General features: G+C 71.0%; 55 protein-coding genes and 1 pseudogene (1 of these 56 cut by a window edge). 31 read left to right on the forward strand and 25 right to left on the reverse strand.

All coding sequences use genetic code 11. The features are described from left to right. Together ACQP2H_RS31635 and ACQP2H_RS31640 are read left to right on the forward strand one after the other, a co-directional pair. Positions 1–894 carry a PIN domain-containing protein gene (locus tag ACQP2H_RS31635; RefSeq protein WP_433233921.1) on the forward strand — a complete coding sequence of 298 codons (894 nt, stop codon included), beginning with the start codon at positions 1–3 and terminating at the stop codon, positions 892–894. Beyond that, complete coding sequence (locus tag ACQP2H_RS31640; RefSeq protein ID WP_433233924.1) at positions 894–1,385, forward strand: hypothetical protein; 492 nt, start codon at positions 894–896, stop codon at positions 1,383–1,385. Before ACQP2H_RS31635 ends, ACQP2H_RS31640 begins: the two co-directional genes overlap by 1 nt. A 244-nt stretch (positions 1,386–1,629) precedes the next feature. Here the strand turns inward: ACQP2H_RS31640 and ACQP2H_RS31645 are convergent, their stop codons facing one another. From ACQP2H_RS31645 to ACQP2H_RS31655, 3 genes are all read right to left on the reverse strand, one after another. Further along, entirely contained in the window at positions 1,630–1,884 is a 255-nt protein-coding gene (locus ACQP2H_RS31645) for a hypothetical protein (RefSeq protein WP_208567052.1), read from the reverse strand. Between the two features lie 635 nt (positions 1,885–2,519). Continuing rightward, positions 2,520–8,285, reverse strand: a complete 5,766-nt coding sequence (locus tag ACQP2H_RS31650) for a DEAD/DEAH box helicase family protein (protein ID WP_433233989.1) — start codon at positions 8,283–8,285, stop codon at positions 2,520–2,522. 140 nt (positions 8,286–8,425) lie between these two features. Continuing rightward, on the reverse strand, positions 8,426–8,854 hold the full coding sequence (locus ACQP2H_RS31655; protein WP_433233992.1) for a TnpV protein: 429 nt from the start codon (positions 8,852–8,854) through the stop codon (positions 8,426–8,428). Between the two features lie 506 nt (positions 8,855–9,360). Between ACQP2H_RS31655 and ACQP2H_RS31660 the strand changes: the two genes are divergently transcribed. Then, on the forward strand, positions 9,361–9,597 hold the full coding sequence (locus ACQP2H_RS31660) for a hypothetical protein (RefSeq protein ID WP_433233998.1): 237 nt from the start codon (positions 9,361–9,363) through the stop codon (positions 9,595–9,597). Here the strand turns inward: ACQP2H_RS31660 and ACQP2H_RS31665 are convergent. The 3 genes and pseudogenes from ACQP2H_RS31665 to ACQP2H_RS31675 all read right to left on the reverse strand — a co-directional run. Next, positions 9,561–10,085: pseudogene (locus ACQP2H_RS31665) on the reverse strand (hypothetical protein); the annotation flags it as partial. The gene ACQP2H_RS31660 and the pseudogene ACQP2H_RS31665 overlap by 37 nt on opposite strands. Next, the gene (locus tag ACQP2H_RS31670) at positions 10,082–10,297 is read right to left on the reverse strand and encodes a hypothetical protein (protein WP_433233928.1); all 216 of its coding nucleotides are present in this window, start codon (positions 10,295–10,297) and stop codon (positions 10,082–10,084) included. The pseudogene ACQP2H_RS31665 and the gene ACQP2H_RS31670, both read right to left, overlap by 4 nt. Positions 10,298–10,772: 475 nt before the next feature. Continuing rightward, complete coding sequence (locus ACQP2H_RS31675) at positions 10,773–11,042, reverse strand: recombinase family protein (protein WP_421481144.1); 270 nt, start codon at positions 11,040–11,042, stop codon at positions 10,773–10,775. Positions 11,043–11,178: 136 nt separating this feature from the next. Here ACQP2H_RS31675 and ACQP2H_RS31680 point away from each other — a divergent pair, with 136 nt between their 5' ends. The 4 genes from ACQP2H_RS31680 (at position 11,179) to ACQP2H_RS31695 (ending at position 13,077) form a co-directional block, all read left to right on the forward strand. Beyond that, positions 11,179–11,778 (forward strand): hypothetical protein, encoded by a 600-nt coding sequence (locus ACQP2H_RS31680; protein WP_433233931.1) that lies wholly within the window; start codon positions 11,179–11,181, stop codon positions 11,776–11,778. A gap of 78 nt (positions 11,779–11,856) precedes the next feature. After that, on the forward strand, positions 11,857–12,351 hold the full coding sequence (locus ACQP2H_RS31685; protein WP_433233934.1) for a hypothetical protein: 495 nt from the start codon (positions 11,857–11,859) through the stop codon (positions 12,349–12,351). Positions 12,352–12,409: 58 nt separating this feature from the next. Further along, complete coding sequence (locus ACQP2H_RS31690; protein ID WP_357768252.1) at positions 12,410–12,661, forward strand: hypothetical protein; 252 nt, start codon at positions 12,410–12,412, stop codon at positions 12,659–12,661. Next, positions 12,658–13,077, forward strand: coding sequence for a hypothetical protein (locus ACQP2H_RS31695; RefSeq protein WP_433233939.1), 420 nt, complete (start codon positions 12,658–12,660; stop codon positions 13,075–13,077). Before ACQP2H_RS31690 ends, ACQP2H_RS31695 begins: the two co-directional genes overlap by 4 nt. A gap of 256 nt (positions 13,078–13,333) precedes the next feature. Here the strand turns inward: ACQP2H_RS31695 and ACQP2H_RS31700 are convergent, their stop codons facing one another. The 3 genes from ACQP2H_RS31700 to ACQP2H_RS31710 all read right to left on the reverse strand — a co-directional run bounded on the left by ACQP2H_RS31700 (position 13,334) and on the right by ACQP2H_RS31710 (position 17,516). Next, positions 13,334–15,850 (reverse strand): tetratricopeptide repeat protein, encoded by a 2,517-nt coding sequence (locus tag ACQP2H_RS31700; protein ID WP_433233995.1) that lies wholly within the window; start codon positions 15,848–15,850, stop codon positions 13,334–13,336. Positions 15,851–15,984: 134 nt separating this feature from the next. Beyond that, positions 15,985–16,716, reverse strand: a complete 732-nt coding sequence (locus ACQP2H_RS31705) for a PP2C family protein-serine/threonine phosphatase (RefSeq protein ID WP_433233942.1) — start codon at positions 16,714–16,716, stop codon at positions 15,985–15,987. Beyond that, positions 16,716–17,516 carry a GntR family transcriptional regulator gene (locus tag ACQP2H_RS31710; protein WP_433233945.1) on the reverse strand — a complete coding sequence of 267 codons (801 nt, stop codon included), beginning with the start codon at positions 17,514–17,516 and terminating at the stop codon, positions 16,716–16,718. The genes ACQP2H_RS31705 and ACQP2H_RS31710 overlap by 1 nt, the downstream gene beginning before the upstream one ends. Positions 17,517–17,786: 270 nt before the next feature. On the opposite strand from ACQP2H_RS31710, the gene ACQP2H_RS31715 reads away from it, so the two are divergent. The 18 genes from ACQP2H_RS31715 (at position 17,787) to ACQP2H_RS31800 (ending at position 33,777) form a co-directional block, all read left to right on the forward strand. Further along, the gene (locus ACQP2H_RS31715) at positions 17,787–18,347 is read left to right on the forward strand and encodes a sigma-70 family RNA polymerase sigma factor (RefSeq protein WP_433233948.1); all 561 of its coding nucleotides are present in this window, start codon (positions 17,787–17,789) and stop codon (positions 18,345–18,347) included. Beyond that, positions 18,344–18,838 carry an Lsr2 family DNA-binding protein gene (locus ACQP2H_RS31720; protein ID WP_433233951.1) on the forward strand — a complete coding sequence of 165 codons (495 nt, stop codon included), beginning with the start codon at positions 18,344–18,346 and terminating at the stop codon, positions 18,836–18,838. The genes ACQP2H_RS31715 and ACQP2H_RS31720 overlap by 4 nt, the downstream gene beginning before the upstream one ends. Further along, positions 18,835–19,515: a GGDEF domain-containing protein gene (locus ACQP2H_RS31725; RefSeq protein ID WP_433233954.1), complete on the forward strand. Its 681-nt coding sequence runs from the start codon at positions 18,835–18,837 to the stop codon at positions 19,513–19,515. Before ACQP2H_RS31720 ends, ACQP2H_RS31725 begins: the two co-directional genes overlap by 4 nt. Continuing rightward, on the forward strand, positions 19,512–20,012 hold the full coding sequence (locus tag ACQP2H_RS31730; RefSeq protein ID WP_433233957.1) for a hypothetical protein: 501 nt from the start codon (positions 19,512–19,514) through the stop codon (positions 20,010–20,012). Before ACQP2H_RS31725 ends, ACQP2H_RS31730 begins: the two co-directional genes overlap by 4 nt. Continuing rightward, positions 20,012–20,260: a hypothetical protein gene (locus ACQP2H_RS31735; protein ID WP_433233960.1), complete on the forward strand. Its 249-nt coding sequence runs from the start codon at positions 20,012–20,014 to the stop codon at positions 20,258–20,260. Before ACQP2H_RS31730 ends, ACQP2H_RS31735 begins: the two co-directional genes overlap by 1 nt. Next, on the forward strand, positions 20,257–22,182 hold the full coding sequence (locus ACQP2H_RS31740; RefSeq protein WP_433233963.1) for a DUF2637 domain-containing protein: 1,926 nt from the start codon (positions 20,257–20,259) through the stop codon (positions 22,180–22,182). Before ACQP2H_RS31735 ends, ACQP2H_RS31740 begins: the two co-directional genes overlap by 4 nt. Positions 22,183–22,231: 49 nt before the next feature. Continuing rightward, on the forward strand, positions 22,232–23,845 hold the full coding sequence (locus ACQP2H_RS31745; protein ID WP_433233966.1) for a hypothetical protein: 1,614 nt from the start codon (positions 22,232–22,234) through the stop codon (positions 23,843–23,845). Positions 23,846–23,926: 81 nt separating this feature from the next. Next, positions 23,927–26,152: a hypothetical protein gene (locus tag ACQP2H_RS31750; protein WP_433233968.1), complete on the forward strand. Its 2,226-nt coding sequence runs from the start codon at positions 23,927–23,929 to the stop codon at positions 26,150–26,152. Positions 26,153–26,277: 125 nt separating this feature from the next. Beyond that, positions 26,278–26,934, forward strand: coding sequence for a hypothetical protein (locus ACQP2H_RS31755; protein ID WP_433233971.1), 657 nt, complete (start codon positions 26,278–26,280; stop codon positions 26,932–26,934). Next, on the forward strand, positions 26,934–27,272 hold the full coding sequence (locus ACQP2H_RS31760) for a hypothetical protein (protein ID WP_433233973.1): 339 nt from the start codon (positions 26,934–26,936) through the stop codon (positions 27,270–27,272). The genes ACQP2H_RS31755 and ACQP2H_RS31760 overlap by 1 nt, the downstream gene beginning before the upstream one ends. 78 nt (positions 27,273–27,350) lie before the next feature. Continuing rightward, a complete protein-coding gene (locus ACQP2H_RS31765; protein WP_433233976.1) occupies positions 27,351–27,788 on the forward strand; it encodes a hypothetical protein in 438 nt (145 codons plus the stop codon). A 65-nt stretch (positions 27,789–27,853) separates the two neighbouring features. Continuing rightward, positions 27,854–28,615, forward strand: a complete 762-nt coding sequence (locus ACQP2H_RS31770) for a Pycsar system effector family protein (RefSeq protein ID WP_433233979.1) — start codon at positions 27,854–27,856, stop codon at positions 28,613–28,615. A gap of 4 nt (positions 28,616–28,619) precedes the next feature. After that, positions 28,620–28,871: a hypothetical protein gene (locus ACQP2H_RS31775; RefSeq protein WP_420118138.1), complete on the forward strand. Its 252-nt coding sequence runs from the start codon at positions 28,620–28,622 to the stop codon at positions 28,869–28,871. Positions 28,872–29,466: 595 nt separating this feature from the next. Beyond that, entirely contained in the window at positions 29,467–31,485 is a 2,019-nt protein-coding gene (locus ACQP2H_RS31780) for a hypothetical protein (RefSeq protein WP_433233983.1), read from the forward strand. Between the two features lie 173 nt (positions 31,486–31,658). Next, positions 31,659–32,714 carry a hypothetical protein gene (locus tag ACQP2H_RS31785; protein ID WP_433233986.1) on the forward strand — a complete coding sequence of 352 codons (1,056 nt, stop codon included), beginning with the start codon at positions 31,659–31,661 and terminating at the stop codon, positions 32,712–32,714. Continuing rightward, the gene (locus tag ACQP2H_RS31790) at positions 32,711–32,833 is read left to right on the forward strand and encodes a hypothetical protein (protein ID WP_421481165.1); all 123 of its coding nucleotides are present in this window, start codon (positions 32,711–32,713) and stop codon (positions 32,831–32,833) included. The genes ACQP2H_RS31785 and ACQP2H_RS31790 overlap by 4 nt, the downstream gene beginning before the upstream one ends. Then, positions 32,830–33,051, forward strand: a complete 222-nt coding sequence (locus ACQP2H_RS31795) for a hypothetical protein (RefSeq protein ID WP_421481166.1) — start codon at positions 32,830–32,832, stop codon at positions 33,049–33,051. The genes ACQP2H_RS31790 and ACQP2H_RS31795 overlap by 4 nt, the downstream gene beginning before the upstream one ends. Positions 33,052–33,168: 117 nt before the next feature. Next, a complete protein-coding gene (locus ACQP2H_RS31800) occupies positions 33,169–33,777 on the forward strand; it encodes a hypothetical protein (protein WP_433233837.1) in 609 nt (202 codons plus the stop codon). Between the two features lie 214 nt (positions 33,778–33,991). On the opposite strand, the gene ACQP2H_RS31805 is transcribed toward ACQP2H_RS31800, so the two are convergent. Then, the gene (locus ACQP2H_RS31805; protein WP_433233840.1) at positions 33,992–34,909 is read right to left on the reverse strand and encodes a ParB/RepB/Spo0J family partition protein; all 918 of its coding nucleotides are present in this window, start codon (positions 34,907–34,909) and stop codon (positions 33,992–33,994) included. 1 nt (position 34,910) lies between these two features. Then, on the reverse strand, positions 34,911–35,654 hold the full coding sequence (locus ACQP2H_RS31810) for a ParA family protein (protein WP_433233843.1): 744 nt from the start codon (positions 35,652–35,654) through the stop codon (positions 34,911–34,913). Between the two features lie 263 nt (positions 35,655–35,917). On the opposite strand from ACQP2H_RS31810, the gene ACQP2H_RS31815 reads away from it, so the two are divergent. The 3 genes from ACQP2H_RS31815 to ACQP2H_RS31825 all read left to right on the forward strand — a co-directional run bounded on the left by ACQP2H_RS31815 (position 35,918) and on the right by ACQP2H_RS31825 (position 39,409). Then, positions 35,918–36,247 (forward strand): GntR family transcriptional regulator, encoded by a 330-nt coding sequence (locus tag ACQP2H_RS31815; protein WP_402903781.1) that lies wholly within the window; start codon positions 35,918–35,920, stop codon positions 36,245–36,247. Positions 36,248–36,332: 85 nt separating this feature from the next. Beyond that, the gene (locus ACQP2H_RS31820; RefSeq protein WP_433233846.1) at positions 36,333–38,297 is read left to right on the forward strand and encodes a ParB/RepB/Spo0J family partition protein; all 1,965 of its coding nucleotides are present in this window, start codon (positions 36,333–36,335) and stop codon (positions 38,295–38,297) included. Between the two features lie 2 nt (positions 38,298–38,299). Then, positions 38,300–39,409 (forward strand): hypothetical protein, encoded by a 1,110-nt coding sequence (locus ACQP2H_RS31825; RefSeq protein ID WP_433233849.1) that lies wholly within the window; start codon positions 38,300–38,302, stop codon positions 39,407–39,409. A gap of 69 nt (positions 39,410–39,478) precedes the next feature. Here ACQP2H_RS31825 and ACQP2H_RS31830 read toward each other — a convergent pair whose 3' ends face one another. Next, the gene (locus tag ACQP2H_RS31830) at positions 39,479–39,697 is read right to left on the reverse strand and encodes a hypothetical protein (protein WP_433233852.1); all 219 of its coding nucleotides are present in this window, start codon (positions 39,695–39,697) and stop codon (positions 39,479–39,481) included. Between the two features lie 105 nt (positions 39,698–39,802). On the opposite strand from ACQP2H_RS31830, the gene ACQP2H_RS31835 reads away from it, so the two are divergent. Then, on the forward strand, positions 39,803–40,462 hold the full coding sequence (locus tag ACQP2H_RS31835; protein ID WP_433233855.1) for a helix-turn-helix domain-containing protein: 660 nt from the start codon (positions 39,803–39,805) through the stop codon (positions 40,460–40,462). Positions 40,463–40,616: 154 nt separating this feature from the next. Then, the gene (locus ACQP2H_RS31840; RefSeq protein WP_433233858.1) at positions 40,617–40,937 is read left to right on the forward strand and encodes a hypothetical protein; all 321 of its coding nucleotides are present in this window, start codon (positions 40,617–40,619) and stop codon (positions 40,935–40,937) included. Between the two features lie 38 nt (positions 40,938–40,975). On the opposite strand, the gene ACQP2H_RS31845 is transcribed toward ACQP2H_RS31840, so the two are convergent. Beyond that, positions 40,976–42,073, reverse strand: a complete 1,098-nt coding sequence (locus ACQP2H_RS31845; protein ID WP_433233861.1) for an IS630 family transposase — start codon at positions 42,071–42,073, stop codon at positions 40,976–40,978. 299 nt (positions 42,074–42,372) lie between these two features. Here ACQP2H_RS31845 and ACQP2H_RS31850 point away from each other — a divergent pair, with 299 nt between their 5' ends. Beyond that, positions 42,373–43,449: a tyrosine-type recombinase/integrase gene (locus tag ACQP2H_RS31850; RefSeq protein ID WP_433233865.1), complete on the forward strand. Its 1,077-nt coding sequence runs from the start codon at positions 42,373–42,375 to the stop codon at positions 43,447–43,449. Positions 43,450–43,560: 111 nt separating this feature from the next. On the opposite strand, the gene ACQP2H_RS31855 is transcribed toward ACQP2H_RS31850, so the two are convergent. The 12 genes from ACQP2H_RS31855 to ACQP2H_RS31910 all read right to left on the reverse strand — a co-directional run. Then, positions 43,561–44,181, reverse strand: a complete 621-nt coding sequence (locus ACQP2H_RS31855) for a hypothetical protein (RefSeq protein ID WP_433233868.1) — start codon at positions 44,179–44,181, stop codon at positions 43,561–43,563. Between the two features lie 848 nt (positions 44,182–45,029). Continuing rightward, positions 45,030–45,878, reverse strand: coding sequence for a hypothetical protein (locus tag ACQP2H_RS31860; protein ID WP_433233871.1), 849 nt, complete (start codon positions 45,876–45,878; stop codon positions 45,030–45,032). A 464-nt stretch (positions 45,879–46,342) separates the two neighbouring features. Then, positions 46,343–47,503 carry an amidase gene (locus ACQP2H_RS31865; RefSeq protein ID WP_433233874.1) on the reverse strand — a complete coding sequence of 387 codons (1,161 nt, stop codon included), beginning with the start codon at positions 47,501–47,503 and terminating at the stop codon, positions 46,343–46,345. A 28-nt stretch (positions 47,504–47,531) separates the two neighbouring features. After that, entirely contained in the window at positions 47,532–48,566 is a 1,035-nt protein-coding gene (locus ACQP2H_RS31870; protein ID WP_433233877.1) for a tetrahydrofolate dehydrogenase/cyclohydrolase catalytic domain-containing protein, read from the reverse strand. Positions 48,567–48,576: 10 nt separating this feature from the next. Beyond that, positions 48,577–48,909 (reverse strand): hypothetical protein, encoded by a 333-nt coding sequence (locus tag ACQP2H_RS31875; protein ID WP_433233880.1) that lies wholly within the window; start codon positions 48,907–48,909, stop codon positions 48,577–48,579. 295 nt (positions 48,910–49,204) lie between these two features. Then, positions 49,205–49,675 (reverse strand): DUF4913 domain-containing protein, encoded by a 471-nt coding sequence (locus tag ACQP2H_RS31880; RefSeq protein ID WP_433233883.1) that lies wholly within the window; start codon positions 49,673–49,675, stop codon positions 49,205–49,207. Beyond that, positions 49,672–51,450, reverse strand: coding sequence for a type IV secretory system conjugative DNA transfer family protein (locus tag ACQP2H_RS31885; protein WP_433233886.1), 1,779 nt, complete (start codon positions 51,448–51,450; stop codon positions 49,672–49,674). Before ACQP2H_RS31885 ends, ACQP2H_RS31880 begins: the two co-directional genes overlap by 4 nt. Continuing rightward, positions 51,447–52,931 (reverse strand): ATP/GTP-binding protein, encoded by a 1,485-nt coding sequence (locus tag ACQP2H_RS31890; RefSeq protein WP_433233889.1) that lies wholly within the window; start codon positions 52,929–52,931, stop codon positions 51,447–51,449. Before ACQP2H_RS31890 ends, ACQP2H_RS31885 begins: the two co-directional genes overlap by 4 nt. 11 nt (positions 52,932–52,942) lie before the next feature. Beyond that, positions 52,943–54,409, reverse strand: coding sequence for an SCO6880 family protein (locus ACQP2H_RS31895; protein WP_433233892.1), 1,467 nt, complete (start codon positions 54,407–54,409; stop codon positions 52,943–52,945). Continuing rightward, positions 54,406–55,629 (reverse strand): hypothetical protein, encoded by a 1,224-nt coding sequence (locus tag ACQP2H_RS31900; protein WP_433233895.1) that lies wholly within the window; start codon positions 55,627–55,629, stop codon positions 54,406–54,408. Before ACQP2H_RS31900 ends, ACQP2H_RS31895 begins: the two co-directional genes overlap by 4 nt. 47 nt (positions 55,630–55,676) lie before the next feature. Next, positions 55,677–56,336, reverse strand: coding sequence for a hypothetical protein (locus ACQP2H_RS31905; protein ID WP_433233897.1), 660 nt, complete (start codon positions 56,334–56,336; stop codon positions 55,677–55,679). Positions 56,337–56,422: 86 nt separating this feature from the next. After that, positions 56,423–56,533: the final stretch of a hypothetical protein gene (locus tag ACQP2H_RS31910; RefSeq protein WP_398694344.1), read on the reverse strand. It continues 213 nt past the right edge of the window; 111 of the gene's 324 nt are visible here — the last part of the coding sequence; the start codon falls outside the window, past its right edge; its stop codon occupies positions 56,423–56,425.

Genomic DNA, 56,533 nt, shown 5'->3' on the forward strand with positions numbered 1-56,533 from the left:
GTGCTGATCACCCCCGTCCCCGGCGTCAATGCCGAAACACTCAGGTGGACCCTGACGAACGTCCGCAATTCGCTTACCAAGGTGCAGCCCTCCGGTCCAGAGCGGGCAGCCGAGCGGGCCTGCCGCTACCTGGAATGGGTCCACGAGGCCCGTCGGCTCCTTCGTGGGCAGATCCGGCCCGCTGAACTGGAGTATCTACTCCCGAGCCAGGATTACGAGGTTGTGCTAGCAGCGATCGCCGCACACGCCGCCTCCAATCACCTCGCCAGCGAACGGGTATTCAACGGCCTGATCGCTACGCAGCTGGACGAGAGGGGCGGAGCGTTCGACGCCGCGCTCAGCGACCTGGATAAGCAAATCAAACGATTTCAGCAGCAGCGGGACGCTGAACTCGTCGTGCTCGACACCAACATCTACATGCACCACCCGCAGAAGCTGGGGGACATCGACCTCGCGGGCGAGCTGCGCCTCGGCAACGCCGACATCCACATCCTCGTACCCCTGGTCGTGATCGACGAACTAGACAAGGGCAAGCGGGCCGGCGGAGACAGGGGGTACCGCGCCGCGTACGCCGTTTCGTACATCGACAAGATCGCGCAAGCTGGCGGCAGGATCCATGCCGGGCACTCGTCCAGTGAGGGGCACCCTCGGGGGAAGGTCACCGTCGAGGTTGTGCTCGATCCACCTGGGCACGCGCGACTGCCAAACAACGATGACGAGATCGTCGCCCGCGCCGTCGACATCCAAACCCTCGCTGGTCGGCCGATCCGGCTGGTCACCTACGACGTGAAGATGAGGATGCGGGGCCGTGACGCCGGCTTGCGGGTCGACAAGCTCGAAGAGCCGGAGAAGGACGAGAAGCCGTCGCGGCGACGTCGCAGGGACGCGGATTGATGGCTGACGACGATGCGACGCCCGTCGTCGCGCTGAGCGCGAAGCCCAGCAGCACCAGAGGGAGCAAGAGAAGCACGGTGGTCCTCTACACCGTGGTGCATCGCTTGGACATTGCCACCGTGATCGCTCTGCACGCCTTCACGCTCTGCACCGCTGGACACCTGACGTGGACCATAAACAAGCCGGATGGACGGCGCGACGCCGACTCTGGTGAGCAGATCGCCGTTGGCGAGATCAGAACGGTTTGGACAGCGGAGGACTGGAGGGGTAGGGGAATCGCAGAAGGCATGTACCGCCAAGCGATGGAAGTGGCGGCGAGGGCCGGCTGGCCGATGATCATCGATCACAATCCGCAACGCACACCTGACGGAGATGCGTGGGCCGCGAAGGTGGGAGGCTACAGGCCGCCGCTGGAGCCGGTGAGGTCGACCGCCCAGACGGAGGTGGCGTTCTCGATCCTTGAGGCGCCGGGCGGCGAAGGGCACATCTGACCTGATCCCGTCATGACGTGCTCTATCGCGACCAGGACGCGAGACGAAGTCATGAGAGAGGTGGGGGCGGCGTCCGCAACGCCTCCGCGCGTAGTCCCCAGGCCAGCGGGCATCTTCGCCTGGCTCCCCCGGGTTGCCCCCGGCTCCCCGGCTCCGCGGCCAGAAGAGGCCGAACGGCGGGTTGTTGATGATGACGTTGGCGAAGTTGCCGGGGCCGGAGGTCATCTCCGGCCCCGGCACCGTGCTAGCTGCGTCTCCTGGCGGGCCTCCTCCGCAGCGCCACGACGATGCCGCTGATCGCTGCGCCCCCGACCGCGCCAATGGTCGGTATCGCCACGGGTGCCACACTCCCCACGTCGTCGCCGCTGAGCTTGACGATGTAGGCGAGCGCCCCGATGGACAGCACCACGACCAGCACAAGCGCCCCGATCAGGGCGTTTTCCGTGCCGCCGCTCTCGCCGGGCTGGTGCCGCCCGGCTCCTCTCGTTACCGTGGTCACGTGTTGTCGTTCCTCCTGTAGTTGGTCCTTGCCTCGGACATGTGGTGGACGCGACCGTAAAAGGCGGCCCCCGGGATTGCAGCCCGGGGGACCCGCCGCCTTGACCTGGACAACCAGTCTCGGTCGCTCCGTGCAGAGACAGTACCGAGCGGACAGGACAGCCTTCCACCAATCGCCGTCCGGAACTTGTCCGGAAACTATTTGCCGAAGACTGTGCGCTCAGGCGGGACAGCGGCGGCGGGATGCCTCAAACAGCTGACGGTGCCCCACCTCAACTGGCAGACGACAGGACGTCTTCTCCGCCAGGAGAACCGCCCCCAGGGCCACTGGATAAGTCATTTCCAGCGAGAAGATGGAGGTCCGGGGCCTGCTCTGGCCGGGGGTTCGAACCGAGCTACAAGACCTGCCAGCACTCTGCGGAAGTTGCTGCCCCCTGAGTGGAGACGTCGATGCTCTGCTGTCTCCGGCGGAGAGGAGCCGTCTTCTCTAGGTTGACGATCATGCCTCGGATGGACATGTCCACCCGAGGCCACTTCACGTGGTGAAGTTGCCCCGGCCTGCGCACCGGTGAGCAGTCCAACCCAGGCTCGCCGCACATGCTCGGAGGCCCGTTGGTCTGGAAACGTCGGACAGGCCTACCGGGCGGACTCAGGCTCAACTGTCGGTGAGGTTCGGCGGGCTACCGGCACTGGGGGCTGCGCTGCGGCCGACGTCGATGCGGCGGTGGCTGACGGGAACGCGATGGCCGTCACCGTCGCGGCTGCCGCCCCAGCAGGGGATGGCGTGGGGTTGGCCGGCGGTTCGGGTTCCGTCCGGGTCTTGGCGTAGACGTAGTGCTGGATGACGGTGCGCAGGTCGTCGACCAGGTGGTCACCGGCGGCGGCCAGCTTGGCCAGCCGGGCGGGGGCGTCGGCCAGTTGTGCGGTGATGGCTGGGCTGAAGGTCTGGGCGAAGCGGTTCGTGTCGCCGGCTTGGGCGGCGGCGCTGAGGTCGGGGTTCGTGCAGAGGCGGGTGGTGGCCTGGTTGAGCCAGATCCGTTCGTCGCGGGTGAGTGCCGCTGCGAGCGCTGGTACCCGGGTGCGGATCTCGTTGTCGGTGAGCAGGATCCGGGGTGCTTCGCTCGGGCCGGATCGGTCGGGGCGGGGGCTGGCCGTGGCCGTCCCGGCTGTGGGTGCCGGGGTGGCTCGGACCGTGTCGTGGACGGCTTGGCGTGCGGCGTTGAACAGGCTCGCGCGCCAGTCGGGGTCGTCGCATCGTAGGAAGATCGCTACGGACAGGTTGGGCTCGTTTGGGTCGCCGAGCATGGTGGTGAGTGCCCTGTCGAAGGTGGCGGCGAACGCGGCGACGTCGTCGTGGGCGCGGGCGTCGGCTTGCACCGTGCCGGCGTTGGCGACGCGGTCGATGCGGGCGTTGAGCCAGGCGTGTTCGTCGTCGGTGAGGCTGTCGCGTACCTGGTCGGGCATCCAGGCGTCGTCGAGGGTGACGGGTACGGCCGGTGCGGTGGTGGTGCTGACCGGGACGGAGTCGAGGTCGGCGATCGCGTCGACGGCGGCGGACACGGCCCGCATTCGGCGGCGGGTGCTGACGAGTTCGTCGTGGCGGGCGAAGGGCTGGCCGAGTTGGGCGCGGGCCCGCTCGATCTCTTCCCGTTGGCCGGCGATGTTGGCGACGAGCTGGCCGCGTCGGGTCTCCAGGGAGGCGAGGTGGTGTTCGAGGCGGCGGATCAGGCCGGTAGCGTCACCGGTGGTCGCGTCGGTCAGTGACAGTTGCGTGGTCATGCCGGAGTCGTTGTTGACGGTCAGGGAGACCAGGACTCCGTCGCGGCCGTTCCAGATCGTCGCCGTGATGTCGAAGCCTCCCAGCGTGGCCAGCGGCACCCGGTCGCGTTGCTCGGTGGAGCCGAGGCCGGCGGACGCGGCGGTGAGGGCGTGTTGCAGAGCGCGGCCGGCGTCGGGTCGCTTGTCGAGGTGGTGGCCGGCCACGGTCATCCGGAACTTGTCCCCGCGTACGTCCTGGCGTTGGGCGATCGTCTGGTCTAGGGCGTCGACGCGCCGCTCGTCGACGGCGATCCACTGGTGCAGCTCCCGGATCTGCCTCTCCAGGGCGGCGTGGGTGTTGTGGTGGGATCGGTTGGCCCGTTCCAGCCGGGCCAGCTCCATCCCCAACTCTTCCTTCTCGATGAGCAGCGGGTTGCCGGTGGCGATGGCCTTGATCTGGTGGGCCTGGAGGGTCTCGTCGGAGACGTCCTCGATCTCTCGGGCGACGGTGCCGCGCATCATCTGGTCGATGAAGCCGCCCTTGCGGGCGACGGTCTGCCAACTGAAGGCGTCGAAGGAGCCGGTGACGACGTACCGGTAGATGCTGACCTCGGCGTTCTGGTTGCCCTGGCGCATGATGCGGCCGTCTCGCTGGGTGATGTCGGCCGGCCGCCATGGGCAGTCGAGGTGGTGCAGGGCGACGGCCCGGTTCTGGATGTTGGTGCCGGTGCCCATCCGGCCGGTCGAGCCGATGAGCACGGACACGTCGCCGTTGCGGCAGGCGGCGAACAGGTTCGCCTTCTCCTTGTCGCTGCCGGCCTCATGGATGAACCGGACGGCGTCGCGGGGCATCCCCAGGTCGACCAGCCGGTCGCGCAGCGCCTCATACGCGGTCCACCGGTCCGGGTCCTTCTTCGGGGTGCCCAGGTCGCAGAACACGATCTGCAGGGCGCCCGGTGTCGGGTGCTCGACCGGGTTGGCGGCGTCCGGGTCGACCAGGTAGCGGGTGTCGCGGTGTGCCTGCCAGATCTCGGCGATGTTGCGGGCCGCCACGTCGATCTTCCCCGGGGTGTCCTGGGCCATGCCGAGTAGCCGCAGGTCCAGCGACGCGGCCCGTGCCTCGCCGGAGATCTTCAGGATGTTGTCGATCTCCCGGTCGCGGGGGTGGTTGCGGCACCACTCGACCCGGTCGTCGAGGGTGGCGATGAAGTCGACCAGCTCGGGTGCGGGGTCGATGGGGATGACGTGCGGGGCGCGGTGGCCGTCGGCGTTGACGGTCAGCAGCGGGGTGGGTAGTTGCAGGTCGTCGGGGGTGCGGATGTCGCCGAAGGTGCGCAGCATCAGCGACAGCTCGGCGGCGTTGGTGTACTTCGCCAGCCGGGACTTGGTCTGGAAGCCGCTGCCGGTGGGTGAGATCTCCACCGACGTGACGACCTTGCCGAACACCGACGCCCAGGTGTCGAAGTCCATGGTGCCGGTGGCTTCGAGCAGGTCCGGGCGCAGGTGCCGGGTGACGACGTATAGCTCCCGCACGCTGTTGGCGATCGGGGTGGCGGTGGCCCCGCACACCACTCGCTGCCCGTAGCGGCGGCGCAGGAAGTCGAGCTTGGCGCGGAAGTCGATCGCCCGGTTCGAGCCGTCGTTGCTGGCGTCGGCGATGCTCGACACGATCGTGTCGTTCTTCAGGTCGTGCCACTCGTCGCGGAACACGAAGTCGACGCCGGTCTGGTCGAACGTCACGCCGGGGTCGGTCGGCTTGTCGAACTTCGCCTTGATCTTCTCTTCCGTGCGGAGCAGGGAGGCTTGGAGTCGCTTGACGGCGGCGTTGCGGCCCGGGTCCTCGCCGTTGGCGACGGCCTGGGCGTGCGCCCGTTCGATCTTCTGTCGGAGGTCTTTCAGCTCCCCATCGAGGAAGCGGCGCTGCTCGTCGTCGGACAGCCGCAGCGTCTCGAAGAACGACGCGGCCATGATGACGGTGTCCCAGTTGCCGGTGGCGCAGCGGGCCACGAACCGTTGCCGGCGGGCGGCGCTGGTGTCGTCCTGTCCGGCGGCCAGGACCCGGGCCTGCGGGTAGATCTGGAGGAACTCCCGGGAGAACTGTTCGAGCAGGTGCGTCGGGACGACGATGGCGGGTTTGTTGACCAGCCCGAGGCGTTTGAGTTCCATCGCGCCTATCGCCATGACGGCGGTCTTGCCCGCGCCGACGCAGTGGAACAGGCCCACCCCGGGTTCGTTGACGATCCGGGTGACCGCCTCGATCTGGTGCGGGCGGGGCTTGAACTCCACCGAGATGCCGGGCAGGCTGCGCCGCACGCCGACGTAGCTGCGGGGGACGTGGGCGTTGAACATCCGGTTGTAGGTGGCCGCGATCCGGGCGGCCCGCTCGGGTTCCTCCCACACCCAGGACTCGAACCGTTCCTCCAGCTCGACGGCCTTGGCCTGCGCGGCGGCGGTCGCGTCCACGTCGAACGCCCGCTTGCCCTCCTCGACCTCGTAGAACACCCGGATCGGGGTCTTGGTCAGCAGCCGTTGCGCAAGTTCCGGAGCGGACATGCCGGCGGTGCCCCAGGTCGACCGGGCGAGGACCCCGGTCCGGCTGCCCTTGACCTGCCAGTCCGATCCGCCGGGGTGCGTCACCCTCAGCCGCGGATCCCGCAGGATCTCCTGGAGGAACGCCTGCACGTCCTGGTAGTCGATGAACGGGGCGCCGAAGGACACCATGATCTCGCCGGGGCCGACGTCGCGGGGCAGGACCCGTTGCAGCGCGCGGACGTTGACCTCGAACCTCGGGTCGTCCTCGGCGGCGATCAGCGCCTGGTCGAGCTTGGCGCGGACGTTGTCGGACAGGTACGCGGCGGCTTCGACCGGCCGGCCGGTGGCGGGATCGTCGTAGACCAGCTCACCGAGGGCTTCCCGGGCCTGGATCTCGTCGACGCCGAGTAGCCGGGCGATCTCCGGCAGGAGCACCGCGCCGTGGTCGTCGAGGCAGATCGCCAGCGCGTCTTCGGGGCTGTCGGCGCCCAGGCGGGCCGCCCGGGGCAGGATGACCCGCTTGCTGAAGATGTCCGCCTTGGTAGCGGTGCGGGTGTCGTCGTTGAAGTTCTCCAGGGCGAACACCGTGGCGGCGTACGGGTCGATTCCGCGGAATCCGGCGAGCTGGGGGTAGTTGCGGTACAGCTTCGGCTGGCCGGTTTCCTCGTCGAGGATCGTCTCCAGCTCACCGGTGGTCTTGTTGCGCTGCCGGCGGGTGTAGGTGTCGTAGCGGTTGAGGTACCCGTACTGCGCGACGTAGGCGTCGTAGAGGGTGTTGAGGCGGATCCGCAGGAACGCCGCCGAGCCGGCCGGGGGCCCGTCGGGGTGCTCGTCGCCGTCGTCCAGCGACGACGACTCCGCGCGCAGCAGCGCCGTCACGGTGTCGCGCAGCAGCAGCAACGCCCGCAGTTCGTCGGCCTGGGTGGCGGGCACCTTGTGCTCGACGACCTGACCGGCCATGACGGTGGTGAACGTGCCGTCGTCGAGCGCTTCGAGGTGGCCCTCTTCGCGGCCGACGGCGGCCAGGACCGCGACCGGCGCGGCCGGACCGGCCTCGACGCGGGGAGTCAGGGTCAACCCGGCGAGGCGAGCCTCATCGACCACCTCACCCAGGACCCGGGCCAGGTCGGCGGCGGTGTCGCCGGACCCGGTGACGACCAGGTCCTGTGCGCCGTGGGCACCCCGGCCGACGGACAGGTCCCCGAGGACCCGGTCGGGCCGGTTGGCGAAGAACTCGTTGACGTGGACGGTGTCACCGCCGGGGACGTCGATCTCCCGGGTCTGCTCCCAGGCCATCCCCGCCTGATCCTGGCCGGGCTCCCGGCGGCGCAGGATCAGCAGGTCGGTGACGACCTTGGTGCCGGCGGCGTCCTCGTGTGCGCCGGTCGGCAGCCGCACGGCGGCCACCAGGTCCGCCACCGCGGCCATCTCCCGCCGGGCGGCCGGGTTCGCGGCGTCCATGGTGTAGCGGGACGTCAGCGCCACCACCAGCCCACCGGGCCGGGTCAGGTGCAGGCTCTTGATCAGGAAGTGGTTGTGGATCGAGTGCTTACCCGGGTTGTATCGCCGGTCGGCCAGCGCGAAGGCCCCGAACGGCACGTTGCCGATCGTCAGGTCGAACGTCGCGGCCGGCGCGCGGGTGTCCGCGAACGACTCGGTGCGGATGGTGGCGTGGGGGTAGAGCGCGGCGGCGATCCCGGCGGTGACCGGTTCCACCTCGACCCCGACCATCCGGGCGTTGCCGGGCGCCAGGCCGATGAAGGTGCCCGGCCCGCAGCCCGGTTCCAGCACGTCGCCGCCGTCGAACCCGAGGGCGGTGACCGCGTCCCAGATGGCTCGGACGTACGCCGCGTCGGTGTAGTGCGCGTTCAGGGTGTTGCGTTCGGCCGCCGCGTACTCCCGCTCGTCGAGCAACTGCCGCAGTTCCTCGCGGGCCGCCGCGAACCGTTCGTGGTTGCGGTGCTCGGTGCGACCCTCGAACACCCCCGGCACCGCACCCCACCCCGACCAGCGGGCCAGCACCGCCTGTTCCTCGGCGGTGGCCGGCCGGTCCTCGGCCTGGAGCGTCCGCAGGGTCCGCAGCGCGGCGAGGTTCGCGGTGAGCCGGGCCACCTCACCCCGGGGGGCAAGGTCCCCTTGCCCCCTCGGGGTGAACGACACCGGCCGGTCCGGATCAGGCGTCGTGGCTGGTGGCTGCGTCTGCGGTGGCGGGCCCGGTTCGGCCGGCTCAACCGGCGCGGCCGGTTCGGGGTCTAGCTGCGGGCGGGCGGGTCGCTGTCGTCGTTCATCGCGGCTTCCTGCTCCGCGATCTCCTGCCACCGCGGGTCGGTCGGGTCCTCCACCATCGGGATCCAGTCCTGATCCGTCTGCGGTGACGGGTTCGGCGTCGTCGGCGGTCTGGTCTCGTTCGTCTCCGGGTCGATCAGGATCAGCTCCGGCAGCACCTGTTCCTCGGCCGCCATCCGGGCTTCGTTCAGCCGGCCCAGCTTGTCGAGGTACCCCTCGCCGGTCGGGTCCGGGCCGGCGAGTTTCCTCGTCAGGTCCTCGATCTGGTGCAGCGCCTGATCCCCCAAAGTCGAGAAGAAGCTGTTCAGGTCCGTCCCGTCGGCTATCAACGCCGCGTACCGGTTCGGTAGGTACGTCTGCCAGTGCCTCTGGGCTTGCGCCCCGTACCGGTTCATCGTCTGCGGGCTCCTCTGGTGCTGCGGTCGGCTGGTCGGCGGTGACAGCGCCGACCGGCGGGCCGGTCGTGGTCGCCGCGCCGTCGAGGACCGCCGGCACCGGTGCCGGGACGGCGGTCTGCTCGGTCACGGCCGGCGGGGGCGCTGCCGGCGTCGGATCGACGGGAACGCCGAGCCGGCCGGCGGCGTATGCGGCCAACGGGCCGGCGACGTCGGCCGGCTGACCGTGCAGCATCGCGCGGATCGACTGCGCGGCGGCCTCCCGGCCCGCCGCGGTGGTGAACGTGCGGACGGCCCAGTCGACGCGGGCGGTGACCACGACCTCCACCAGCGGCCAGGTGTCCTCGCCGCCAGCGGCGGCGGCCAGCACCGGCCCCGGCCGATCCGGGTGCCGAGTCACCGCCGGGTCGAGCACATGGAAAGCCCGCGCGGCGGAGCGACGCCCATCGGCGCTGCCGTCCTCGTCGACGACCACCGCGACGCCGGCCGCCGGGTCCGCCTGCGCGGTGAGCGCCGCGACCTGCGGCCCGGTCAACGCCGGCCCGCACGCGGCCACCACCAGCGGCGCACCCTCGCCGCGTTCGGCCAGGGCGATGGCCTCCAACGCGGTCCGCGCCACCACCGACCGGCCGGTGCGCTCAGGCTGCTCCGCGAGCCCGAACACCACCTCGGCCGGGCGGAACACCGCCGTGGCGGGGCTGTGCAGCACCGGCGCCACGTCCGGGACACCGGGCGGGGCGTAGCCGGCGAAGCCGACCACCGGCCGGTCCGGATCGCGGTGCTCGCGGATGCCGACCATCACTCGGTTACGGAACCGGTCGACCAGCTGCCCGCTGCGACCGGTCGCAGCGAGGCCGGACGCCCGGATCTCCACATCGGTGAAGCCCTGCCGCCGCAGCTCGTTAACCAGCGCGGCCGGCCGGTCCGGCGCGTACCCCACCGCCCACCGCCCGTTGACCGGAACGCCCTGGGCGGCCAGCCACCGGGCCGGCGATGCCCCGTCGGGCCGGTCGAGTTGGGCCCGGTAGAACTCGGCCGCCGCGCCCTGGACGGCCAGGAGGCGTTGCCGCCGCGCGTCAGGGACCGTCGACAGGCGAGCCGGCCCGGCGACCTGAGCGGCCAGCGAGCCGGCCCGGCTGCGTAGCGCGGCGGTCCGGTCGACCGAGGCCGCCACACGCTCGGCAACCTCCCGCGCGGGTCGGGCCGCCGGCTGGTCCGGCGCGGCCGTCACGGTCGTCCGTCGTCAGGGTCGGTGGGCAGCAACCCCCGCGCCCGCAATGACTCGAACAGGCGTTGGTGGTGCTCCAGGGTGGCCGTCAGGTCGTCGATCTGCGATTGCAGGCCGGCGGCGAGACCGTCAGGCAGGTCCGCCGTGTCCGGCGCGGCCATCGGTACAGCGGCATCGTCAGCCATCGCTCCCCCAGGTGATCGCTTGATCACCACCGTAGTCAGGATGTCGAGCGAGATCGACCCCTGGGCAGGCTCGCGGGACGCTTCCGGCGGTGCCCCATGCCAGCAGACGCCGCGCCAGCGCCGGCACCGCCGAGGGGGTGATGCCGCGGAATCACCAACAGCGGCAGCGAGAGCAGCCCAGAGACGCGGACCCGGAACCGGGCCGCCGATGGTCGCGCTTGCCAACATCGACGCCTCCGGCGGGGCCTCTCTCGGAGATCCGGCAGGGACCGCAATCGCCAGGTGGGTGAGTGGTCACCCAGGGGTGGGATCTCCCCGCGCCGGCCGCCCAGAGGGCTACCAGACCGGCTCGGGGACGGCCAGGCCAAGCCGCTTCGCGGTCGGCTACGCCGAGCCTGGCCGTCCCCGAGCCGGCCCGGTCGATCGGAGATCGGCCGACACGAGGAGATCCCACCCCCGCCCCGGGCGTCCGCGCGGGCAAGCCCGCAAACCCCGCCCACCGGGCCTACGCCGACCCCTGCGCGTCGTGACGGTCGAGCACGTACTTGACGCTGCTCTTGGCCCACGTCCCCTTCCCGGACGGCGTTGGCACCTGCTCGCTGTTCAGCGTCGCGGCGATCGCGGCCAGCGACAGCCCCTCGTCCCGCAACTGCACCGCCCGGGTGGCCGAGGGCGGCAACGGCGCAGGCGGTCGACCCAACCGCACGCCCCGCTCCCGGGCCGCCGCCATCCCTGCCGACACCTCGGGCCGGCGCATCTCCGATTCGCTGCTCATGCCCACAGCGTACGGCAAAAAGGTACAGACAAAGGTCCCTGGAAAGAGCTTTTTCTATACCTTTTCCTGTACGATAGAGGGGTGCGGACCGGCCAGCCAAAACCCCTCAGTCAGGCACGTCGAAGGGACCGAGAACATGACCTTCCCCATCCGGCCCGCCCAGCTCGCACCGGTACGCGTCGGACGCGGCACGGCCGTGCACCTGGGCAGCCTCAGCAGCATCATGGGCCCCGACCGCAGCGTCCGCTACGTCGCGGCCTGGTGCGGGGCCAGCGGCACCGGCGACAACGTCCGTGTCGGCGAACCCCTCACCGAGCCCATCACCTGCCGCACCTGCCTGCGCGTCCAGCCGCGCCTGATCGAGCTGATCAACGCGAGCCTGACCGGCGAGCCCACCACCCTGCCCCACACCGGCATGGTCGTCCCCCACGCCAAGCTGCACGTCAGCGACATGCGCCGCGTCCCCGGCACCGGAGGCACCCGCGCCCGGCTCATGCTCGGCGAGCACTTCATCGGCTACATCACCAGCACCGTGCGCTTCCAGCCCATCCACGGCACCTCGATCGGCACCGCCGACCTCGACGGATACGCGGCCGACTGCCGCACGGCCAACGGCCGGACGGTCAACGTCAGCGACGTGCTCGGCGCCCTGGTCCGCGAGTACCAGATCGCCCAGCGGCACGCCGCCGCAGCCGCGCAGCCCGACCACAACGGCCGCGTCACCCAGCCGCACTGAGGCCACACCCGTGCCCCAGGCCGCCACCCGGCCTGGGGCGCGGCCGCCCAAGAGCCAGCCACCACGCGGGAGAACACCATGACCAATCACCGGGCCGACGCCCGCACCATCCTCGCCACCGCCACCCCGGCCACCCACCGCCCGCTGCTGGCCTGGGCCGTCGGGATCAGCGCACACGGTCACGCCGCCGACATCCTGACCTACTGGCGCACCCGAGACGCCCGGCAACTCGCCCCCGAGTACGCCGGCCAGACGTTGCCCGCGGGCCGGATGCTCCGCCTCGACCGAACCCGGATCGAGATCACCGACGGGAACCTCCACCAGCCGCTACGACTGAGCTGGTCCGATCTGGGCGCGGTCCTGGACGGCGGCCGGGTCACCAACGACCTGATCCACTGCTGCCAACAGGCCGTCATCGCCTGGCGTGATCACCCCTACGGATTCCGGGGTGCCGGCTGGGCCGCCGTCGTCGACGCCTGCTCCCGCGCCGGGGATGCCGTGTGGGCTGCCTGCCGTCCAATCGACCCCGGTGAGCAACTTGACCTGTTCGCCGGAATCGGCATCGAGGGCTGAGGCCAGGGGATCGGCACGGTAGCACCGCCGGTGCTACCGGCGGGGGTACGCTGCCACTATGACCGCGAAACGCTCCATCAGCGTCCCCGACGACGTCGCCGAATGGCTCGACGGCCAGCCCAACGTCAGCGCCGCCATCACCGCAGCCGTCCGCGCCCAGATGGCCGGCACCCAGGTCGACGAGGTGCTGCGCCGCGCCGGCATCGAGGTCACCGAGGCTGGCAAGGCCCGCTGGCGTGACCGTCTCTCCACCCCGATCCCGGACGACGCGCTCGCCGAGGGGCAGCGAATGCTCGACGAGGCCGCGTGAGCGACGACCAGGTCGCCGTGGTCCTGGACGCCACCGCCCTCGCCGCGTACGTCGACGGGCAGCTCGCCGTCGGCGAACTGATCGCCGAGGTCGCCGACGAAGAACGAACGGTGGGCGTGCCGGCCGCCTGCCTCGCTGCCGCCTACGCCGCCACCAGCAGCGAGGTCGGCACCGCCCTACTCACCCTGTTGACCACCACACCCGCCATCACCGTGCTGCCCCTCGGGGCCGAGCCCGGCGTGGACGACGCCCGCCAAGCCGGCGTCCTCGCCCGCGCCGCAGGCGGCGACATCGCCCTCGGGCACGCCGCCCGCGCGGCCATCGCCCACCAGGCCCACCTGGCCACCACCGACCCCAAGCCAGCCGCCGCCGTGCTGCCCGCCGGCTGGAGCATTCTCGACCTTAGCGAGGCGTAGATCGTCCTGTGGCCGAGGCCAAGCCCCACTGCTTTGCGCGCTTCCAACTCGGCATCGATCAGCCGCCCGTCGGTCAGCGCCGCATTGAGTGACCACCGTCCCTGGCTGGGTGGTCAGCGGCGGCAGCACCTGGCTGCGGGCGTTGAGCCAGTCCCGGGTGACCGTCCGCCGCTGGCGGGGCATAAATGGGCAGCGCGGATGGCACGGTCGCAGCTTTCCCACCTCGTGCAGGCCCGTCGCGATGCCATCCCAGGTGTTACCCCTCGGACTGCTCACCGTCGTCACGTTGTTCAAGCAGAACGCCCAGGTTGTACATCGCGTCGGTGTCGCCGGTGTCGGCTGCGCGCCGGAGCCACTGTTCCGCCTCCGCTCGGTGATCACCGCGCTGGGAAAGCAGAACGCCCAGGTTGTACATCGCGTCGGTATTGCCGGTGACGGCTGCGCGCCGATACCACTGTTCCGCCTCCTCTTGGCTGCCGCGCTGGGCAAGTAGAGCGCCCAGGTTGTTCATCGCGTCGGTGTGGCCGGTGTCGGCTGCGCGCCGGAGCCACTGTTCCGCCTCCGCTGGGTGATCACCGCGCTGGGCAAGTAGAGCGCCCAGGTTGTACATCGCGTCGGTGTCGCCGGTGTCGGCTGCGCGCCGGAGCCACTGTTCCGCCTCCTCCTGGCTGCCGCGCTGGGCAAGTAGAGCGCCCAGGTTGTACATCGCGCCGATGTGGCCGGTGTCGGCTGCGCGCCGGAGCCACTGTTCCGCCTCCTCCTGGCTGCCGCGCTGGGAAAGCAGAGCGCCCAGGTTGCTCATCGCGCCGATGTGGCCGGTGTCGGCTGCGCGCCGATACCACTGTTCCGCCTCCTCCTGGCTGCCGCGCTGGGCAAGTAGAGCGCCCAGGTTGCTCATCGCGCTGGTGTGGCCGGTGTCGGCTGCGCGCCGGAGCCACTGTTCCGCCTCCTCCTGGCTGCCGCGCTGGGAAAGCAAAACGCCCAGGTTGTACATCGCGCTGGTGTGGCCGGTGTCGGCTGCGCGCCGATACCACTGTTCCGCCTCCTCTTGGCTGCCGCGCTGGGCAAGTAGAGCGCCCAGGTTGTACATCGCGTCGGTGTCGCCGGTGTCGGCTGCGCGCCGGAGCCACTGTTCCGCCTCCTCCTGGCTGCCGCGCTGGGAAAGCAAAACGCCCAGGTTGCTCATCGCGCTGGTGTGGCCGGTGTCGGCTGCGCGCCGATACCACTGTTCCGCCTCCTCCTGGCTGCCGCGCTGGGAAAGCAGAGCGCCCAGGTTGCTCATCGCGCTGGTATGGCCGGTGTCGGCTGCGCGCCGGAGCCACTGTTCCGCCTCCGCTCGGTGATCACCGCGCTGGGAAAGCAGAACGCCCAGGTTGTACATCGCGTCGGTGTGGTCGGTGTCGGCTGCGCCACGCCACGCCTGTTCAGCGATGTCTAAGCGTTGGGTGAGATAGGCATGAGCGCCGATGGTGGCGGCTTGGGGGGTGGTGGCGATGGTGAGCAGGGTGTTCCAGAGCTGGTCGGGGACTGGGGTGGTGGCGAGGGGGCCCTGGCCGGTGGTGGTGCGGTCGAGGAGGTAGTCGGAGGCGGTGTAGGTGTCGTTCTCGTGGGGCAGGAGGCAGGAGCTAGCGCCGAGGACCCGTTCGCACGCCCATTGAAGTCCTTGAGTGATGGTGGGTAGGTCGGCGCGGTGTCTCCAGGCGGGGGACAGGTAGGGGCGGTAGAGCTTGGCGAGGATGTCGCGGGGGACGGGGGTGGTATAGCCGGCGCGGCGGCAGTCCACTGCGGCGCTGATGAGGGCGTGTCCGACCTCGAACGAGGGGCCGTCGCCGACCGACCAGCGGCGCATCATGGCCGGGCCGGCGGCGAGGTATTCGGCGAACCCGACCCCGGCGGTTAGCGCAGCCGTGATCCGGTCGTCGCCGGTGACCTCGGCGTCGGTGCGCTCGGAGTCGGTGAGGTGCTGACCGACCGGGATGCGGCGTCGGCCGCGGATCTGGGCTACCAGTTTCGCTGCGGCCTCGTCCAGCCCGGCCGTGATGAGTTCCTGGCCTTGACCGCCTCGGGTAGCGGCGTGGTCAAGGCGGGATAGTTCCTCGTCGCGGATCGTGGCCACCACCACCACGTCGGCTCGCCCGGAGGGGCACAGACGTTGAAGTAGCGCCTGGTCGATGCCTCCGGGGGTGAGGAAGCACTCCAGGTCGTCGAGCCACACGACCGCATCCCTGATCGGGTAGCCAGCCTCGACCACATCTCTCAGCGCCCCTGCGTACGCCGGGGTGAGTAGCTGGTGGTGCGGGCGGAGGCGGTGGATGGCCTCGAACGCGCTGCGGCTCTTGCCGGCGGCTGCCTTGCCGTGTAGCAGCACGATCCCGCCTTCGGCGATGGCCCATTCCAGGTCATCGTCACCGGTGCGGGGAACGTAGGGAGGGAGGTCCTGGTCATGGCGGTCGGTGGTGTCGATAGCGGGCTTGACGCCCAGGTCCAGCGGGTCGACCTGCTTCACCAACGGCGGCTGTCCATCGTCGCGGAGGTGCAGTAGGCACCCGAGAGGTACGGACTCAGTCGGGCTGGCCGTGCCGGGTTTCTTGCCTGATCGCGTCGTGAACCAGCTGACTATCAGCCCTGCGGCTCCGAGGAGCCCGAAAACAATGCTGGTGATCTTCTCAGCCCGGTCCAGCCCTTGCTTCACCAGGAAGTACACCACCGGGACAACGACTGCGACCGAGGAGAGCAGTAACACGATCTGGCGGAGTCGTCGCCGCGCCAACATGAAGGCCACACGTCATTCTGAAGGTGACCGGCAAGAAGCGCAGACCCGCCATCTCACCCAAGCCAGTCCACCCATCAGCTGAGAGCATTCTCGACCTCAGCCAGGCGTAGACGGCGTGCTCGTCTTCTTCCGGGTCACGGGTGGTCAACGAAGATGACGGCCACCGTCACGTTGTCGGGGCCACCTTGGTTGAGAGCCGATGCGATCAAACGATCGACGGCTTCCTGCGTGGTTGCCGAGTTCGCCAGCGTGGAGTGCAAGAGATCATGTGGCACGTAGGAGCTGAGCCCGTCGGAACACAGCAGGAGCCGGTCACCAGGAACCAAGGTGAATAAGGTGATGTCGGGTGCTCGGCCATCCTCCCGACCGTCCAAGAATCGTGTCAGCCTGTCAGGAAGGTGGGGCACTTCGGCTGCCTCAGAGACCAGATGCTTGTAGAGGTGATCTTCGGTGATCTGCGTGGTCTGACCGTGCTGCTGACCGCCGCGCAGGAGATAGGCCCGAGAGTCGCCGACATTGGCCAGGGCGACATTCGCACCAGCCCTGAGCATGGCCACCAGTGTGGTGCCCATGCCGGCGAGGTCCGGCTCGGCTTCGATTCGCCGCCTCAACGCACGGTTGGCGGCGTTGACAGCCTGTCCGAGCACGACGGGTAGCGCATCTGTGTCGACCACATGGTCGTACTGCCGTACCGCCTCGATGGCCGTGGAACTGGCGACATCGCCAGCGACGTGGCCGCCTAACCCATCGGCAACCGCGAACAGGAAATCTCCCAGGTAAGAAGCATCTTCGTTGCGTCGCCGGACAAGCCCGATATGAGAGCCCTCTGACACCTCAACGCTAAGAGTCGGTGCCACCACGTCCATCACCCCTTGTTGATCTCATCAGACCAAGGGTCCTGCGCCGACTCATCACGGTGTAGGACGTGGATCGTTTCGACGCGGTCGCTCGCGACGATGTACTCGGTTACCTCGACCGGCTGGCCGTCTCCGCCAGAGGTGCCTACCCGGACGATTTCCAGCACTGGAAGGTTGGTTGGGATCTCCAGCAGGGCAGCCTCTTGCTTGCTGGGCATGCGTGCCCGGTGAATCTCCATCCAGCTGATCGGCCAGTGACCAGCCATCTCCATCCGGTACAGCCAGTCACCAGGGCCTGGAGCCTGCGAGGTCACCCCAGGTACATCCGCCACCCGGGGATGGATCCACGAGATGTTGATCTGGAATGGCGGCTCCGACTCTGGACCGGTTACCCGGAACCGGCGCATCACCCGGGTGCCGGGCTCTACCTTGAGCAGCCTGGCGATACGCGGGTCGTTCAGGGGTTCGGCGGACACCGTGGGCGGGGTGTGGTGCTTCCACACCTCCTGGCTGGTAGCGGAAGGGAACGAGTACCCGGGTGCGGTGACGTTTCGTTTGACCAGGTTTCCCCGTGGTCGGCGAGGGCGGATCGTCCCATATCGAACGGTGATCCCCCGGCCCTGGACCGCCCATACGTAGCCCTCCGCCTCCAAGACCCCGATGGCTCTTCCGACAGTGTCTCGATTCGCCCCGTACTCGGAGGCGAAGTCGTCCAGACGCGGCAGCTTGGCACCAGGCTCCCACTCGTTGGCCTCGATCCGCTCCCGGATCTTGGCTGCAATGTCTAGGTAGCGCGAGTGCACAGCCACCGCATCTCCCCTCTCTAAAAGTCTTGGGACAATCGTTGACTTAGAGCTGCCCTGGCGTCAACATTGTCCCAAGATAAGTCAGCGGGCTTCAACGGATCGCACCCATTGGAGCCCTAAGAGAGACCGCGCGGCGGATCGCACCCGCCGCGCGGTCAATGCCCTGCGGATTTCGCCCCAGGGCGTCGGCATCTCCACCTGAAGGAGCAACAGATGCCTGAAACGAGGGTACGTGCTGCCCGAAATCATGGGATGGAGCCCCATCCCGGATCAATGCTCGACGAGGTGTCGGCGCTGGTGGCGCGGGCGCAGGCCGGTGACGCGGAGGCGTTCGGTCTGGTCTACGACCGGTACGTCGACCAGGTGTTCCGGTTCGTCTACCGCCGGGTGCTCGACCGGGCCACGGCCGAGGACCTGACGTCGGAGACGTTCCTGCGGGCGCTGCGCAACCTGACCAGCTTCCGCCGGCCGGGTGGTGACTTCGGCGCGTGGGTGACCACGATCGCCCGGAACCTGGTCATCAACTGGCAGCGGTCGCACCAGCGGCGTGAGCGGCCGGTGGCGGAGCTGCGGGACGCGGCTCCGGTCGACCTGGTGCCAAGCACGGAGGCCGCCGTGGTGGCCACGCTGACCCGTGAGGCCCTGCTCGCCGGGATCGCCCAGCTCAACCCGGTGCAGCGGCAGTGCATCACGCTGCGGTACCTGCGGGAGCTGTCGATCGAGGAGACCGCGCAGGTGCTGGGCAAGACCCCGGCGGCGATCAAGGCGGTGCAGTACAAGGCGTTGAAGGCGCTGCGAGGGCTGCTGCCGGTGACGGCGGTGATGCCGGCATGAGCACCCCGACGATCACGCCGGTCAACGGCGTTACCCAGGCCGCCCTGGTGCGGGCCGCGAAGGGCATGCCGACCGCTCCCGACCTGGGCACGCCGATGGGCATCCGGGTCGTCACCGCGCCGACCGGCTCGACGGCCCCGGCCAGCGGCATCGAGCAGTTGCTGGCCCTGGCCCAGGGCAGCGAGGCCGGCCGTACCCGTCAACTCGCTGAGCGGATCGGTGCCCTGGTGGCGGAGCTGACCGGCCGGTTGGAGGCCGAGCGGGCCGCCGAGGCCCGCCGCCGGGAGCTGGCGGAGAAGGAGGCCAAGCTCACCGCCGAACTCGCCGAGCTGCGGCAGAGGTTGGGTGGCGGGCCGGAGGCCGCCGCGCACCGTGCCGCGATCCGCCAGTGGGCGCAGGCCAACGGCTATGCCGTGCGGGAGCGCGGCCGGATTCCACGGAATGTCGTGCAGGCGTGGGCGGCGGCGACCGGGTCGGAGGTGGCCCGGTGAAGGCGCTGAAGATGCTGCTCCCGGCGGCTGCGGCGCTGTCGCTGGCGGGGCACGTGTGGGCGGTGCGGACGGTCCGCGCGGACCGGGTCCGGCTGGCCGAGGCCCGCCGGCTGGTGGCCATCGACCCGTTGACGGGGCTGGCGAACCGGTCCGGTCTGTCGGCGGCGCTGGCCGACCTGGCCGATGAGCCGTACGACCTGGCCCTGGTCGACCTGGACGGGTTCAAGCAGGTCAACGACACCCTCGGGCACGACGCGGGTGACGCGGTGCTGGTCGAGGTCGCGGCCCGGCTGTCGGCGGCGCTCGACGAGGTCGACGGCGCGGTGGTGGCCCGGCTCGGTGGTGACGAGATCGTGCTGCTCTGCCCGTCGCCGGCCCCGATCGCGGGGATTCTCGGTGCCGAGGTGGTGCGGGCCCTGGCCGCGCCGGTGGTGCTGCCCGGCGGGCGGGAGTTGCTGGTGCGGGCCAGTGTCGGCGCGGTGTCGGCGATGGCCGGTGACGAGCCGTCGCGGGTGCTGCGCGCGGCGGATCTCGCGCTGTACCGGGCGAAGGCGGCCGGCGGCGGCCAGGTCGCCGAGTACGACCGGGCGGCGGATCTGCCCGTGATCGAGCAGCGGCCGGTGGTGCGGCTGCGGGAGATGGCTGAGACGGCCCGCGTGCTGGGGGGTGCGGCATGACGATCCCGACGAGGTCCCTGGATCTGGCCGCTGCGCTGGCGCAGTACCGCGCGGGTCTGCCGACGCTGTCGGATGTCGAGCTGGAGCACCGGGCGGCTGCGGTCGCGGCGCTGCCGGGCTGGTTCGCGGGCGAGCTGCGCCAGATGGTCGACGCCGAGCGTGAGTCCCGCCGCCTGGCGGACCCGGTGGTGCCGGCGCGGTCGCGGGCGGTGCGGGTCGCCGCTGGCGTGGTGGCGGCCGGTGCCGCCCCGGCGGCGCTGACCGGTCAGGCCCTGGCCGAGCACGTCGACCGGGTGCCGCAGGCGCTGCTGTACTCCCCGGCCGTCGCGGTCGGCCTGGTCGCCGTCGTGGTCGGCGGGGCCCGCCTGGCCCGCTGGGTCGACGACCACCGGCACCCCTTGGCGGTGGACGTCGACGAAGACGACCTCGACCCGCTCGGCAAGGAGTTGCTGGCTCAGGTCCGGGCCGGTCGGCGAGCGCGCGGGGAGGTGTGCTGATGGCCGGGCTGCTGGTGGTGAGGGTGCACCTGGACTGGACCGCCCCGGGTCACTACGACCGCGACCGGTCGCTGCCCTGCCGGATCTGCGGCACCGCCACGCGGATGCGCGACGCCAAGGGCGAGGCGTGCCACCAGTCGTGCGCGGAGGACGAGATCGCCCGGGAGCTGCTCGGTGCCGGGCAGCCGTTGATCGCCGACGAGCGGGTTCCCGCCCCGGCGGCGCAGAACCCGGAGGTGGCGCGGTGACGACGTTGCAGAACGGGCCGGATCTGGCTCAGCTCGCCGCGACCGACCACAAGGTGGCCCGGAACCTGGCCACGGCTGAGCGGGAGCGGCAGGCCACGCAGGCGCGGATCGTGTCCGAGGACGCCGCTACCGAGCGGCGGCTGCGGATGCAGGAGGGCCAGCAGCGCCTGGCGGCGCAGAAGGCCGCCGACCGGGACGCCCGCGCTGAGCGTCGCCGCCAGCAGCGGGAGACCGAGCGGGCCGAGCGGAAGGCTCGCCGGCAGGCCCGGCGGGCGGAGATGGCGGGCTGGTGGGCTGGCCGGGTCGCCTACGTGCGTAACAACGCCGCCGCGGTGTACTCCGGGCTGATCTACGGCCTGGCGGTGTCCGGCGCGGTGTACGGGCAGGTCGACGCCGCTCGGGCGAACGGTCTGCCCACCCCGATCGGGGTGGTGACGGCGGTGGCGATCGAGGGCACCGGCCTGGCGATGGCGCTGACCGCGCAGCACCAGCGGCTCAACGGTGAGCGGGCGGTCGCGGCGCGGTCGCTGATCTGGATCTGCACGGCGGCGGCGGTGGCGATCAACGCGATCGGTCACCACGCCGACCCGACCAAGGCGATCGTCCTGTCCGCCCTGTCGGCGCTGGGGATCATCGTCTACGAGGTCAGAAGCGGGGCGAAGCACCGCCCGGTGCTGCGCGAGAAGGGCATGATCCCGGAGCCGCCGGAGCGGTTCGGGTGGCGACGCTGGCTGACCTACCCGAGGCACACCTACGCGGCGTGGAAGGTCGACGTCCGCGACCGGCTCTCCCCCGGTGCCGCTGAGCTGATCGCTCGGGCGGAGGCCCGGCGGGTCGAGCAGCGCCGCCAGGCGGCGGTCGAGGCCGAGCGGGCGCGGCAGAAGGCGGTGGCCGCCGAGGTCGCCGCCGGTGCCCGCAAGGCGCTGCGCAAGGCCACCGGCAAGGACTCCGGTGCCGCCCTGGCGGCCCTGGCCCGGCTGGCGGCCACCGGCACCCCGGCGCCGCTGCTGGCCCTGCCCTCCCCGGACCGGGTCGCGGTCGACGCGGCCCGCGCCGACGCCGTCGACGCCCGCCGGGCGCAGGCGGAAGCGGAAGCACGCGCCGCCGCCGCCGAGTCGCGGGCGGAAGCGGCAACGGTCCGCCAGGCGGAAGCGGAAGCAACCGCCGCGACGGCGGTGGCCGAAGCGGAAGCGGAAGCACGCACCGCGATCGACCGGACGGTAGCGGAAGCACGGGCGGCAATCGAGCGGGCGGAAGCGGAAGCACGCGCGGCGGCCGGTCGGGCGGAAGCGGAAGCAACCCGCCGGGCCCGGGCGGAAGCGGAAGCAGTGACCGCCACTCGCCGGGCGGAAGCGGAAGCAACCGCCGCCGCGCTCGCCCGTCGGGCGGAAGCGGAAGCACGGACCGCGCTGGAGCGGGTGGCGGCGGAAGCGGAAGCAGCGCGGGCCGAGGCTCGCGCGGAGACCGGACGCGCCTCGCGTACTCAGGGGCAGCTCGACGCCGCCGGCACCGAGTGGCAGCGCCGCCTGCGGGTGGCCGAGACGGACCTCGACCAGGCCCGCCGGGAGTTGGGCGAGCAGCAGCACGCCCGACTGCGTGCCGAGGCCCTGGTCGAGGCCGCCAAACAGGAGGCCGCCGACCTGCGGGCCGCTCTGGCCCAGGCCGCCGCCGACGCCGGCCGCCGGCCCCGCCGCATCCCGGGCGGGTCGTCGAGCACCCCGGCCGAGCCGGTGCTGTTCGAGGACAAGCCGGTTCCGCACGTCGACCGGGTCAGCCCGGAGACCGTCCGCGCGGTGCTCCAGGCCCGCAAGGACCACCCCAACGGCACCCAGAAGGACCTCGCCGCGCAGGCCGGCACCTCCGAGCGGACCGTCCGAACGGTGCTCACCGCCGTCGCCGCCACGGCCGGCTCCGCCTCATAACAGCTCATAACTCTGAGGCGTGAGCAGCCAAAACGAAGGGAGGAACGCGATGCAGAACGACACGACGGCCCTGGCCCCGACGCCCGAGCCGGAGCAGGTGGACGCGGTGGTGCCGGCCCCGGACCTGTCGGTGCTGGCGGCCGAGCAGCCGCCGGCCGAGCAGGGCAAGGACGACAAGGCCGCCAAGCCGGAGGAGTTGACGGAGACGACGCCCGCGTCGGTGGGCCTGGTGGTGGCGCTGGTGGTCATCTCGGTCGTCGCCGCCGTGGTGGTGGCGATGTGGATGGTGTCGCCGCTGATGGCGCTGCTGCTCGGGGCCGGGCTGATCGTGGTCGCGGTGCTGGCCGGCGCGGGGTGGCTGGCCTGGCGCAAGTACACGCGGCGGGCCAAGACCGGCGGCAAGACCGGCCGGGACGGCTCCGGTCGGGGCGGCCGGCCCCACGCCGCCGCCAGCGGCGGCCGGTCCCTGGACGGCGGGAAGAAGCCGGGGGGCAAGTCGGGTGGGCTGTGGCCGTTCGGCCGTGGCAAGACCCCGGCCGGTGGCGGGAAGTCCCCTGCTGGTGGCGGGAAGCCTCCCGCTGGTGGGAAGCCGACCGGCGACGGGGGCGGGAAGAAGAAGCCGACCGGCGACAAGTCGGGTGGGCTGTGGCCGTTCGGTCGCGGCAAGACCCCGGCCGGTGGCGGGAAGTCCCCTGCTGGTGGCGGGAAGCCTCCGGCCGGTGGGAAGCCGACCGGCGACGGGGGCGGGAAGAAGCCGTCCGGCGACAAGTCCAAGGGTGGGCTGTGGCCGTTCGGCCGCACCAAGACCCCCGGCGGCGGCAAGGCCCCGGCCAGCGACAAGACCCCGGCCGGCAGCGGGAAGGCCCCGACCAGCGGAAAGACCCCCGGCGGTGGCGGGAAGCCGGCCGGGGACGGCGGCGGAAAGCCGACCGGTGGCCGCAAGGCCAAGACGGCGGGCGGGGCGGCGCTGCTGGGGCTGGTGGGGCTGGTCCGGGCCGCGAAGAAGGCCAAGACCGGGGACGGCAAGGCGGCGGCGGACAAGCCGGCCGGCGCGGAGGAGCCGGTGAAGGCGACGACGCGGCCGTCGCCGGGCGGGCACCGGCCGGAAACGGTGATCGACGTCGACGTCGAGGACATCTTCGACCCGCCCGGTCGGCCGGGCGCGACGCCGACCAGCGGGCCGACAGGGCGGTCGGCTCCGCGTACCGAGCCCTTCTATGACCCCGGACCCACCGCTGGCAGCGGGTGGTGGGACCGGAAGGCACCGACGCCGCTGCGCACCACCGAGCACCAAACCCCTGTTGTTTTCAACCACCTTGGAGGACCAGCAATGAGCACCACGACCAGCAGTGTCGACCAGGACGCGATGCGGGTGGCGAACCGCTACGCCGGGCTGATCGAGAAGGCCGAGACGCTGACGGCCCGAGCCGGCGCCTGCCGGGACGCGGCCAGCCAGTACCGGCGTGACGCCCGAGCCAACCAGGAGAGCGCCGAGAACCACAAGCAGGCCGCCCGCACGATCCGGGACGCCAACGTCGCGGCGGACCACGCCCGGCAGGCGCGGGACGCCGAGGCGGAGGCGGCGCGGGAGATCCTCGCGGCCCGCTACTACGAGGAGCAGGCCGAGGAGTACGAGGCCCAGGCCCGCTCCATCGGTTTCTGACCGACCACCCGCGCGGGGGCCGCACCTGGTGCGGCCCCCGCACCCACGAACCGCAGGACCAGGCAGAACGAGGAGGACGTCGTGACGAAGCGGCGAGCAGCGGTGGGCATTCAGTGGAAGACGTTCTGGGCTGTGGTCGCGCCGTTCATCAGCGCGGTGTGGGTGGCGGTGTGGCTGGTCACCGGCTCGCCGGTGTGGATCGCCGGGCTGGCCACGGCGCTGCTCGCGGCGACGGCCGCGTTCGGTGCCCGGCTGCTGGTCCGGATCTCCCCGATGTTCGCCCGGCTCAGCGCGGCGGCGAAGTCGAGGGTGGTGGGTTGGCTGGTCGCGGCGGTGACCGTCTACGCCGCCTGGTCGACGCTTGCGGTGTCGGTGCCGGACCTGTGGCCGGTGTGGGCGCTGGTCCTGCCGGCGCTGGGCGGCAGCACCTGGGTGATGGCGCGGGCCCACGAGTACCTGCTGCGGTACGCGCCCCCGCCGGCACGCCCGGCGGCGGCTGTCGCGTTGACCACCGGCGGGCACGCCCAGCTCGCCCTGGCCGCCGAGGACCTGGGCGGCCCGCGTGACGGGGAGCCGCACCTGGCGTGGCTGCTGCGCCTGGCGGTGCGCCGCGCCGGCCTGGAGTGGCTCCGGATCTCCAACCCGCAGATGGTCGGCCCGGCCGACGCGCCGTTCGGCGCGCGGGTCGAGGCGTGGGCACCGATCGAGCTGCGCCGCGTCGTCAACGGCAAGGTCCGCGTCGAGCAGGCCCCCCGCCTGGACGACCATGACGCTCGCCGGATCGCGTTGGCGCTGCGCGACATCACCCGCCGCGACATCGCCCCGGACTGGGTGAACATCGACGAGGACCCGAACCGGGTCGGCGTGTACACGATCCAGGCCAACACCGAGGACGTGATGCGGCGGATCCGCCCCTACAAGGAGCGGGTCGAGGACCTGGTCGACGCCGCCGGTCGGCCGAGGTGGCGGCGCATCGCCGAACCCGTGCACGCGCTGTGGGGCATGGACGGGATGCCGATCGGTGTCGACGTCGCCCGGCACGCCTGGATCCTCGGCGCGACCACCGGCGGCAAGTCCGCCTACATCCACCGGGAGTGGGCCGACGTGACCCGCTGCGAGGACGCCCTGATCTGGGTCGCCGGCACCCGCAAGCTGTACGACCTGGTCGGCCCGTGGCTGGAGCCCTACCTCGGCCAGGACGTCCGCCCCCCGCTGGACTGGGTCCGCGCCGACGCCGAGGGCGTGCTGCAGATGCTGATCGCCGCGATGGAGATCGCCCGCTGGCGTCAGGACCAGCCGTTTAGCGCCCGCCACGGCTTCAAGAAGATCCTCTTCTACATCGACGAGGGTAGCTTCGCGCTGAACACCAAGGTCAAGGCGTACTACGACGGGGCCGAGGTCACCGCAGGCGACATGTACGCCGAGTGCACCCAGGCCGTCGCGTCCGCCGGGATCTACCTGGTCGTCGCCACCCAGCGCGGTGTGCACCACGCCTTCGGCGACAAGGGCGGCGACGCCAGCGCGAACATCGGCCGCGAGATCGTCTTGATGAGTGGCGATGAGCAGGAAGCGGGCCGGGTCACCGGCAACTACAAGCTGCCCCCGCTGCGCCACCGCGGCGAGTGCTACGCCCGCCTCGGCGACAGCGACCCGGTCCGGGCGAAGATCGAATACGTCCAGACCTCGGACCCGTCCAAGCCGGTGCTGCACGACGGGCCGCGCGTCGACGAGATTTCGTGGAATCGCCGCTACCACCAGCGTGACCTCGACGCCGGATCGGCGCAGGCGGCCGGGACGGCCTACGCCAGCCGGCACCAGCTCGTCACCGACGACTACCTGGCCGACCTGCGCGGCGCCCGCACCCGCAGCGGCGCGAAGACGCAGGCCAGCACGCCCGAGCGCGACGCCGACCAGGCCATGGCCTCCGCCGTCGCCAGCATCTTCAGCCGGCTCGGCGGCAAACCGGCCACCGCACCGGCCACGCCGGCCGCCGTCGAAGCGCCGGCCGCCGAGGCGGTGGAGCCGACGCCGATGGCCGGGTACCGCACCCGCGCCGACCGGGTCGAGGCGGCGGTCCGCCAGATCTGGCGCACCAGCAGCGCCCCGGCCTCACCGCGCGACATCCTCGCCGCGCTCCACGAGGGCGGCGACACCGCCGCCACCCCGCAACTGGTGTCCAACGCGCTGACCCAGCTCGGCCAGCAGGTCCGGGTCGTGCGCCCGCAGACCCCGGACGGGCGGCCGGCGACCGGGCAGTACCTGCCGCCCGAGGCCGCCACCACCACGGTCACTGCCAGTAACGCCTAACGCCTCATAACCCGGGTTCCCCCTCCCCCCGTGAGGGGGCCCTATGCAGGCGTCGACCCCCCTCCCCCACCGCTGTTATGAGACCCGCCTGTTAGGTCACCGTCCGTAGAGGAGACCCACCCGTCATGTCTGCCAGGATCGCCGAACTGGAGTCCGAGATACGCCGCCTGACCCGTCAGCGCGACGCCCAGCCGGCCGACACCGTCTACGCGCTAACCCACCAGCAGCGCATCGACGCCCTGTCGGTGGAGCTGATCGCCTGGCAGCTCGACGGAGCCCAGATGCGCGCCGCCGAGGACGCCATCCGCGCCGCCGGCCGTCGCCACCGCCGCGCCCACACCGGCCGCAGCCGCTGGCCGGCGGTCGCCGGCGGAAGCGGTCTGCTCGGCAGCGTGGCCACCGCCGGGCACCTCGCCGCCAACGCGGGCGGCCCGCCGGTGATCGGCGGCGTGCTGCTCACCGCCGCCGCCGCGGCGTTGGCACTGACCGCGCTCGACCGCGTCCGCGACGGCCGCGAGGCCGCCGCCGCCGAGACGGACATGCACACCGCCCAGCACCAGTACGCCGCCGTCGTGGCCCGCCACACCCGCGCCATCACCCCGGTCCGCCCGCTCGCCATCCACAGTCAGGAGACGCCATGCGCCGCCAGCAGCCCGCAGCCCCCGGCAACCAGCCCGTCCACCGCCATCAGCACGACCCCGGCGTCCGCTGCTGCGACCGCTGGCCACCCGCCCGCCGCGTCACGACCGTCGGCACCGTCCTCGCCGACCGCCGCCGCCTGATGGCCGCCGCCACCTACACCGCCTGGCTGCTGCTCGCCCTGGTCGCCGTCGTCGCCGTCCACGCCCTGCTGCTGCCCGCCACCACCGACTGGGCCAGCGCCCACGGCCCGTGGGGCTGGACGCTGTGGGCCGCCTGGGCCACCGGCTCCCTCGCCGCCCTGCAACAGGGCGTGCTCGCCCGCCGCCGCTCCCGCACCGCCCTGTACGTCCTGCACGCCGCCGCCGTGACCGCCGTCCTCATGGGCATCGCCGCCCCCGGCGGCTGGACCCAGGCGCTGACCGCGACCGCCGGCACTGCCGGCGCGTGGGCAATCGCCTTCTTCGCCACCCGCCGCTAACCCATCCCACCGACCGAACCCGGCCGCCGTGCTCCCTTTTCCGCCGACCCGTCGATAGGTACTCACAGAGGAGGAGTTATGACCACCACGACCACCCCGACGACCAAGGCCGCCGTCCCGACGATCCCGGTGCGGCTGTACCTGAGCGACCCCGACGCCGAGCAGCCCCACGTCATCGAGCGGATCGTCACCGGCTGGCCCGTCGCGCCCGGCCTGGCCATCAACGTCACCATCGGCGACGACGGCCTGCGACTCGACGGCCGCTACAGCCTGACCCACCTGCCCAGCGGCCTGGCCATCGCCCGCTGGCTGTGCGCCCGCCACGCCGACCAGGCCGCCGTCGCCGCGATCACCACCGGCGTCGACTGGACCGCCGACGCCGACCAGATCGTCGACGACGAACGCACCGCGCCGCTGCGCCCCGGCGTCGCCGTCTGGGACTGGTGCGGCTACGACCGCTTCTGCCGGGCCGAGGCGTACCCGCGCCCGGACTCCCCCACCTACGCCAGCCGCTAACGCGGCGCGGGCGGCCCCCACGCCCTGAGAAAGCCGGGGCCGCCCGCCACTCCCCCATCCAGCAGATGACAGGAGCTACCCACATGGTGCCCGACCCGGGTGACCCGACCTACCTCGGCGCGGCCTACGCCAGCCACTACGAGCCGCGCGGCGAGCACGGCCCCCGCCGCCACTTTCAGATCCCGACCGCCGGGGCGTACGCCGTCCTGGTGACGATCTCCGCCAGCCTCGCCGACAGCACCTCCCGCTGCACCGGCTGCGGCGCGACGGACCGCGACCTCAGCGAGCTGGAGATCCTGGCCCGCGCCGGGGCACACGCGTCGGCGTGCGGGCGGGGCACCGTGCCGGCCGCCCTGGACGCCGAGATCGCCACCGTCCGCGCCGAGCTGGCCCGCATCTATCCCAAGGCCGGCAGCTACCTCCAGATCGCCGGGGTGCTGCTCGGCGCCGGCCTGGCCGTCCTCGGGGGAGCCGGAGCCGGCGGCCACCTCCCCACCGCCGCGCTCGCGGCCGGCGCGACGACCGCCGTGGTGGTGCTGACCGCCGTGGTGCTGCTCCTGCTCGCCTCCCGGCCCCGCCTCGGCGGGGACTTCGGATTCGTCGCGTACGCCGACGCCGCCACCGCCCAGGACGTCCTCACCCGGATCACCGGCGGCGACGCCGGCCAGGTGCCGCAGCTGACGCCTCTGGCCAAGGCCCGGGAGCTGTGGTGGCTCTCCCGCGCCACCCGGGCCAAGTACCGGGCGATCAGCAGGGCGGTGCCGCTGCTGCTGGCCGGGTACACCGGCGCGGCCCTGACCACCGCCCTGGCGATCGGCGCGTGGTGACCACATGACCCACTCGTTCGCCACCACGGTTGCCGCCACGACCGACGAGTTCCGTCTCGACGTCGTCACCGACCCCGACGTCGACAACCCCCAGGCGGTCACCTACTTCACCGCCGCCGATGGTGACACCGCCTGCCACCAGGCCGTGCGGCTGCTCGCCGCCGTCGACGGCCCCGACGACCGCTACGGCGAGCTGTACGTCCACGACGGAGACGGCAACGCCGTCCACTACGACACCATTCACCTGCCCGCGTGACCGTTCAATACGCACGAATGGGCGGCCCGAATCGTCGGGTCGCCCATCCGACTGCTCGCGTTCGGATTGCCTTGGCACGCAAGGCCGCCGGGCTCGCCCCGTTATGTGCCGATTTTCTGAAGAGATCCACACAGGACCGACCGGAAACGCCGATCCCGGGGCGCGTCGGTGCCCCGGCCGATGGCACAGTCACCGTAAGATCCACGGGTTACAACCCCGGCCTGTCTCGGGGCCACTTCCAAGCTTCGATCTTGAGGGAGCGCCTTCGCTCAACCCCTAACTCCACAAAAAAGCAGAGCCCCAGACCCCCGTCGTTTGGCCGCGGTCGGGATCTGAGGCTCTTCACAAGCTCGGAGGCAACCATAGCACCCACCTCCGGGCTGGGTGCATTCTTGTCTCAAGACACGGTTACCGCGTGTCGCGTCGATGCCTGCGTGCACCCAGCTCACTCCTCTGCGTCACGAGCCAGCAGTGGCTTGATGACGCCACACTCACCACCCCAACGTGCACGGCTGCTCCGCTGGGCGATTCATCTTCTCGTCGAGGCTGATCAAGGCTCAGGACGTAAGCCTGGGCGGTCTGCGACGGTGCCGCGATGATCACGGCACCGCAGACGACGACGCTGCCTGCGGACCGGGTGGCGGCGTTGGGGTACTGCCCTGACTGCTACGTCACCGGCGCGGTCACGCTCGTCGTGCCCGGCGCGCGGCGTTGCCAGGCGCACCTGGTCGACCAGCAGCTGCTGGTGGAGACCACCCTCGGTGGGCAGGCCCGGCTGGCTGTGCCGGCCGGTACCCGCCGTCGACCGACGTACCCGACCGGTCTTCAGATGCCGTGCGCGGCCTGTGCGGCTGCCGGCGTCGACCGGCAGGGCTTGCCCCGTGACGGCGAGGGGTCGGACCCGCTGTGTATTCCGTGCTGGCGTGGCCGGGCCGACCGGCAGAGCGCGGCGGACCGGCACCGGTTGGTGGCCGAGCTGCGCGAGCGCCTGGACGTTGACGAGCCGGCCGGGTGCGCGGCGTGCGGCGAGCCGGAACCGGTCCCCTCCTGCTGGCTGTGTGGGTACTCGTGGCTGGCGCAGGCCCGCGCCGACCACGAGCACGCGCAGGCCCTGGAGGCCGCCGCCGTCGCCACGCGGTTCGCCCTGCTCGCCGAGACGACCGAGGCCCAGCAGCGGGTCGACGCGCTGACCGCCTGGATCGAGCGGATCACTGAGACCCTGGCTGCGTTCCACGCCGGTGACAGCTGGGGTCGGCCGGTGTGGCTGCTCGCGGACCTGCTGGCCCGCGATGCCGCCGCCCGGACCAGCCGTCGTGGCCGCCGGTCAGCTCTGGGCATGGTCTGCGCTGTCCTGGCCGTCGACAGTGACCGCCGCTCCGGCCGCCGGGCTATGCCCGGCCGGGCCGCCACCGCCGCGCTGGCTGGCTGCGGTGACAGCACCCGCCCGGTCACCGACGCTTGGCGCCGCGCCGAGGCCCTGGGCTGGTGCGTTCGGGTCGAGCAGGGCCGCCGGCTGTCCTACGCCGAGCGGTGCTCCACCGGCCGCTCCCAGGCCCGTGCCGTCTTCGACATCACCCCGGTTCACCGGGGCGACTCGGCCGCGCAGGCCGCGCACATCCCGGCCGCTCTGGGCGTCCTGGCCGACCTGCTGGAGCACGCCCGCATCCTTCTGGCCGCCGCCCAGGCCCACGTCGACGAAATCGGCGCTCGTGCCGGTGGTTGGGTCGACTACCGCGAGCGGGTCCGCCGTCAGCAGATGCGCCAAGCGGTCACCGCCGCCCGCGATCACGCCCGTGACCAGGCCGCTAATTTCCGCACCCCCCACACGGTGTCTCAAGCTATGAGCGTTTACTCCAGCTTGTTTCGGGGTCTGCTGATCTCACCGCCGATCACGCCCACACCGTCGTCAGTGGACCGGCCGAGCCGGAGGAAGGACGGCGCTTCGCGCTCATCGACCAAAGCGGGAGCCGATCGCGGGTGTGTCAGGCCATCGCCTGTACAGCGTCCTAGGCCGGCTCAGAGGCACGGTGACGCACCACGACCACGGCACGCACGTCCCGAGTGGTCGGCATGGGCGTACGACCTCGCATGGGCCGTGCAGGGCCGGTGGGCGTGGCTACGCCCGGTTCCCCTGCCTCGGGTCGCCGCGACGTTGGGCGCGGCCCTCGGTCCGGACTGGACGGCCGAGGCCCTGGACGCCTGGGTGCGCCGGGCCCGGTCCCGGCCGTTGCTGGTCGAGCCCCGCGACCCGGTGGCGTACCTGCGGGCTGTGCTGGAGGACGCGCTGACCGGGCCGGACGCCCCGCCGCACCCGGCGGCCCGGCACACCCGGCACCAGCGGGTCCTGGCCGCGATGCAGGCCGCCGTCCAGCGCGATCGGCGCGACCAGGCGCGCGCCGACGAGGTCCAGCGGGACCAGGCCGCCGCACGGCCGGGCCGGCGCAGCCCGGCGGCCGAGGCCGCTCTCGCCGCGATCCGCGCCCGCACCCCGGGGCACCTGCGCCGCGCCGACCGCGCCGCCCTGCTCGACGCCTCGCCGGCCGGCGGCGAGTGCGTGTGGCCCGATGTAACGCAGCCCGGCAGCGGCCTCCCCGCAGCGGCCTTCCGCCCCTGATCCGGTTCTATCCCGGTACCTCAGTGCCACTCGGCCCCTGAAATCGGCTCTGCGTCGATCTCAGGGGCCACTTTCCGTGATCTTATCCTATCAAGATCATATAATTACAACTTTCCAAAAATGGATAAGTGTTTCTCATTTCAGGAAATAGAAAATAGGGTAGGATGGGTGGCGTGACGGAGACGACGACGGCGAGCCCGCCCCGGGGCGAGCAGCCGACCTGCAAGTACGACGGCCGACCCCTGGCCTACTCGGGCAAGGGTCGGCCAAAGGAGTTCTGCCCGGACGACGAACGCCGCCACGACGGGCGCAACTGCCGGCAGGCGTTCGCGGCGCAGCGGGAGGCCGAACTCGCCGCCGGCCTGGACGTGCCGCTGACTGCGTACCGGGAGGCGACCGGCCGGGTGCTGCCGGCGGTGGAGGCCCTCGCCGGTGACCTGGCTGCCGTGGTGGAGGCGATGCGCGCGGTGGACACCTCGGCGCTGTCCCGGGTCGAGGTGTCCGAGGCGGCGGCGGTGGCCGCCGTTGCGCGCGCCCAGGCCGCCGAGGATGACCGGGACCGGGCCACCCGCGACGCCCGCACCGCGACCGCCACGGCGGCCACCGCCCGGGAGGCGCAGCGGGTCGCGGAGCGGAGGGCCCGCGATGCCGAGGCCGAGGCTGAACGGCGGACCACCGAGGCGTGGCGGCAGGTTGTTGACGCCCGCGAGGCCCAGGGCCGCGCCGAGGCCGCCGCCGGCGAGCGCGCCCAGGCGGTCATAACCGAGACGGGCCGCCGGGAGGCCGCAGAGCAGCGTGCCGCTGACCTCACCGAGCAGGTCAAGGAACTGCGCCGCGAGGTCAAGACCGCCGAGGCCGAGGCCCGTAAGGCCGACGCGGCCCGGGTCAAGGCGGAGCAGCGGGCGCAGCGGGCGGAGGAGATCCTGACGGTGGTCACCGGGGAGCGCGACGACGTCCGGACCGCCCTCGCAGAGTCTGAGACGGCCTGCCGGGACGCCGAGGCCGAGCTGCGCGCCGTACGCGCCGAGCTGGCCGCGCTGCGCCACCAGGCCGACGAGTACCGCGCCGAGTGGCGGACCGCCGACCAGGCGGGGCAGGCCGCCCGAGTCGAGCTGGCCCGCACGGAGGCCGCCGCCCGCGCCGCGAGCGAGCGGGCCGACCGCGCCGAGGCCCGCGTCGATCAGCTCCAGGCCCAGCTCAACGACGCCCGCACGGGTGGACCGCAGTGACCGGGCCGGAGCTGGTGGCGCACCAGGGACGCGCCGTCCCCGCCGCCATCCGCGCCCAGCACACCCTGAACGCCGAGGGCTTCGCCCAGGTGACCGACACGAACGGAGACGAACGATGACCAGTCACAGCGAGGCGGTAGCCGCAGTCGACGGCGCGGTATGGGCGGTGACCGCCTGGTGTGACCAGGTGCGGCAGGCCGCCGAGCAACGCATGGGCCTCCCCGCCGGAGCCGAGTCCGCTATCGGTGACCCCTGGTACCAGGAAGCGCTGGAGATCCGCGCCGACCTGACCGCGCTGCGCGGGCGATTGACCGACCCGCGCAACGGCTTCAGCTGACTGGCCCCCTCCACCGGCCAGCCCGGCGTACAAGCCAGGCTGGCCGGTGGACAGCGCGTCCCGACACCCCGGCCGGATCACCTGCCGGGATGGAACGTGGACGTACTCTGTCAGGCCATGCAGGCAGACGTCTCCTCCGTCGAAACCCGGGTGCCGATGCTGATCGTCCGGTGGAAACCGGGCAAGATCCATGTCAGTCAGAATGGCATCAAGACCTGGTGCGGATCCCTCGTGCCGGATACCGCCACCCGCACCGTCCCCACCGTGGACTGGCACCTGCACACCAACTGCTACAACTGCGCCTACCGGCTGTGGCCCCAGCATGCCCCCACCGGCTACCTGCGCCCCGCCGACGGCAAGGACTTCCCCATACCGAAGGCATGTCCTCACGGGCGGCGTGCCCGTGGCTGTGTGCGCTGCACTCCGCGCGCGGCCCAGAACTGGCCCTGCCCGAACGGATGCACCGACCCGGTCGATCACGACCCGCTCCACCGGTACACCAAGTGCACCGTCTTTCCGCCTCGCCAACCCACCGAGCCGGACGGACGCTGCATCGGCCGGTGTGAGTCCACTGAGAAAGTCGTGCATCGCGCCAACCCAGGTATGCACTTCGACCTCGCCGACAGCGCCGCCATGACCTGCTACCACTGCGGCGAAGCCGTCTGCGTCGGATGCCAGACCAACCCCGTCGACTCCGTCCTGATGTTCTGCGACACCTGCCCCTGACCCCTGCCGGACATCACACCCAGGCATCTGACCGGTCCGACCGGTGGTGCCAAGCCAACCTGTGCCGCGGAGCGGTGGCAGCAGCCACACCGGGTGCTCAGAGCCTCGACGGGCTGCGGGTCGTGGTCGCTGACGACGAGCGGCGATCCGACAAGCCCTGGCGGGGACTTGTCGGAGCCGCTGCTCGTCGACCGGGGTTGCGATCCGGGGTCTTCTACCCGGCGGCGTTGTTCGGTAGGCGTTGCAGGTGATCTATCAGGAGTTGTAGGTCTGCCGGTGTCAACTCGGTCCGCAGCGAATCGGCAATCTTGTCAGGGGTGCCGCCCAAGCGTCGGATGGCTGACGCGGCAGCGGACCGGCGAGGGGCGCTCCGCTTGCTCTCTTCGTTGGTGTTGGTGCCCGGGGTAGTTGCGCTGGAGTCGCCTGTCTGGTTAACCGCGGTTAACTCGGGCTCCAGGGGCTGTCGGCGCTGCTGAAGCTCCTGGAACTGCTCCTCGGCTGGCACCTGATGGAGGTCACGGACATCTCGCAGCGGCACCTCGCCAGCTCGCAGCAGCGACTGGACCTCCGGTGCGAGCTTGAGCAGGTTCAGCCGCTGCGTCACCCAAGGCGGAGTACGGGACAGCCGGGCAGATGCCGCCTTTGCCGTGCCGCACTCCTGCACGAGCAGTTGCACAGCACGAGCCTCCTCGATCGGGTCGAGGTTCTCGCGATCCAAATTCTCGGCCGCAGTGGCACTGACCCAAGCTTCGCGGCTGTCGGCGAGGTTGTTCTTGACGACGATTTCGAGCGTCGGCTGATCCACCAAGAGCGCTGCGGCGCGACGTCTGCCGCCAGTCACCTGTACCCAGACGGCGCTGCCGATCGTTGTCTCATGCTCCGGGTAGATCCGCAGGAAGGCATCCCGCGACACCACGGCGCATGGCTGGAGTTGTCCGTGCGTCTTCAGCGATTCGGCGATGCTCTCGATCTTCGCGCGGTCGGCATCGAGGTCCCGCGTGTTGAGCGGGTTGGCTGCGACCTGCTGCACGCGGGCCGAGCGAGGCGTCGACTCGGTGATCGCCGGCTTTCGCGCCTCAGGAAGGGCCGGTTCGCTCGCAAGGTCCGATAGGTTCACCCGCTTGCCTGCCACGTCAGACCTCCTGGAGGTTCGGCGTACCGGCCTGCGACGGAATGACCGCCCCGCCGCCGTAGCCCATCTCCAGAGCCAGCCGGAAGAAGTCCTCCCGTGCCTCCATCGCCACCCTGTTGCGGGGGTACTGCGTGACGACCATGCCTTCGGCCGATGCCCGCGAGTGCACCTTGTACCGCCGGACCACCGTGTTGCACATCGGCCAGCCCTTGAGCCTGATGAACTGTGCGGTCTGCTGAAGGTCGGGAAGCCCGTCCCGAGGGTCCCAGCTGTTCACCACGACCCGGTACGGGATTCCGCGCGGGGTGAGGACGGCTTCGATCGTCCGGGTGGTCGGGTCGTAGCAGAGCGGCTCGGGCACCATCGGCACCAGGACGTCGTCGCATTCGTCGAGCGCGGCCTGGAGGATGCGCTCGTCCTCAAGCGAGCCCGGGGTGTCGACGAAGATGTGCTCGTAGTGCAGGCCGCGTAGCTTGCGAAGATCGCGTGGGTCGTCGATCTGGGCAAAGTCGAAGGGCAAGCCGCCCTGTCGCTCCACCCGTCGTGACCACCACACTGAGGATGCCTGGGGGTCGGTCGAGGCGACCATCACCGGGCTTTCGGGATCACCGATGGCCTCCGCCGTCTTCTGCAGGATCGGCTCAGGGTTGACCAGGACGTCGTAGGTGACCGCCCCAAGGTTGACGGCGAGCGTGGTCTTACCGACGCCGCCCTTCTGGTTGGCGATGACATGCACCTGAGTCATGTGGACTCCGTTCCGTGTGCTTCCCGGGCCGATTCTGGCCGCGGTACTTCGGATGCCCGCCATGCTAAGGCCGATCCTGCCCAGGTCAGAGCCTGCCCTGGCCGATCGCGCAGTTAACCGTGGTTAATCGTGCGATGGGCGGGCGAACGTCGACCCGGCCAGCCTTCCTGCTGTGATCACCTGCTGCGGGCTGCCCGCGCGGATGTATGCCGAGATTGCACAACACATTGCCCAAGAGGTCTTAGAGGTCATAGTGTGTTGTCATGGCAAGTGGTCCGCGATACCAGGAGATCGCTGGCGACCTTCGTCGGCGGCTCGCCGACGGCGAATGGCCAGTCGGCACAGCACTGCCCGGAATCAGTGAGCTGCAGGAGGAGTACAACGTCCCAGGGCTGAACACCATCCGTCAGGCGCAGCGCGTGCTGGTCGATGACGGGCTACTCAAACCGGTCCAGGGGCGAGGCACCTTCGTCACAGCCTTGCCCAGCCCGCCAGGAGATCCGGCCACCCTCAAGCAGGCGCTCGGTGACCTGCGCGCCGCTCTGGCGCATACCCAGGTCGCACTCGACCGCGTCATGAAGCACCTGGCCTGACCCCGTCAACAAGCGCGAGGCGGCCCCGAAACCGACCAAAGCCCCGGGCCGCCCCGCCTCACTCCCCTTAAGGAGCACCATCATCATGACGGATTCCGTGGAATCTTCCGCAGTCCCGCCGCCGGCAGTCACCGTACCGATGCGCCCCGAGGAGGTGCGTCTGGGCAGTGTGGTGACGCATCCGGCCAACCCGCGCAAGACGATGGGTGACCTGTCCGACCTGGAGGCGTCAATCCGGGAGGTGGGGGTGATCCAGCCGCCGGTGGTGCTGCCCGCTTACAGGGTTGCCGCCGCATGGCCGGTGCACGCGGAGGCCCTCGCCGGGGCGCAGTGGGTGGTGCTGGTGGGTGCCCGTCGGCGTACGGCGGCTGGCCTGGTCTTCGGCGACGACCCGGAGGCGACGCTGGGTGTGCTGGTGCGTGAGGACGCGATCGCGGACGACCCGCTGGCGCAGCTGGACGTGATGACCGCCGAGAACGTGGCCCGCGCACCGTTGAGCCCGGTGGAGGAGGCGCGGGCGTTCGCCGAGCAGGAGGCCGCCGGCCGCCGGCAACGGGACATCGCGGCGAAGGTCGGCTGCTCGCAGTCGCATGTGTCCAAGCGTCTGAAGCTGCTCAGGCTCCCCGATGAGTTGCTGGCCGAGTTGGAGACCGGCCGCGCCCTGGTCGGCGACGACCAGGAGCCCGACGACCTGGACGGGAAGCGGTCGGCCCTGCAGATCCGGGACGCCCTCGCCCTCGTCGACGCGGCCGGCGACGACCAGGAGCTGATGCTGGCCGCGTACCGGCTGCGTGATGACCGCCGGGACCACTGGACCGCCGTCCAGTTAGTGGCGCAGGTGCGGCGGGAGCGGGAGCAGCAGGAGGCCATCGACGCCGCACGCGAGAAGTTGGCTGCCGAGGGCACCCAGGTCATCGGCAGCGCGTCGCAGCAGTTCGGTGCCAGCTACTGGGAACGTCGCCTGGACGGGGCGAAGGCGATCGCGGCGGCCCGCAAGGCCGGTGCGCTGGTAGCGGAGGTCAGCTCTTACGGGCAGGTGTCCTATTACTCCACGGCGGGCAAGCCGCGAGCTGCGGACAACCGCAGCCCGGCGGAGCAGCAGAGGATCACCGACGAGCGGGAGCGCCGCAAGGCGATGACCGCCCGTGCCGAGGCCGCTGCGATTCTGGCCGCCCAGCCGCCGAAGCTGCCTCGTAGTGCGGGGGACATCATCGACGCCTGGTTGTGGGCGCCGGGCAACGAGTGCGCGCAGCTCGCTCACCGGTGGTTGCTGGCCGCCGGGGTCGGCCCGGACCCGGCGTTGCCGAACTACCGGTGGTGGGAAGAGGTCCGCCGCGCGGACTGGTCCACCCGGGTGCACGCCGCGCACGCTCTCGGGATCGCCCGCCGTGAGGTGCAGGCCCGTGCGACCTACCGGTCGTGGACGGACGCCGACGCGGCGTGGCTGGCCCGGCTGGCCGAGGATGCCGGCTACACCCTGAGCGAGTGGGAGCAGGCCCGGGTCGACGCCATCGACCCGCCGGAGACCGAGCCCGACCCTGCCCGGCCTGTTGTGGGCGAGGGTCCGGAGCGGGTGTCGCTGGTCTTCGACGCCGACGACGCGTGCTGCTGGGTGCTGCACTACGACCAGGCCGATGAGCCGGCCGCGTACGCCGAACACCTCACCGGTCCCGACGCCGTCGACGCCGCCCAGGCGTGGGCGGCCGAGCTGCTTTCCGACCGGCACGGGATCGAGGTGACCGGCTGGACCGACGGCCAGGTGTCCGGCGGCCGGCCGGCTTTCCTCGCCGTACAGGACGCCGTGGTGGTGCCGGCCGGGGCGGGGGAGTGGCGGTTGCTGCGCGACCCGGCCGACGACGTGTGGCTGCTCCTGGCCGACGACAAGCCGCACGCCGACCACGACGGCCTGGGCGCCGACGAGGTCGACCAGGCGTGCCGGTGGGCCACCGGCGTGCTGACCGACGCGGGAGTCACCTGCCACGGCTGGACCGCTCGCGCCGACCACGGCGGCGGTGTGGAGTACGTGGCCGACCTGACCGGGGAGTGCTGACGGTGCCCGCCGTCGACCAGGAGGCGATGCGGGTGGCGAACCGCTACGCCGCGACGGTCGCCAAGGCCGAGACCCTGGCCGGTCGGGCGCGGGCCTGCCGCGACGCCGCCGGCCGGTACCGGCGCGACGCCCGCGACAACCAGGAGTCGGCCGAGCAGCACGCGGTGGCCGCCCGCACGATCCGTGACGCCATCGTCGCCGCCAAGCACGCCTTGGCGGCGCGCGGCGCCGAGGCGGAGGCGGCGCGGGAGATCCTCGCGGCCCGCTACTACGAGGAACAGGCCGAGAAGTACGAGACGCAGGCCCGAGCCACCGGCGGCACCGCCACGAGTAAGGAGATCGGAATGGGCGACGGCACCACCCCGACGCCGGCCGCGTCGACGAGCCCCGTAGTAGGCGACGTGCTTGGCTACGCCGACGGCGACACCTGTCACGGCACCGCCCAGGTCGCCAGCGCGGCCGGCCCGGCCACCACCCTCGCGTTGATGGACTACGGGGACGGCAACGACCAGTGGGACGGCGGCCGGTACGTCGCGGTGGCCACCACGCCCGGCCAGTGGAACCCGGTCACCAGCACGGAGTACCCGGCCGGCGACGAGTACGCGCCGCCGGGCAGCTACAGCCCGCCGCACCTGGCCCCGGCCGAGGCCGAGACCGCCGCCCGGCACCTGGACGAGCTGGCGGACCTCGCCGAGTCCGGCCACCGGCCGCCGAAGCCGACCAGGTGGCGGCAGGCGGCCCAGCGCCTGGAGCACCTCATCGACAGCGACGCCGACCTGGCTCGGGAGAAGGTGGCCATCGGCGACGAGGAACTACCGGTGACCCTGCGGGACCTGCTCGCGCTGCTGCACGATAAGCAGCCCACCACTGGCCCGGCGACCCGCCGGCACGTCACCACGGCGGCCATCGGCCAGGCCGGCGGGGACACCGGGACGCTGTGGCTGGACCTGGTCGACCACGACGACACGACCCGGGTCGCGGTCACCGGGGTGGAGAGCGACGAAGACCCGGACAGCGACTACTGGCAGCCCTACACGGCCCACCACACCCCGGCCCAGGCACGGGAACTGGCAGCGAAGCTCCGCGTGTTCGCCTGCGCATACGAGAGCTGACGGGCCAGGGGCGGATCGTCGGCCGGCGCGACCTGCGCCGGCCGGCCCGCCTCCGGGTCTACGCGCGGGTCACCGGACGCCATCGCCGTCGTCGATGATCTGGTTGAACAGCACGATCGCTCCGCCGACCGCCGCGCCCCCGGCGAGCAGGGCGCCCGCCCAGTCACCGCCGGATGCGATGGTCAGCCCGGCAGCCGCGATGCCCACCAGCAGGCTCAGCGCCAGGACGAGGCTCGCCCGCAGGCTGAGCAGGTACGGACGCCCGACGGTCCGCGACTCCTTCGCCACGTTCGACTCCAGTTCGGATTGGTCCTTGACTCCACAGCACCGTACACTATGGTTCGTAGTTGCGATCGACTCCGTTTCGGAGTCGACGAGGAGAAGGGGGCGTGTGTGGCGACGCTGGACGCTGACAGGTCGGTCGGGGAGTACTTCGCGATCAACCTGCGCAAGATCCGCGAAGAGAAGGGCCTGTCCCAAGCGGAGCTGGCGCAGCGGGTCAAGGATCTCGGCCACTCCTGTACCCAGGCGACGATCTGGAAGCTGGAGCAGGGTCACCGCGAGCCCAAGCTCACCGAGGTCGTGGCCATCGGCGCCGCGCTCGATCTGCTGAGCTGGAAGGATCTGGCGTCCAAGCCCGCCACGTTCAATGCCACGCTCGCGGTGAACCAGTGGCGACGTCGAGCGCATGACCTGGCCGAGCAGACCCGGGCCGCCGCAGCCGCGCAGAGGGACGCACTGGTTCAACTCGCGTTCGCCGTCAAGGCGGCCCAGGACGCTGGTCTGTCAGTCGGGGGGATGGACGCTGGGCCCGGCGGATGGCTGGAGTTGTCCCCCGAGGTGACGGTGCTGCGCGAGGTGCTGGCCGCCCGGGTCGCCGATCAGGTGGAAGACGAAGAGCGCGATCGCCGGTGGGCCGAGGAGGACCGCCTCCTGGAGCAGATCGTGGGCGCGCTCGAAAAGTCGGGGCTGCCCTTGGCGATCACGCCCGAGGACATCCAAGTCGTGGGACCGAACTCCCCCCGCGATGACGATGCCGAGATGGGCGGCTGACGCCAAGGCGCCGTGCCTGACTCCTCGGAATCTCGCCGACGCGCGTCATGCCTCCATAACTGATCTTATGGCGGCATGCATCGTCCTGGCCTGGCCAAAGCCGACCAAGAACGTGTACCTTGATTTGCTATCAAGAACTGCTATCTTGGTTTCTATGCCTGACACGAATCCGCCGCGTTTGATCCCGACCGGCACCTGCTGGTGCGGCTGCGGCAAACAGACCAGCATTGGATCCTTCTTCGCCCGGGGACACGACAAGATCGCCGAGGCAGCGTTGACCGCCGCAGAGTTCCACGGTTCTGTGCCGCAGCTGCTCCACCACCACGGTTACGGGCCCCACCGCTCGGTCATCGCCCAAGCGGTCATGAACGGTCCTTGGGAGAAGTGCCCGGACTGCTGGTACTGCGGAAGTCCGGAAAGCGTGCGCAACCATCGCCGCAAATACCACGACCAGACAGGGGCAGACGACGCGTAGCCGCCCGCCACAGGCGAGAGATCTCAGATGCCAACCCTCTAGTGTCCTGAGTCGTTAATTCGTTGGCAGTATGCGGCGATGGTATCGAGGATGTCGTCAGCTGTTTTGGTCCAGACGAGGGGCTTGGGGTTGGCGTTCCATGCGTCGATCCAGGTGGCTACGTCGGTTTCCAGGTCGGCGACGCTGCGGTGGGCTGACCGGCGGAGTTTGCGGTTGGTCAGTTCGGCGAACCAGCGTTCGACGAGGTTGAGCCACGACGAGTAGGTCGGGGTGAAGTGCAGGTGGAAGCGGGGGTGCTGGAGCAACCACTGCTGGATGGCGGGCGTCTTGTGGGTGGCGTAGTTGTCCAGGACGAGATGGAGTTCCAACTCGGGCGGGGTGGCCCGGTCGATGGTGCGCAGGAAGCGCAGGAACTCCTGGTGGCGGTGCTTGCGCTGGGTCTGGCCGATGACCTTGCCAGTGGCCACGTCGAGGGCGGCGAACAGGCTGGTGGTGCCGTGACGGACGTAGTCATGGGTCACCCGGCCCGGTACACCAGGCATCATCGGCAGCATCGGCGCGGTCCGATCGAGAGCCTGCATCTGCGACTTCTCGTCCACGGCGAGGACCATGGCGGCCTCTGGCGGGTCCAGGTACAACCCGACGATGTCGCGGACCTTGTCCACGAACAGCGGGTCGGTCGACAGCTTCCAGCTGTCGACCAGGTGCGGCTTGAGCCCGAACGCCCGCCAGATCCGCGCGACCGCGGTCTGGTTCAACCCCACCGCCTTCGCCATCGACCGGGTCGACCAATGACTATCCCGATCAGACGGCAACTCTTCGAGCGTCTTCGTGATCACCGCCTCGACCTGGGCGTCACCGACCTTCCGCGGCGCGCCCGGACGCGGCTCGTCGCGCAGCCCGTCCACCCGATCAGCCATGAACCGCTTGCGCCACTTGCCGACCGTCGGCAGCGACACCCCAAGCCGGCGAGACACCTCACTGTTGGACAGCCCTTCCGCACAGGCGAGGACGATCCGCGCCCGCACCGCCAACGCCTGGGCCGTCTTCGGTCGCCGAGCCAGCCCCTGCAACGCCTCGCTCTCCTCAGCGGCCAGTTCCAGCGGTGCAAGCTTCGGACCACGGCCATCACCCATACCACCAATTTACCAACGAATTAACGACTCAGCACACTAGGAGGAAGGTGTGGGCACGAACAGCAGCACCAGCGAACCCACGACGGTGGACATGGGAGCTGTCCTGCAGCTCGTTGACCGCGCGGTGCGCGCGGCGGTCTCGCGTGCCGGCGGGAGCAGGACGAGCGAGAGCACCGCGACCAGGGGGTGGATGAGGCGCTCCCGCTCGTCACCGACACCTTCGGCGACGACGGGGTCCGGTACGCCCGCTGGCACCAGGCGTGCCTGCGGGCCGAACAGCGTCAGTGAGGGGTGAGGCGGTGACCATCCTTTCCGGAGAGCTGCTGCCCGCCACCCGGTCGGCCGCCACCACCACGACGGCGGGAGCCGGTGGCGGTGACGGCCTGGAGGTGCTGCTGCGGGAGTGGCTGATCGGCTACGCCTCGGCGCACACCCGGGACGCCTACCAGCGGGACCTGCGGCACTGGCTTGCCTTCCTGGCCGCCTCCGACGTCGACCCGCTCACCGAGGTCCGCCGGGTACACACCCACGCCTGGCTGCGCGCCCAGGAGGCCGCCGGTGCCGCGTCGGCGGCGACCCGGGCCCGTCGTCTCGCCGCCGTGTCTGCGTTCTACTCGTGGTTGATCGCCGAGGACCGCACCGACCGAGCCAACCCCGCCGCCATCGACCCCAAGCAGAAGCCGAAGACCGACCCGGCCCGACCCCGCACCGCCGGCCTGTCCCGCGCACAGGCCGAGGCGCTGCTCGCCGCAGCCGACGCCGACACCGGCCCCCAGGCCGCTCGCACCGCCGCGATCGTCGCCCTGCTCCTCTACACCGGGCTGCGCGTGGGAGAACTCGTCGGCGCCGACGCCGAGCAACTCGGCCACGACCGCAACCACCGCGTCCTGCGCTTCACCGCCAAGGGCGGCGGTGAGCACCTAGTCGCGTTGCCCGCCCCGGTCACCCGCCGCCTGGACGCCTACCTTGCCGCCCGGCCCGACCTCACCGAGGCCCAGGTGCCGGTGCCGGCCGGGCAGGCCGGGGCACGGCCGCGCCGGCCCCTGGTCGCCACAGCCAGCGGCGCCCGCGTCGACCGGGGCGCGGTGTGGCGGCTGCTGCGCCGCCTGGCCGCAACCGCCGGGATCCCGGTGAAGATGAGCCCTCATGCGCTGCGCCACACCTGCGCCACCCTCGCCCGGGATGCCGGCGCCCGCCTGGAGGACGTCCAGGAGCAACTCGGCCACGCCGACGCCCGGACCACCCGCCGCTACGACCACGGCGGGCAGCGTCTCGACCGGGCGCCGGCCTACACCCTCGCCGCGTATCTCACCGCTGCCGGCGACGGGCATTCCGCAGAAGGCTACCCCCCACCCCGAACACCCCAGAGGCGCTGAGGAACTTGTCGTTGGTGAAGGCGCTCGACTCCATGGCGACTGACAGAGCCACCAATGGGCCGGTCCTGGGGGTCCCGGCCCGGGCCGGGACCCCCAGGTGGTTTCGGTCGGTCAGGCCGCTCGGTGTCGCCGGTACAGGAACGTGAGGCTGGCGGCCTCAGACTCCAACCAACTCGAGTACCCCGGGTTGGAGCTCACCCGCGTGTACTCCCGCTGGCGGCGGACGTCCAACACCATCGGCCGTGCCCCAGGGTGGGTCTGGTCGAGGGTCTGACGCATCAACCACAGCGTGATCTCGGCAGCCTGCGTGGAGATCGGGTCGTTGTAGAAGTAGAGCTTCAGGACGTCGGTGGTCCCGTTCGGATGCAGGAGCACGAGATCGGGCGTGACACGGACAGTCAGGTCGGTGGTGTGCCACCGGCCGGTGCCCGGGGAGACGAACGCGGTGTTCGCATGCGGCTCAATGAACGACAGCCACCCACGGGCGATGTCGATGTAGTGGGCTCGGATCTGCTCCCGGCAGTTCTGGACGGCGCTGTCCATCGCCGCCTTGTCTTTGCCGGTGCGCCGACCTGCCTGGACTGCCAGTCGCATCCTGCGATAGGGGTCCTTAGCCGGGTGGTACATGTCGTCGAAGCCGCGTACGAGCGTGAAGCGCTGTGTTCCCGGGCTCATGATGTACTTGACGAACCGAGCCATGCTGAGGTCGAAACTGGAAGCCGGGTTGGTCAACCTGGTGATCTCCTCTGGCCTGACCGTGATGCAGTACCCGACGTCACAGGTCACCGCTGACCGGAACTTCACAACCTCAAATGGTCGCGTAGTCCGCTACTAGCGGTTAGGGTCGATAGCTGCGACGTGATCGAGCCCCAACGTCTGGTCTGCCTCACGCGCGGTACCTCCACGTTGGGGCCGACAATGCAGACTATGGACCTGACCCCGAATATTCCCGGTTCGGTATGGATGATCTTCTATTAGGCCAGGTTGAGGCCCTGTAGGCGTCTCCTTCAGGCGTCACGGCTGCGGATCTTGGGATTTGCGGGTGCGTACCTTGACCATCGGATCGGGCAGTCGACTTCGCCACGCGCGGGTCCGGCACCGCTTGGAGCAGTACGCCTTTTCCGGCCTGCAGTCGTCGAAGTTCCATCTCACGCCGCAAACCTTGCACGTCCTAAGCCAGGGCTCCCGCGACTCGTCTTGATCCGATCGTTTGGCTTCCCGGGCTGCTGCCTTCCGGCACGTCCGCGAGCAGAACTGGGCATCGCGCCTCTTGATCAGCGGCATGTGACCGGAGCATCGCTTGCATACCGAAGCCGCCACCTTGCCGACAGTAGTCGCCCGGTCGAGGTGCGGGCGCCCCCCGATCAGGGGGCACCTTCTGTCGGCGTGGTGGCGACATCGGCGTAGGGGCGTGAAAGGGCTAGATGCTCCGGGAAGCCCGACGTGAGAGTGAACTCCTGAAGCAGATCACGGAGATGCTGCATGTGGAGATCGGGTGGTTTCGGTCAGGTCCCTGGGGTCGCCCAGGTCGTCCTGAATGTCGCTCAGGCTGGTCTGCCTGCAGATATAGGCCTGAGTATCTAACCTGCTGGGATGACCGTTGTTGTCTGATCGACGAGTGCATGGACGTTGCGGCGGCGGTGGAAGTTGATGAAGCTGCCGTCGTGGCTGACCACGGTCTTGCGGGTGCGAACGAGGCCCAGATCGCGGAGTTCTTTGATTCCAGCGGTTCGAGTGGAGCTCGCGAGCCTGAAGCGGTCGCTGGCGAGCTGGGGGGTGAACCACACCTCTCGCCCGGCCTGCCCCCGCTGTTCTTCGTGCAGGACCAGCAACATGGCCAGGCCCGGACCGGAGAGGCGGGCCATGTAACCGCTGGTCCAGATCCACGACGGGATTTTGAAGTAGCGGTGGCGCTGCAGGACTTCGAGGGGTGCCTTGCGGGCGGCGAGGTTGTTGTAAGAGTCGGATGGCGGGATGTAAATCTCGCCGGATCCGCTCTCGTCAAGCAGAGTGAGTAGGCTCGGCTTCCCACCTCGATCTTGGACGCTGATGAAGTGGTGGTCGACTAGGTCCCGTGTTGCCTCCTGGATGCGGCGCACGCCCTTGGTCTCGTAGTGGGGTAGGCCGAACAGGGCAGCCCACGCTCGCGCCGGGTAGGACGCCTGGTACGGCGGGGCGGCACAGACCCACAGCAGGCTGAGGTAGAGCTTGAGCCGCACCACGCCACCGCGGCCACCGCCACGCAGGAGTGCCGCGAGGGGCGGAACCTCGTCTGCAAGGGCGGAGACGAAGACGTTACGCACCGGAGCGCCTGCGGCTGCCCGGCGCTTGCCGATGCGCCGGGCGAAGTCACCGGCGGCGCGTAGCGCGATCTCTGGTGCTGGATCTGGCGTCGCTTGCGCCGCGCGAATCGGCTGTGAGGGAGTCATGTCATCCTTTGGCCTCTACGTATTTACTAGTTCGCTGCGCAAAACTCCTGGTCAGTGATGCGCAAGCGTAAGGGTACTGCCAAAAACCTCTTTTTGGAACTGGCGGCGCAAGCGTAAGGGTACTTACGGTTGCTTGTAGATGCGCCCCAACACGTGCCTGAACAGGGAGCCAACGAACTTGCGGTGGCGGCTGCCGCCGCTCTACTGTCAGGGACATCGATCGAGGGATCGGGGCGTGACCAGTCCTTGAAGGCCTCAGGCGGCGCGGTGGCCGGTCTCTCAGTCGATACGACGTCCCGTGCGTGGCAACCAGCCACGCTACGGGGCGTTCGTCGTCTCGTCAGCCGTACTTCTGCTTTCGGTGGCCCAGCCGATGGAGTTCGCGCAGAGTGGGCTGGATCGGCGGCGGCGTAGGGCACTCTGCGAAGCGCCTCGCCGACGTACCGATCAGTATCGTCCGATTTCTATGGTTGTGGCGGGTACGTCGGGCTGGGCCACGGTTGCAGAAGATGCAGAGCGGCTGCTGCACGCACGAGTAGGTCTTCGCGGTGATGGTCGGCGACGACCTGGAGGCCCACAGGTGTGCCGTCGGGGGCGAAGCCAGCGGGAACGCTCGCGGCTGGATGGCCGCTCACGTTGAAGGCCCAGGTCAAGGCGACATTCATACGCTCACCGGGCCCGTCGTGGTCGTGAGCAGCGTAGGGAGTTGTGGGCGTAAGCAGCACATCAGCGGTGGCGAACAGAGCAGCTAGCCGGCGATCGTTGTGAGCGCGCAAGGTCTCTACGGCGGCTCGATCCGTAGGTTCTTCCGTTCGGAGCATTCGCCAAGCGGGTGCTGGGTCGTCGAGGACCAGGTCGTGCTCGACCCACTGCAGCAGTCCGCCAGCGGCGAGTCGGTCGGCTGCGGCCCGGGCAGGCTCCGTCACGTGCTGGTCGACGTCGGCGTAGCCCAGAGTGCTTGACCACACTGCCCGGATAGGCCGTCCTCGGAGCGGATCCGTGATGTCGGTGGCGAGGTGCGTGCCCAGCATGGCATCGAGGTAGGCCGTAGCGTCAGCGACGGTCCGGGCCAGTGGGCCAGGCGCGTTGAGCTGGTTCGCGGAGTGGAGTAGACCTCTGCTCACCTTGACGCCGACAACGCCGCACCAGGCGGCCGGGATCCGTAGGGAGCCAGCGCCGTCGTTCCCAGTTGCCAGGGGTACGAGGCCTGCCGAGACTGCGGCTGCGGAACCGGCGGATGACCCGCCGGGGGTGCGGTCTGCCCGCCAGGGGTTGGTGGTGGGGCCGCGGTCGGTGTACCCCCACGTCTGCCAGGTGGTGCCGCGGGGGACTGCGGTGGTGCCGATCGGGATGCATCCGGCGGCGATGAGCCGTCGGGCCTGTGGAGAGTCGACGCCTTCGGTGGCTTTGATGCCCAGCGGAACTCCCGCGAGCGGCAGGCGGGTACCACCGTCGATGGTGCGTCGCAGCTCGTGCGCGGCGTGGCGTGCTCGGTCCGGCCAGACCTCGCGGAACGCTCGCAGATCGCCGTCGAGGTCCGCGATGCGCGTCAAGGTGGCCTCGACGACGGCGGTGGGGCAGAGCTGCCTGCTGTTGACCAGATCCGCGATGTCGATGGCGTTCAAGTTGCTGGATCCGAGACGACCGACGCGTTCATCGTTCGTGACCTTGGTTGTTGCCGCGCGCGGGGCCGCCGCGTTGGTGGATCGGCTGGTCCGCAGGCTGCGGTGCGGCCTGGCGAGGTGCACGAGTCGGCTTCGGGAAGGCGAGAGCTGCAGTTCGGGCGGTGGTGGCGGGCCTGCTGGTGCGCGCCTGGTACGGACGCCCTGGGTACTGCCAGGGTGCCAGGTCGGCGTGCAGTTCCTGGCGGATCACTCGCTCGACCAGGACAGCCATCTCGACAGGGCCGATTCCGCCGGGTACGGGGGTGATGTTCTGCGGGATGCCCTTGGCCTCGGGGGAGATGTCGCCGGCCACTCCGCCGTCGGGTGACGGGACAAAGCCGGAGTCCACCACAAGCCGGTGGTGCGGGCGGATGTGTTGTGGACCGAGGAGACCGGGGCTGCCGGTGACGGAGATGACGACGTCGACGTCGCGCACGGAGTTCAGGTCGTCGCCGAGGTCGAGTTGGAGCGGTTCGTGGCCGTGCTCGGTGAGGCGGGTGACCACGCCGCGTCCGACGAAGCCGTGAGCTCCCACCACCGCGATTGCTGGTGTGTCACGGGTGAAGGGTTGTACTACTCGCCATATTCCTTCGGCGGTTGCACATACCTGCTGTTCAGACCCCTCGGTCAGTGCGTCGATGTCCTTCTGTGGGGCGATGTCCTGCACGAACTGACGCAGCCGGGCGGGGACCGGCTGTTGCACGATGATGGCGGTGACAGCGGGATCGGCGTTGGCGCGTTCGATGGCAGCCGCGAACTGCGCTGGGGTCACGTGGGCGGGCAGCACCAGGTGGTCGGCGTGCAGTCCGATCCGGGTGAAGTTGGCGACCTTCTGCTCAGCGGAGATTCGTGAGGCGTTCGCGCGGGCCTGCCAGTCCACCGGGTCGTGGCCTGCGGCCTCAACCCGGATGATCGTTGCTGTCTTGCCGCGGGCCGCCATGGGTTCGCGGTAATCGGCATACAGGCCGTGGACGGTACGCAGGATCTCCCTGCCGGAGATGTGATTGTTCGCCTCGGCGTTCATCTCGCCGGCCTCAGTAGGGCCAGCCGAGGCTGGCGAGTGCCCTCGGCACCGGTTCCAGGCTGCGGTCGTCGAGGAGGTCGTGCACCTGCTGCTCGGTCAGCAGCCGGTGAGCTTCGAGATTGTCCTGGTAGCGCTGCCCGTCCCAGGTCAGCGGGATGAGGGTGAAGGTATCTGGGTCGAACGCGTCGTGGTACGAGAAGGCACCGTGGTGGGCCAGCCAGGTGATGTTGGCTGGCTCGGCGTTGACGTGCTCCTGGGCCAGGTCCAGCGCCTTGGCGGCGACGCCAGCCATGTCGTCGGCGATGCCGTGGCGGTCGTCGTTGGAGCGGATCTCAGACGCCACTGCCACGACCCGACCGGCGAGTGGGTAGAGGCGTACCAAGCAGTGGGCTTGGCCACCGCGGCGATGCGGCCAGTGCACGATTGCGCTGACGTGGCCGTCGGAGTCGAGGACTACCGGCGAGTTGCTGATCACTGCGAGCGCTCTCCTTCTGAGGGGCGATCTGGCCTCATCGTGATTCGGTGGAATCAACGATCGCCGCCGTTGGACAGTTGAGCGAGCACCTCTGGGTGAAGGCTCCACCAGAAGCACTCGGGTTCGGTGTGCTTGACGGGATGGGGGACAGTCCGACTGCCTGCTATGAGTCGGGCAGTTGCGCCAGCACCTCGGCTGGCGCGGGCTCGACGGGCAGGGCCTCGGGGTCGCGGTGTCGGGTTCCGCAGCGGGCGAACGGTCCGAGGTCGCCGGTCAGGGCGGCGAGGTGGGGGTCGAGGTGGTCACGCCACCAGATGCTCATGCCGGTGTGCGGGTCGTTGACCCGTAGCGTCTCCCAGGCTCGCCACAGCGCGTAGAGGCGGGACAGCGCCTCGGGGTGCGCCCACCAGCGGGGGCACCAGTTGATGCCGGGGGTGGGTCCGGTGGCGACCCGCCGCTCGACGACCTGTGCGAGGTACCCGGTGACGAACTGGTCGACGTCGCGGAAGGCCGGCTGTGGTGCGTCTTGGTCGTCGGGGGCGTCTGGCGCGTCGGGTGTACCGGTGAGCTGGTCGAGCAGGGTGCTCAGGTCGGCGACCGGGTCGGTGGCCGGTCCGGATGCGGGACTGGTCATGCGGTGGGCTCCGGTGGGGCGTCGGGGGACAGGGTCCAGTCGGTGCGCTTGTCGGGGTCCCAGCGGGCGATGGAGGCGCGGATCGCGGCGGCGTGTGGCCCGTCCTGCCAGGGGGCGGTGCGGGCGAGCGCGGGTGGGGCGCCGGAGGCGTAGACGACCATCCGGCCGCGTGGCAGGGCGTGCAGGTCGGCGACGTCGAGGATGCGTTGGCGGCGGGTGGCGTGGGACACCGACCGTTGGCCCCACCCGGACCCGCTGGTGCTGGTCGACCTGGTCGTGACGTCGTGCTCACCGATCAGCTTCGACAGCTCTTCCAGCCAGTCGGGGTCGGCGACGCCGCCGCCGTAGGTGCGGACGTTCGCGGCGGACCAGAGTTTGCGCATGCCCTCGCGGCCCCACACGTCGACGCCTTGGGGGTAGGACTGGAGGATCGTGATGATCGGCAGGCCGTGGCTGCCGTAGTACGAGTACAGCGAGGGCAACTGGCGTAGGCGGCAGATGTTCGCGGCTTCGTCGAGGATGCTCAGCAGCGGTGGGTCGAGGCGGCGGCCGGTCGAGGCGCGGGCGCGTAGCTCTCCGGCGCGCAGGACGGTGTCGGTGAGGGCGGCGACCAGGGGTGCGGGGGAGCCGGGGCCGCCCTGGGAGAGCAGGTACAGCACGTCGGTGGACGTCACGAACGCGGCCGGGTCGAACTCGCGTACCCCGCCCCGGGTGGGTGGGGTGACCCAGGCGGTGACGGCTGGTTCGGTGAGGCACGTGAGCATCTTCTGTGCGCCGGCGTAGATGCCGCCGCGGGTCTTGTCGGGCATGTTGACCACGCCGGCCACCGCGTCGCCGGGCAGCGCGAAGCCGTGCTCGCGCAGCAGCATCGCGGGTTCGTCGTCGCGGGGGCTGACCGCCCACCGGTACGCGGCGAGGATGTCCCGTCCGGAGCACGCGGCGGCCAGCAGCAGGTTCGCCACCAGTTCCTCGCTGGACGGGTCGAAGAAGGCGTCGCGGCTGACGCCCGGCTCGCGTTCGGCGGAGGCGAAGTGCTCGGCGAGGCGGCGGGCGTCGGTGATGGTGGCCACGGCGCGTAGCGGGTTCCACCACATGCCCTGGTCGGTGCCGAGGATGTGCTGCGGGTCGAACGCCCACACGGTGCCCCGGGCGGCGCGGACCTCGCGGGTGGCGTCGACGATGTCGCCCTTGACGCTGGTGACCAGGGTGGGTCCGGGGGCGGCGACGATGGCGGGGATCGCCCGGCAGGTGGTCTTGCCGGTGCGGGGGCCCCAGATGTCGACGGCCATGTCCTCCCAGGACTGCCGCAGCGGCATCCCGCCGGCGACGGTGTGGGCGATGAGCACGCCGAGCTGGTCGGGGTCGGGCCGGTCGACGTCGGCGAGGCTCGGCCGTAGCCGCCGGCCGCTGTCGGCGACGCCCTGGGGGCTGAGGTGGGCGAGGTCCTTGCGGGTGGCCATCCGGCGGGCGGCGGAGTCGACCCGGGTACGACGCCGGCGTGACCACCGCCAGGCCGTCACCGCCGCGGTGGTCAGCAGCGCCAGGACGGCGACCTCGGCGACCACGACGAGCGTGCAGGCGGTGGTCCAGGTGATCTCGCCGCGCAGCACCGCCGTGGTCACCCGGATCGGGCCGCCTGCGGTGTAGCCGGGTGGCCGGGTGAGCAGGACCGGCAGCCACACTCCGACGGCCAGGACTAGGGCCAGGGCGGCGATGCCGCCCGCGATCAGGCCGGCGTCGTCGTGGCCGCCGCGCGGCCCGGCCGGGCGGCTCACGCCATCGTCCAGCGGAAGTCGGTGTTGCCGAGCTGCTTCTCCGTCTCGGTGGGTTCCAGGTGTACCGGGATGCCCGGTCGGGAGCCGACCTTGATGAGGAAGTTGCCCCGGCCGACGGTCTCGCTGCCCTCGGTGGCCGTCCAGGACGGCGGTGCCGACCAGGACAGCACCTCCCGTCGTTCGGCGTGCGACAGGGGCCGGACCCGGGAGACGGCGTCCAGCTCCTGCTCCGAGCAGGGGCCGATCATCAGCACCGCCGACCGTTCGGCGAACCCGCGCGCCTTGGCCCGGTCGTGGGCGGTGGGCAGGGCTTCCAGGTCGGCGAGGCTGTGGGTGATGAACGCGGTGCCGGTGCCCTTCTGCCGGTTGAGCCGGGTGAGGCCGTCGGCGCGGTCGACCAGGCCGTGGCCGACGCGCAGCGCCCGCCACAGCTCGTCCAGGACGGTGAAGAACGTGCGGGCGGGGGCGAGACCGAGGTCGGCCATCAGGTGCGCGGCTTCGACCTGGGCGAAGCCGTAGGACCAGGTCGACAGGAGGGTCGCGGCGGTGCGCAGCTCGTCGGTGTCGTCGATGCTGGAGATGTCGACGCACACGGCCGGGGTGTCGAGGCGGATCGCGGTGGTGGTCTGCCCCTCGAAGGTGTCGCCGAGCGGGCCGTGTAGCAGCGCCAGCAGGGTGCGGCGTAGCCCGTTGGTCTCGTCGCGGAAGCGGTGCAGGTCCTGGTCTTCCTGCCAGAGGGTGACCGCGCGGACCTCCGGCGGGGCGTCGCGGATGACGCGCAGGACGTCGGAGAGCACCGGCGGGAGGTCGGTCTCGCGGTCGGCGAGGTAGCGCAGCGCGGCGGACAGCACGGTGGTCTCATCCGAGCTGACGGGTCCGCGTCGGACGAGGGTGGCCAGGGCGACCAGCATGTTCAGCCGCCGGTCGGTGACGGCGGAACGCACCACCGCGGCGGTGCGCTCGTCGACGCGGTCGAGGACCTGCCGCCACGGGCCGGCGTCGAGGGGGTTGATCCGGTCCAGGCCGGGCCCGACGCGCAGCACCTGCCCGCCCAGGGCACGGACCAGCTCGGCGTAGTCGGGCTTGAGGTCGCCGAGGATCAGCGGCGTGACGCCCTGGGCGGTGAGGCCGAGGACCATCCGCCGCACGGCCGTGGACTTGCCCATGCCGGGCTCGCCCTCGATCCACACCGACGGGTTGTTGATCAGGCGGGCGCGGGTGTACCAGGAGATCGGGTCGAAGCACACCGCGCTGCCGGTGTAGAGGTGCCGGCCGATCGGCACGCCGATCATCGGCGTCGACGCGCCGGTGCCGAACGGGAACAGGCCGCACACCTGCACGGTGGTGCCCCGGTACTCCGTCGGTGGCTCGATGTAGGACCAGGCGCCGCCGCCGGGCCCGCTGTGGCCGAGCCGGCCGGGTCGGCGGCCGGCGGGTCGACGCGGCGGGGGTGGGGTGGCGTCGCGGGTGCTGATGGTCATGCCGGCACGTCCTAGAAGGGGATGGTGGCGTGGGTGGGCAGGACCACTCCGGCGGGCAGGCTGGCGGCGAACCCGGCGGCCTGGCAGCCGAACATGGGGCGTAGCGCCAGGCGGGCTTCACCGGCGCGGGCCCGGATGATGCCGGTGGCCTCATCGAGGTGCTTGTCGTCGGCGACGGTGGCGGTGACCAGCACGGTGAACCGGACGACTCCCGCGCCGGTGGCCTCTTCCTCGGCGGCCTGCTCGGCGGCGGCCAGGTCGGTGAGGTCCCGGGCGCTGGCGCGGTGCTTCTTGCTGGCCAGGAACCGGGCGTCGCGCTTGTCGGACTCGACCAGCCGGGCGGCCTCGCCGGGGGAGTACGGCCGGTAGATCATGGTGACGCGCTTGCGCAGCAGTTGCGGGTCCGGCTCGGTGAGCCGGGAGAACAGCCGGCTGTACACCACCCCGCGAGGGGCCTCCACCAGGCACCAGGTGCGCGACACCCCGGAGTCGTGGCGGTAGGAGTCCCAGCTCTCCCGGGTGGCCACCGGCCCGGCCTGGGTCCAGTCGGGGGTCAGCCGGGGGTCGCGGGCGAGGTCCAGGGCGGCGGCCGGGTCGTACGCGGCGCGCACCACCCCGGCGAGTCCTCGGGCGGACATCGGCGTGATGCCCGCGCCGGTCGCGCCGGTGAGCCCGGCGTGCAGGTGCGGCAGCCGGGCGGCGACCTCGCGGCACACGTCCTCGTGCGACATCGACCGGCCGGGCGGCGCGGTGTAGGTCAGCGACACCCGGGTGTCCACGGTCGCCGACCCGGCCGGGTAGGACTGCACGACGTCGTCGAGGACCTGCAACGCCAGCGCGGGCGCGTCCGGTCGGCTGGTGGCGGCCACCTCGGCGGCGAGCCGGGTGCCCGGGTCCGGGGTGGTCTCGACGGTCACCTGGGCCTGCACGAGCTGCGGCTCCCGGGCTAGCGCCGACAGCCAGGACGCCAGGTGCCCGACGCGGGCGTCGATGACGCCCTGGTCGACTAGGTCCATGCCCTCGGGGGCGCAGCGCAGGGTGACGGTGTAGTGCCGGCTCTGGGGGACCACCACCACGGCGACGACGCCGGAGCGGCCGGTCTCCACCTCGTACACCTCGGAGCGGGCCAGGACCCCGGGTAGCTGGTGGGCGGCGGCCACCCGGGACGCGGCACCGGAGACGTAGATGTGGTGGCGGCGGGACCGGGCCAGCCACCAGGCGACGCGGGCGGTGATGACCTGGAATCCGGTGCGCCCGTTGATCCGGATCGCCAGCGGCGCGAGGACCAGCAGCCCGGTGGTCGCGGTGACCAGGGAGGCCAGCACGGACACGGGCAGCATCGCGGCGGCGAGGACCATGACCAGGAACGCGGCGATGGTGCCGACCGGGCCGAGCCCGAACAGGCCGGCACCACGGCCCAACCTCCAGTTGCCGTAGGTGCGCTGGTCGCGGGTCTGCTCCCGCACGCCGGTGCTCACGAGCCCTCACCGTCGGTTGCCCCGGACGCGGTGCCGCCGACCTTACGCACGGCTGCCGGGCCGGCCTTGGCGGCGGCGACGGCCGCGACAGCGGCGATACCGATGGGGCCGGCTGCTGCGGCTGCTCCCGCGCCCGCGCCGGCACTCCCCGCTGCGGTGGAAGCACCGGCCTGGCTCCCCGACGCGCCCGCGCCCGCACCCGTACCCGCGCCAGCCGGTCCGGATGCGGTGGTGGTCGTTGGAGTACCTGATCCGCCTCCGGATGGCCGTGACGTCGGGTAGGGCGGATCGCTGGGGCCTGAACCGTCCGGGCGCTCCGGACCGCGACCGCCACCGGAGTGCTTGCCGCCCCCGCCCCCGCCTCCACCGTTCGTGCCGGCGAGCCGCACAGCGCCGGTGGCGATCTGACCGGCTGCGGATCCGGCGGCGATGGCCGCGCCACCACCGCCACTGCTGGACAGCACGGACACGGCCGGGGCGATGAGCCGCATCAGGGCGGGCAACGCCACGATGGCCATGGCGAACATGACCAGGCCGGTCAGGATGTCGGTCAGGCTCTGACCTTGGCCGAGCCAGAACACCGCCGCGTAGATCGTCGCTGCGGCCGGCTTGTAGAGCACCAGGGCCAGCAGCCAGGTGAGGTAGCGGCTGCGCACGGAGCCGCCGACGGCGGCGGCCACGGGAAGGAGCCCGGCCAGCAGCACCAGGCCGGCGTTGCGGGCCAGCAGCAGCAGGAGCTGCACCATCGAGGACAGGAACAGCATCATCGAGATGCCGATCGCCACCAGCGCTGGCAGGCCGGTGGGGTTGGCGACGGCCGGGGTGAGCAGGAGCAGCCGCTTGCCGAGGTCACCGTTGGCGGAGGCCGACAGGATCCAGTCCGCGTAGGCGTCGCCGATCTCGGTGAGTATTCGCACGGCCGGTACGCCCGCTCCGGCGATCACGACCAGCAGAACGAGGTTCTTGCCGAGCGTGCCGGCTTCCCGGCCGTCACGTTCCAGGGCCATCTTGGTCGCGGAGAACAGCACCGACCCGACGGCGATCGCGGCGACTGCCCAGCCGGTGTACGCCTGCAGGTGTTTGATCACCCCGGACTCTTGCGACACCACGGGGCTGGGGATGGTCAACCACCCGGCGACCAACGTCTCCAACATCTTCGCGGCGGCTTGTGATGCCTGTTCGGCCAGCCCGTCGAGGAACCCGCTGGCGGTGTTCTGCACGATCTGACCGGGAATACAAGCCGGGATGACTATGGGGCACTCGGGCACTACTGCGGCCCCCACTCGACTACCCCGGTGAGGTCGTTGGTTCGGCGGTTCACCGAAATCCATGCGCCTCCGGGCGGTGCCTGCATCCGCCAGTCGCCGTCGCGCCAGAGGAGAGTCAACGACAGGACGTGATACTGCGGTGCGCCGGCCGATGGTGCCCGGAGAACGAGTCCAATCACCGCGGTGTCGGGCGTGTAGGACTGATAGCTGAAGCCGGCGATCTTGCTGACCGCGCCGTAGTCGACTGAACTGTCGTCGACGGTGCCCATCTCGGCCAACAGGCGGTCTCGGTCGGCGCTGGGCACGAACTGGCGTTCGATGGTGGGCTTCCAGTATTCCCGCCCAAGAGAGGACCGCATCAGGATCTGCCCTGCAGCGATGAGGGCACCCTCGGGGGTGTGGGCGTATCCGGAGGCGGTGGTGTCGGTGACCGTCTTCGGGCCGGCGGCGACGCTGACCGGCACAGGTAGCTGTCCGGCCAGTTCCCATCGCACACCGGACGGGGCGGTGGTCGGCACGGTGGTCGGCAGGGCCTGCGGCGCGGTGCTGTCAGCGGACGGAGGACTCGCCGAGGGTGCCTCTCCGGTCGTACCGGTGCCGTCGTCGGTGAGCGTGGACACCGCGATGATGGCCCCGGCGACGAGGACGATCAGCGCCAATACCGCCGAGGCGATGAACCCCGGACGGGTCCAGGGCGGACGGTCGGCGAAGTCCTGGGTTGAGCGCGACATCGGTTCCTCCTAGATCAGATCAGCGCGGAGACCACCGCGGACGCGCTGCCGATGAGCATGCATGCGGCGAACACCCAGCCGAGCTGGGAGATGTTGCTGTCGTCGCCGCGGCGGTGCGAGATGGC

The organism is Micromonospora sp. CA-248260 (genome assembly GCF_050942205.1).
GTDB lineage: Bacteria > Actinomycetota > Actinomycetes > Mycobacteriales > Micromonosporaceae > Micromonospora > Micromonospora antibiotica.

Bases quoted from the DNA above. Each gene is read 5' to 3' on its own strand.
- ACQP2H_RS31780 (WP_433233983.1), top strand. From the start codon at position 29,467: ATGATCACGGCACCGCAGACGACGACGCTGCCTGCGGACCGGGTGGCG.
- ACQP2H_RS31745 (WP_433233966.1), top strand. From the start codon at position 22,232: ATGCAGAACGACACGACGGCCCTGGCCCCGACGCCCGAGCCGGAGCAG.
- ACQP2H_RS31730 (WP_433233957.1), top strand. From the start codon at position 19,512: ATGACGATCCCGACGAGGTCCCTGGATCTGGCCGCTGCGCTGGCGCAG.
- ACQP2H_RS31820 (WP_433233846.1), top strand. From the start codon at position 36,333: ATGACGGATTCCGTGGAATCTTCCGCAGTCCCGCCGCCGGCAGTCACC.
- ACQP2H_RS31765 (WP_433233976.1), top strand. From the start codon at position 27,351: ATGACCACCACGACCACCCCGACGACCAAGGCCGCCGTCCCGACGATC.
- ACQP2H_RS31655 (WP_433233992.1), bottom strand. From the start codon at position 8,854: ATGAACCGGTACGGGGCGCAAGCCCAGAGGCACTGGCAGACGTACCTA.
- ACQP2H_RS31870 (WP_433233877.1), bottom strand. From the start codon at position 48,566: ATGAACGCCGAGGCGAACAATCACATCTCCGGCAGGGAGATCCTGCGT.
- ACQP2H_RS31880 (WP_433233883.1), bottom strand. From the start codon at position 49,675: ATGACCAGTCCCGCATCCGGACCGGCCACCGACCCGGTCGCCGACCTG.
- ACQP2H_RS31845 (WP_433233861.1), bottom strand. From the start codon at position 42,073: ATGGGTGATGGCCGTGGTCCGAAGCTTGCACCGCTGGAACTGGCCGCT.
- ACQP2H_RS31860 (WP_433233871.1), bottom strand. From the start codon at position 45,878: ATGACTCCCTCACAGCCGATTCGCGCGGCGCAAGCGACGCCAGATCCA.
- ACQP2H_RS31890 (WP_433233889.1), bottom strand. From the start codon at position 52,931: ATGACCATCAGCACCCGCGACGCCACCCCACCCCCGCCGCGTCGACCC.
- ACQP2H_RS31690 (WP_357768252.1), top strand. From the start codon at position 12,410: ATGACCGCGAAACGCTCCATCAGCGTCCCCGACGACGTCGCCGAATGG.
- ACQP2H_RS31735 (WP_433233960.1), top strand. From the start codon at position 20,012: ATGGCCGGGCTGCTGGTGGTGAGGGTGCACCTGGACTGGACCGCCCCG.
- ACQP2H_RS31675 (WP_421481144.1), bottom strand. From the start codon at position 11,042: ATGAGCAGCGAATCGGAGATGCGCCGGCCCGAGGTGTCGGCAGGGATG.
- ACQP2H_RS31705 (WP_433233942.1), bottom strand. From the start codon at position 16,716: ATGGACGTGGTGGCACCGACTCTTAGCGTTGAGGTGTCAGAGGGCTCT.
- ACQP2H_RS31715 (WP_433233948.1), top strand. From the start codon at position 17,787: ATGCTCGACGAGGTGTCGGCGCTGGTGGCGCGGGCGCAGGCCGGTGAC.
- ACQP2H_RS31840 (WP_433233858.1), top strand. From the start codon at position 40,617: ATGCCTGACACGAATCCGCCGCGTTTGATCCCGACCGGCACCTGCTGG.
- ACQP2H_RS31755 (WP_433233971.1), top strand. From the start codon at position 26,278: ATGTCTGCCAGGATCGCCGAACTGGAGTCCGAGATACGCCGCCTGACC.
- ACQP2H_RS31700 (WP_433233995.1), bottom strand. From the start codon at position 15,850: ATGTTGGCGCGGCGACGACTCCGCCAGATCGTGTTACTGCTCTCCTCG.
- ACQP2H_RS31685 (WP_433233934.1), top strand. From the start codon at position 11,857: ATGACCAATCACCGGGCCGACGCCCGCACCATCCTCGCCACCGCCACC.
- ACQP2H_RS31770 (WP_433233979.1), top strand. From the start codon at position 27,854: ATGACAGGAGCTACCCACATGGTGCCCGACCCGGGTGACCCGACCTAC.
- ACQP2H_RS31775 (WP_420118138.1), top strand. From the start codon at position 28,620: ATGACCCACTCGTTCGCCACCACGGTTGCCGCCACGACCGACGAGTTC.
- ACQP2H_RS31680 (WP_433233931.1), top strand. From the start codon at position 11,179: ATGACCTTCCCCATCCGGCCCGCCCAGCTCGCACCGGTACGCGTCGGA.
- ACQP2H_RS31640 (WP_433233924.1), top strand. From the start codon at position 894: ATGGCTGACGACGATGCGACGCCCGTCGTCGCGCTGAGCGCGAAGCCC.
- ACQP2H_RS31810 (WP_433233843.1), bottom strand. From the start codon at position 35,654: ATGACTCAGGTGCATGTCATCGCCAACCAGAAGGGCGGCGTCGGTAAG.
- ACQP2H_RS31720 (WP_433233951.1), top strand. From the start codon at position 18,344: ATGAGCACCCCGACGATCACGCCGGTCAACGGCGTTACCCAGGCCGCC.
- ACQP2H_RS31760 (WP_433233973.1), top strand. From the start codon at position 26,934: ATGGCCGCCGCCACCTACACCGCCTGGCTGCTGCTCGCCCTGGTCGCC.
- ACQP2H_RS31815 (WP_402903781.1), top strand. From the start codon at position 35,918: ATGGCAAGTGGTCCGCGATACCAGGAGATCGCTGGCGACCTTCGTCGG.
- ACQP2H_RS31800 (WP_433233837.1), top strand. From the start codon at position 33,169: ATGCAGGCAGACGTCTCCTCCGTCGAAACCCGGGTGCCGATGCTGATC.
- ACQP2H_RS31795 (WP_421481166.1), top strand. From the start codon at position 32,830: ATGACCAGTCACAGCGAGGCGGTAGCCGCAGTCGACGGCGCGGTATGG.